This is a genomic window from Gracilibacillus boraciitolerans JCM 21714 (assembly GCF_000521485.1).
Taxonomy (GTDB): domain Bacteria; phylum Bacillota; class Bacilli; order Bacillales; family Amphibacillaceae; genus Gracilibacillus; species Gracilibacillus boraciitolerans.
This window is the reverse complement of record NZ_BAVS01000012.1, coordinates 1-57671: the sequence shown is the minus strand read 5'-3', so window position 1 is coordinate 57671 and position 57671 is coordinate 1. Positions and strand designations below refer to the sequence as shown.

Genomic DNA, 57671 nt, shown 5'->3' with positions numbered 1-57671 from the left:
TCCGATAATGGCAGGTTTATATGATTATGTTGAACCTTTTTTACCACAGTTTAAAGGGTTCTGGTCCTTTTTTTCGCAAAGTAATTGGTTGATCGCTATATTAAGTATTGCAGCTGTAATTATCGCTGTTTCATTTGGAATAGTAAGAACTTTTACCAGATTCGGGAAGTACAGAATCTCTTCGAATGAACGATATATCTTTATAGATAGAGGAATAGTAGATCAAAGTAACTTTGCGATTGAAAAACGAAAAATACAAGGTTTACAACTGAGGCAACCGTTTATGAAAAGGGTGTTTGGCTTGGTAGAAGTAACATTAATAAGTACAGCTAGTCCAAATGCTAATGATGGTAATGTTAGCATTAATTCACTTTACCCCTTTTTACCTGTTCATGAAGCATACGCGTTAGTTGAACAATTATTACCGGAATATAAATTAAACCATTCTATGACACGTTTGCCTAAAAGAACTTTATTTATTAAATTATTGCGACTTAGTTATCTATGGGTAATAGCAACAGGGCTATTATTTTATTTTAAACCAACGCCTTTTGATATAAATGTAGCATGGTGGATATATTCACTAGTATTGTTAGGAGTTATCATCATTCAGCGTGTCTTGGATTATAAACAAACCAAATATATGATTGATAACGATCAGGTTCAGTGGTGGCAAGGTGGACTAACTACTCAAATGTTTGTTACGAGAAGACAGAGAGTAATAGAAATTGCGACCTCTCAATCTCTTTGCAAAAGTTATTTAATGTAACTACTATTCAAATGATGAATCGCTCAACCCCCCCTGTGCATATTGACATCATTAAGGATGTTCCAGTAGAATTTGCTCATTTCTATCGGCAATGGTATCAGGAACGGAAATGGAAAATAAATATAGATAAATAGAGTTAATCTAGTGATTTTTTCACTAGTATTATCAATGTTTAATGTTAAGATAAAGCTATAATGACTATTGACTACTGGTCAGTGTACTATTAATTTCACAAGGAAGCATAATCTGGTATAGTAGAAATAGAAGAAATAAAAACATAAATAATTAACGGTTTTCTAGGGTTCCGCAATTATTAAATTGGTCTGGTCCAAGAGAAAACACACAGTTTGACTGTGACACGGAAGGATAAAAGCCTGGGAGAGTACAATTTCTCTTAGGCTTTTTATCATTTTAGAAGCTAATTTTCTTATGAAACGTAAATGTTAACCCTGAAGTATATTCAATAGTATTTAGATCTGCAATTCAACATTATTAAATATTTTTTCCAATTAGGTAATATTGTTGATGGGAATTGTAGATTAAGTTGTAAAATATGTTAGTTCAATAATTAACTTAAAAAATGAAGCGAATGAAGTTATTTTTACCTATTATATTGTAAAAAATGATATGAAGGAGGAATCGTTGTGTTAAATCAATGGATTAAAATTGTAGTGGCTGCAGTTTTTGAAGTGTTATGGGTGATCGGTTTAAAGCATGCAGACCAATCGCTTGAATGGATAGGAACAATACTGGCCATTTTTATTAGTTTCTATTTTCTTATCATGGCTGGAAATAAAATTGCTGTAGGAACGGTCTATGCAGTCTTTGTTGGACTTGGAACCACTGGTACAGTTATTACTGGTGTCCTTTTCTTTCATGAAGAGATCAGTTTTATAAAAGTTGCGCTGATTTTCCTTTTGTTAATCGGTGTCATCGGATTGAAGTTATCAAGTGATCAAAAGGAGGAGACAGCATAAATGGAATGGATCATATTAGTTGTAGCTGGATTATTTGAAATGTTTGCCGTGATGATGATGAATCAATGGCATCATACTAAAACAAAAGAATCGTTGCTATTAATGATTGCTAGTTTTGCTGTAAGTTTTATTTGCTTAGCTGTCGCATTAGAGACATTACCTATGAGCTTAGCGTATGCGATTTGGACTGGAATTGGTGCAGCAGGGGGGGGTGCACTTATCGGAATCATGATTTATAATGAGCCTAAAAATGCAAAAAGAATATTTTTTTTATCATTGATTATTATAGCTGTTATTGGTTTGAAAGTACTAGATTGAATAGTTCGACAAATTAAGACAAAAAATATAGTAATATAAACCTAATTATGATATATTGAATATGAAATAATACCTATCAATATGAACGAAAAATTTGGGAGGATTAACCGTGCAATTTAGTGAACTGGTAAAAAGTATCAACCATTATACGGAACATTTAGATCTAGTGACTGCTCGAAAGTACATAGAAGAAAATTTAGACCTGCTAAATCAGAAAAAACATTTGTTAAGTCACAATGCCAGAGGAATTTTAGAGTTTATGATTAAACGTCGAGAAGCTGGTTATCGAAATCTAGACAAGAGAGAACTTGCGACAATTAGAGCGGTTAATAAATATGCAGAAGAGTTTGATGTCAGAGGGATAAAATTAATTGTGAGAGAAAAACCGAATCTTTTTATAGAAAAAGAAGCAATTGAGTACCTAAGTAATGACTCTAAAGTTATCCTAATAGGAATGGGAGTATTAAAAAAAGAAGCATAAAAGGAATGAATGATTTTGTTCATTTCTTTTTTTGTGTAAAAATAATTACAAAAATATTAATATTTTACCATAAAGGCAGGAGAAAATCGTTTATAATAAAGTAAGCGGTAACAATTAAAGGAGGTAAATAATGCAAGGATATGTAAAAAAAATGAAAGAGATGACACTAGAAGAGAAAGCTGGATTATGTTCTGGACTGGATTTCTGGCATTTAAAAGGAATTGAACGACTAGATATTCCATCTGTAATGGTAACAGATGGTCCACATGGATTACGGAAACAGGCAGAGGGTGCTGATCATTTGGGTATTTATGATAGCGTTCCTGCAACTTGTTTTCCGTCAGCTGTAGGTCTTGCTAGTACCTGGGATAAGGAATTAGTCCGACAAGTTGGAGTGGCTCTAGGAGAAGAAGCGCAAGCAGAAGAAGTGGCGGTATTGCTAGGGCCGGGTGCTAATATCAAACGATCTCCACTGTGTGGACGCAATTTTGAATACTTCTCTGAAGATCCTTTTTTATCTTCAGAGATGGCAGCGAACCATATAACCGGGGTGCAGAGTCAGGGTATCGGAACTTCACTTAAACACTTTGCAGCTAATAATCAAGAGTATCGTCGAATGTCAACAGATGCTGTGATTGATGAACGTACTTTGCGAGAAATATACTTAGCCAGTTTTGAACAAGCTGTCAAAAAAGGGAAACCATGGACCGTGATGTGTGCGTATAATAAAGTGAACGGAGACTATGCCTCAGAAAATCATAAGTTATTAACAGAGGTTTTACGCGATGATTGGAGATTTGAAGGATTTGTGGTTTCCGATTGGGGAGCAGTGAATGAGCGCGTTGATGGGCTAAAAGCTGGACTTGAATTAGAAATGCCATCAAGTAATGGTGTCAATGATATAAAGATTATCGAAGCAGTCAAAAAAGGTGAATTAAAAGAGGAAACACTAAATATAGCCGTAGAACGGATATTAAATATTGTTGATAAAGCCATTTCAAATAGAAAACAAAATGCAACCTATGATAAGAATGCACACCATCAATTTGCTAGGAAAGTTGCTGCAGATGGTATGGTTTTATTAAAAAATGAGCAAAAAGTATTACCTTTATCACCGGATACTAATATAGTAGTTATTGGATCATTTGCGGAGAAACCTCGTATCCAAGGGGGGGGAGGCAGTTCACATATTAATCCAACGAAGGTTGATCGTATATTAGACGAGATGAAGGCATACAGCTCCAATATTACGTATGAAGCAGGTTATGATCTAGCTACAGATATGGTGGATGATCAAAAAATTATGAAAGCACAACAAGCAGCAAAAAATGCTGAAGTCGCAGTTGTTTTTGCGGGCTTACCAGATCGATTTGAATCAGAAGGATATGATCGTGACCATTTACAAATTCCAGAAAACCATCGATTATTAATTGAAGCTGTTGCAGAGATGCAACCGAACACCATTGTCGTATTAAGCAATGCGCGCCAATTGAAATGCCATGGTTGGAAAATGTTAAAGCAGTAGTGGAAAGTTACCTAGGGGGGACAAGCATTTGGTGGTGCTATTGCAGATGTTCTATTTGGAAAAGTAAACCCAAGTGGACGTCTTGCAGAATCCTTCCCTGAAAAATTAAGCGATAATCCTTCTTTCTTAAATTTCCCAGGTGAAAGAGATAAAGTTGAATATAAAGAAGGTGTGTTTGTTGGTTATCGCTATTATGATAGCAAAGAAGTGAAACCTTTATTTCCTTTTGGATATGGATTAAGTTATACAAACTTTAAGTATAGTAATTTAACCATTAGTAAAAAAGAAATAACGGACGAAGACATATTAGAAGTATCAGTAAAGGTGAGAAATACGGGAGATATGGCTGGTAAAGAAGTAGTACAATTATATGTAAAAGATGTCGAAAGCTCAGTGAACCGACCTGAAAAAGAGTTAAAAGGGTTTGAAAAAGTATATTTAGAAGCTGGAGAGGAAAAAACGGTTCATTTTACATTAGATAAACGTTCGTTTGCTTATTATAATGTTGATCTAGCAGATTGGCATGTCGAAACAGGGGGGGATTTTGATATTTTGATAGGATCTTCTTCACAAGAGATTTTATTAAAAGAAAGAGTAAAAGTCACGAGTACAGTGACACTTCCTTTTATTGTAAATCGCAATACGTTAGTTGGAGATCTTCTGAGCAATCCAACTCTAGCACCTGTTGCAAGAGAGTTATTGGCTAAAAATAACCCATTTGCCGATATGAATTCTTCAGAAGGTCAAGATGATGCTTCAGAAATGATGGTAGCCATGATGCAAAACATGCCACTTCGAGCTATGGTGAATTTTAGTATGGGCGCTTTTACGAATGAGATGCTTGAACAATTAATTAATGAGCTAAATCAGATTTAACTTGCAAGTAAAGTTATAAAAAGCAGGAAAAGCCTATGTTAATAAGTTTTTCCTGCTTTTATTAAGTCTACAAAACATGAGGCTAAGGATCTTATATCATAATTGTAAATAGGATATGTCTCAGTATCTGGATATTTTTAAAAAAATGAAAGAATTATAGTCAAACTTAATTTACCGGTAATACATAAAGTAAAACACAAAAAAAGTGAACGATTGTTCCTGCTAATACAAATAAATGCCATAATGCGTGGTGATACTTGAAGCCTCGCCAAACATAAAATACAGCACCAAATGTGTATAATAAACCTCCTATAACTAGAAGCATGACACCATTAGGATGTAAGTTTTCGACTAGGGCATTCCAATTTAATACAATTAACCATCCCATTACTATGTACAGAATGGTAGAAAAAAATAAGAATTTTTTAACAAAAAAAGCTTTGAATATAGTACCACCAATAGCTAAGCCCCATATAATACCGAAATATGTCCAGCCCTGTGCCCCTTGTATCACTACAAATAAGAAGGGCGTATAGCTACCAGCGATAAAGAAATAGATCGAGGAATGATCTAATATTTCAAAAACGTTTTTGCTCGACCTTTCGGAAGACTATGTAATAAAGTAGAGGACGTATAAAGTAAAACCATTGTACCACCGAATAATGTAAAGCTTACAATATGCCAAACTGTGCCATATAAAGTGGAATAAACAATCAAAATAACCAAACCAGCAATGCTTAATAGCATTCCGATCCCGTGCGTAACAGAGTTGGCAACTTCTTCTTTTACAGAAAATTCATGAGTTGAACCCATTTTGATACATTCCTTTCAAATTGAAAAATCATCTTAATTATTATCAACCTTTTAAAAAATAAATGCAAGTAATTGATAATTAATATCACTAAAAAAGCATGGAGTTTCATTATGATGTGTTTAGTATCTTCATTAGTTAATAGATTAATAGATTATACAATCGAAAACAAAAAGTAATATTATTAATTGTTAAATTATTCTAAAGTGAGTTTACTTTCGATTATAATTGTGTGCTATAATGATAAAAAATAATATAGTATATAAAGTTAGGATGATGATGGAAAAGTGGAAAAAAGAACAAAGCGTAAAAAGACTAAAAAATGGTGGATATTAACACCACTTATTATTTTATTTGTAATAATACTGGTTGTTGGAGGGTATATTTTATCCATTATAAATAATGTAGAAGACACCTTTAATACAAAAATGCATGAACCAATTGAATCGATAGATACTGAAAAAGCAGCGAAAAAAACGGAAGATGCGAAACCTTTAAATATATTGTTACTTGGTGTGGACCAACGTGGAGATGATCCTGGGCGTTCTGATGCTTTGATGGTTTTATCTTTAAAACCTAATAAGGAAGAAATGCAATTGATAAGTATTCCGCGTGATACACGAACATTAATTGTTGGTAGAAGTACGGAAGATAAAATAAATCATGCATATGCTTTTGGTGGTCCGGATATGGCTGTTCAAACGGTCGAAAATTTTCTGGATGTTGAACTTGATTATTTTGTCCGTATTAATATGGAAGGTTTGAAAGAATTAGTAGATGAATTGGGGGGGACTATTACTGTGGATAATGAAATCGAGTGGAGTGATGGAAATTACCAGTTCACTAAAGGGCCAGTAGAGATGGATGGGAATAAAACCTTAGCATATGTAAGAATGCGTAAGCAAGATCCACAAGGTGATTTCGGCAGAACCGAACGACAACGTAAAGTAATACAAGCGATCATCAATGAAGGTGCTAATGTTGGAAATGTAACAAAAGTACATGATGTAATTGGTATTATGGGGAACAATATGGCCAGTAGTCTTAATTTTGATAATATGAAGTCACTATTAAATAACTATAGAAGCACCAGAAAAAATGTTACTAGTTATCTAATGGAGGGATCTGGAGAGACCATTGACGGAATTTACTATTATATTGTGCCAGATGAAGAAGTGGCCAAAGTAAGAGAGATGATTATAAATTAAGATAAAAGCCTGTTTTTGTAAACAGGCTTTTATCTATGGAATGATATTTTATTGTTTTGTTGGTTAGTTGTTAGACATACTTAAGTATCTGGCCCAACAGGCTAATCCAGCCCCCCCGTGTCTAAAATCACCTTTCTCCACGATTTTACAAAAGTTTTTCAAATCTACTACTTCGATTTTGATATCCTCTAGTTCATCTAATTCCTGATTAGATATTTTTTGTGCATTTTCTGCTAAAAATAAATAAATCTTTTCCGTTGTTGAACCTGGTGATGGATAAAAGTAATCAAGTGAATGCCAATTTTCAGAATGATAGCCTGTTTCTTCTAGAAGTTCACGCTGAGCAGCTGTAATCGGTTCTTCCTTTTCATCAATCATGCCAGCTGGAAATTCAATCTCCGTTGTTTGTAAAGGATGACGGTATTGTTTGATGGTAACAATTTTCTGATCACTGGTTATCGCCAGTACACATACACCTTCATTAAATTCTATATAGGAGAAATTTTGTGTTTCTTTATTTGCAAGTAATACCTCATCTATTGTTATTTTAAAACGATCGACTTGTGTTATAGAAGTATGACTAATCTTCCAATCCTGTTCACTCATCACGTATCCTTCCTTTCCTTTTTGGATAAATTATAATCATCTTATAAAGTATAAAATATAACAAAGCTAAACTGACTGAAAAACTCACAGATATTGGTATATTTATAAAAAATAATAAATGATAGATTATTATCGGCCAAAATATGCCGTATGACGTCATCTTCCATAATTGTTGATAGGCTAACTTGCGCTGGAGTATCCACGTTAATAACCAAGGACCAGTTGCAAGTAATGAAATACTTGTTACAACCAGAAACATCATAAAAAAAGGATAGAAGACAATAATTTGCAATAAATATTGGCTATAGGCAATGTCTGATTGAGAAAGATTAAATTGTACTACATTCATGATCACATTAGGCAAAAAACTAATAAAAAACAAAAGGAAAAGATAAACAAGGGTATCGCGCATGCTAACGCGATTCAACCTAAACATGGCTGCTTTCTTTGGTAGGGTGGCACTATTTTTGAGAATAGAGAAAATCGCCATTGTAGACCTCCATCATCTATTCTTCTTTAGAAATTATTTTATAACTACTGTTGTAATAAATAATTGGATTACCCTTATCTATCTTGATATCATTGACTTCCGCAATAAGTAGCTTATGGTCACCTGCTTCCACTGTATTCACTATACTGCAAGCTAAAGTAGTAAGGGCATTATTGATAACTGGTACACCATCTAATTTAGTGAAGTCGTTAAAGTCCTTCTCCACTTGTTTGGCGAAGATCATAGAAATGTCTTTTTGTTCCTCGCGAAGAATGCTAACACCAAATCGTTTAATTTTGTCTGCATTCTGATAAAAGGTTGTTTTATGATCAAGCGATATCGTAATTAATTGCGGATCTAATGAAACGGACATAAAGGCATTTACAGTCATTCCATGCAGATGATCATTAAATTCAGCAGTAACAACTGTGATACCTGTTGCAAATTTACTCATTGCTTTACGAAAATTTTGCTTACTCATTTATGTAAACCCCCCTATAACAATAAAAGTCTATAATCTGGTTTTAACTCGTTTCTATTTTAACATAATATGTTGTATATTCATCGAAATGAGTTTTAGAGTAAGAAATATTGAAAGTATACTCATCTTTTTAGATGTTATCTGAGGTTATATGTTTTCTTATCTTATAAAAAAAGAGCAGAGAAATAATCTCCACTCTTTCAGTTCTATATTCATTTACTTACTTCATAATCATAGGTTACTTCTTTTAAGTTTTCATCGTAATTTACAATTAAATCATAGCCTTCAAAATACCAGGCATCTGAGCCATCTATAAAAAAGGTGATGCCGTTTTTCTCTTTAGTAGTAATTGTTTCTTTAAGTGGTTCATTTATTGAAAATGCTAACGAAAATCCTTCATGTATAGGACTATAACCTCCATATTTAGCTTGGAATTTTACTGTGTCTCCTTCATGTACCTCTACTTCTTCTTTGAACCATTGTAAGGCCTTTTCTGATATTTTGATTTCCATTTTGATGCACTCCTTTGACAATAACTCTATTACAGCTATTCCCAAAAATCACTTCGACTACACATTAATTACTTTACTTGTCTACAGTATAACATGAAAATTTTGTTCTGTATTAATAATTAAAGAGGTGTATTATGAATAGCAATTTCTTATGTTTGGAAGTTTCACTTTATCATGATTTTTGTTATACTTATGAAAGCAAAGAACTTGTAAATAGCAATCGGTAATGAAATTAAAGGTGGTGTAAACAAAGATGACAGTGCAATATACAAATTTTCGTGGGGACGACTACTTTTTGCATGTTAGACAGACGAAGAAGGGAAATCCAAGCTATTATTTTAAAAAGGATGATCCAGACACAACCATAGATGAAATTCCAGAAGGATATGAAATATATGAACATCCTAATGGTAGAGTGTTTTTAACAAGAAAATCAAAACAAAAAATTATGGATGAAGAATTAGACATTATAAAGCATAGTATGGAAAATTTTAGTCCAATAAGGGATTACAAATTAGATGTTAGACAAAAAAGCATTTACTTGTATACCTATGAAAATCCCGTACCATATGATGAGAACCCTGTAATTGTAGAGGCTCTATCAGATCCGAAATATAAATCGTACGATGCACAATTATGTTTCTCTTTAGTGGATAAAAAACAAGGTTGTTTCAAGTGGAAAGAAAGTCTTATACGGGAGAAAAAGACGATCAATGGCTCTTTTTGGAAGAATCGACAGACCTTAAGGCATTAGCTGAAAAGTTTGTTCAGCATCTTGGGCAAGAAACATTCTTTGATTTATTTTAATTATGAAACAGCTTGACTATCTGTAAGATAATCAAGCTGTTTTAATTTAACGTATTATTTATTGCCCTTTAACTAGATATAGTATAACTTAAAATTTATATCTTGGTCATGGTTACCAAATTCTCTGCCAAACAAGGTAACACCACCAACATGTTCAGCATCTTCTTTTACTTCGAATTTAAATTTCCACCCATCTACATTCGTGTCTAAATCATTAATCGTCACGTCAGACATTGGTTCGCCATCCATGTATGTACCATGGGAAGTAATGCGAATGGTTTTTAGTAATCCATATTGATTAATGTTATGTGGCCACCAATCAGGAGTATATTTTCCCCTTGTATCTGCGAAATCACCAGGACTCTCCCATGTTCCTAGTTCTATATTATTTAAGGTAAACGTAATATCTGAAGGCCATACATCATTAGAAAAAGGGAACTCAGAGGATATTTCAAAGCTGATATCCATTTGCTGCAGTTCGTCTTTTTCCTGAAGAAAGTTAGGTGTTTTGTACTCAATAAAACCTTCAGTAAACCATAAAATACGTGCATCCATTCTTTTTGGATCCATAAAATATTTTGTTTGATCCACTGGTCCAACAAAGTCTTTGTTAGTGGCCAATCCACACGTAGGTAAAACGTGGTAATCAGTATAATGGCCCACAGGTACACTGGTTTCATATGTAGCAAATGAATGATAAATTTTTTTAGGGAAATTTACTTCAATATGATCTACCTTTAAGATGGATATTCGTTGTAACCCCGACTTACCAGGTATCTTTTCAGTACGAATAATATCAGCTTTTTCCAGCTTCTCAATATGTTTTGTTACAATTGGACTACTTATACCTAAAGCGCTAGATAGTTCTTTGATGTTCATTTTATTTTTAGATAATAACTGTATCATTTCTAATCTAACCTTACTTGCTAATGCTTCGTAGACAGGCAGTGAAGCCTTATCAATTTCTAACTGCATATTTCATCAACTACTTTCCAGGAACTAAATAAATTATGTATATCACAATAGGCATTGATTGTAAGACCTAATAGTGGTAATTGTACTTTACTAATTAATAGGACTATCATTTACTATTATGCCACAGTTTAACATAGGATTCATCACATACCGCCATTTTTTCAACTTCTATTTCAGAAAATTTGTCTCATGCCTAATGGTTTTGGGTATAACAATAACAGAGAATATTTATAAGAAGGTGATCAGGTGTTATTGGAAATATTTATCCTTATAGTTCTGATATTGATAAATGCATTTTTTGCTGCTTCAGAGATTTCTTTAGTTGCTTTAAATGACAATAAAATTAAAAAGAGAGCGGAACAAAAAGATCAAAAATCGATGAAATTACAAAAGCTATTGGCTGAACCGGGGGGGCGATTTTTAGCTACTATTCAAATTGGAATTACATTGGCTGGTTTTTTGGCTAGTGCCTTTGCGGCCGATAGCTTTGCAGCACCTTTGGCTAATTGGCTGGTAAATATAGGAGTACCTGTCTCTATGTCATTACTTGAAACGATTGCTGTTATTATAATTACTATTTTGCTTTCTTACTTTACTTTAGTAATTGGTGAATTGGTACCCAAGCAATTAGCATTGCAAAAAGCGGAGAGAATTGCTTATAAAACCGTTAATCCTTTATTGTTTTTATTTAAGCTAAGTTATCCTTTTGTGAAAATATTGAATCTTTCTACGAATTTTATCGTAAAATTATTTGGAGTGGATCCAAATGCTAAACAAGAGGAAGTTAATGAAGAAGAAATTCGAATGTTAGTTGATATTGGCGGCGAACGAGGAACGATTGAAAGCGATGAAAAACGAATGATACACAATATATTCGAATTTAATGATAAATCTGTATCAGATATTATGACACATCGTACAGATATTACAGCTATAAATATGGAGGCAACTATCGATGAAGTATTAGAGGTGATAAATGAAAAGCGTTTCACTCATTTCCCAGTATATGAAGGAGATATTGATCATATTATCGGAATATTACATATGAAGGATATCTTTCCCATTTTACAAAAGTATGATAGGGAGTTTGCGCTTCAAACCGTGTTAAGAAAGCCATACTATGTAATGGATTCTCAGCTAATTGATGTGGCCTTCCGTGATATGAAAAAGCATAATATCCATATTGCGATGGTGGTAGATGAATATGGAGGAATTGACGGGCTGATTACAATGGAGGATGTAATTGAAGAAATTGTAGGAGAAATTCTGAGTGAACATCATTTGCCAGGGGGGGAAGATGAATCAAGCAGTTTTAAGAAAGTTAATAATAACCAGTATGAAGTGGAAGGAACAACACATCTTTATTTATTAGAGGAAGCATTCCAAGTGGAATTGCCGTCAGAAGAATTTGAAACGTTAAACGGATTTATGGTGCATCAATTAGGTTATATTCCTCATTCATCAGAACGACCTAAACTTGCCTATAAAGACCTTGTTTTTGAAGCGACAAAAATTTCAGCATATCGAATAGAAAAAGTGTTAATTACAATTGAAAGAGATCAAGGAGGAGATGAAACTTGAGTACCTACCAGAAGACAAAAGAGGAAGTCTTAGAAACATGGGAAGTAACAAAAGCAGAAGGGCTTTCGAAAGAGGAAGTAAATAACCGACTGGAACAAGAAGGATACAATGAAATATCAGATAAAGAAAAAGTTCCTACTTGGAAACTTTTCTTAGAAACCTTTAAGGATACCATGGTTGTCGTTCTTTTAATTGCTGCTATTGTTCAATTAGCATTGGGAGAAGTCATCGAATCCATTATTATCTTTATTGTTATCTTGTTAAATTCTGTGATAAGTGTGGTCCAAACAAAAAAAGCGGAAAGTTCCCTTGATGCATTAAGAGATATGTCAGCACCTGAGGCAAAAGTGATTCGTAATGGAACGAATCAGACAATTATGGCTCGCGAGTTGGTACCTGGTGATATTGTCCTATTGGAAGCGGGGGGATTTTATACCCGCAGATGGTCGATTGTTGGAAGCAGAATCATTAAAGATTAATGAAGGAATGCTTACCGGAGAATCAGATGCTGTTGAGAAAATAACGGATCCAATCGAGGATGAAGTTGGGCTAGGTGATCGTAAAAATATGGTATTTTCCAGCTCCTTAGTTGTAAATGGGAGAGGGACATTAGTTGTTACGGCTACTGGTGAGAAAGCGGAAATAGGAAAAATTGCAGAAATGATCGAAACGGCTGAATCGAAACAAACTCCTTTACAACGTAAGCTGGATTCTTTTAGTAAAAAGTTAGGCATGGCCATTCTGCTTATTTGTATTTTGATTTTTTCCGTACAAGTAAGTCGGATTTGGTTTAGTGGTGCAGATGTTGATATGACAAAGGCAGTATTAGATGCTTTAATGTTCTCTGTTGCTATTGCAGTTGCTGCTATTCCTGAAGCATTACAATCCATTGTTACGATTGTTTTATCAGTTGGAACGAATAAAATGGCAAAACAGCATGCCATTATCAGAAGATTACCTGCTGTGGAGACATTGGGATCGACAAGTGTTATTTGTACGGATAAAACGGGTACATTGACACAAAATAAGATGACGGTAACCGAAACATTTTTACCAGGAATAGAAAATCCATTTAGTAATGAAAAATGGTCAAAAAGTGAACAGCTGCTTATTCAAACCGCAGCGTTATGTAATGATTCATATATAAATGAGGATAAAAATGAAATAGGGGATCCAACCGAGATTGCGCTGATCCTTCTGGCTGACAAGCAAAAACAGCCTTACAAAGAATTACGTGAAAAATATAAACGCGATGCCGAATTACCATTTGACTCAGAAAGGAAGATGATGTCTACTGTTCATGAAATTAATGAGGAACGGATGATGTTAATTAAAGGTGGACCAGATGTCATGCTAGATAAGGCTGCGTTTATTTTAGTGGATGGCGAGGAGAAAGAATTAACATCAGAATGGCTTGATAAACTTCATGATCAGAATGAAGAGTATTCCAAGCAAGCATTACGAGTGTTAGCTTTTGCCTATAAAAAGGTTGACCAAGATCAACAAATAACCCTAGAAGATGAAAAGGACTTTGTGATGATAGGTTTTACAGCAATGATGGATCCACCAAGAGATGCGGTTTACGGTTCCATTGAGGAAGCTAAAAAAGCGGGTATTAAGCCAGTCATGATAACGGGAGATCACAAGACGACCGCGGAAGCTATTGGAATACAAATTGGTTTAATGGAAGAAAGCGATGTGGCGGTAACAGGTAAAGAATTAGACAACATGTCTGAACAGGAACTTGATGATATGTTAGAAAAAATTTCCGTGTATGCTCGTGTTTCTCCTGAGAATAAAATAAGAATCGTTAAAGCGTGGCAACGTAAAAATCAAATTACAGCTATGACAGGTGATGGTGTCAATGATGCTCCTGCTTTAAAGCAAGCTGACATTGGTATCGGTATGGGAAGTGGAACGGATGTCGCAAAAGATTCGGCAGCCATGATTTTGACGGATGATAATTTTGTTTCGATTGTCAAAGCTGTTAGTGTGGGTCGGACAGTATTTGATAATATTAAAAAATCAATTGCCTATTTATTTGCTGGTAACTTAGGGGGGGCGATAATTGCTATCATGTTCGCAGTCATTATGAATTGGGCAAATCCTTTTACAGCACTTCAATTACTGTTTATCAATTTAGTTAATGATTCCTTGCCTGCAATTGCATTAGGAATGGAAAAATCAGAACCAGATGTGATGAAACGGAAACCACAGAAGATTGATGAAGGAATATTTGCTGGAGGCACATTAAAGTCTGTTATTATACGTGGATTTTTAATCGGTATAGCAGTAATCGTTTCCCATTATATCGGCTTACAACATTCGGAGGAAATGGGTGTTGCCATGGCTTTTACAACATTAATCTTATCGAGAACATTACAAACATTCCCGGCCAGATCCAATGTTCAAACGGTATTTGGTGCAGGTTTCTTCCAAAATAAATACGTATTAGGAGCTGTAGGAATTGGATTTGTATTATATACGATCACGATTTTACCGTTTGCCAGAGATGTATTTCATATTCCAGCTGAATTTGGTTGGAATCAATGGTTGATTGCATTTGGCCTTGCAGTTGGATCTGTTGTATTAATGGAAATTGTCAAAAAAATTCGTAATAAATAAGGAAAAGGATTAAAGGTGCGTTTCATTCCGGAACGTACCTTTTTTTACAAATCGTTTTCTTTCATTCTTAGATAATAGTATAATGAAGTTGAGTTAAGAAAGGAGTAATCATCATGATGAATGCATTAGTTCTCCAATCAGATTTCGGGTTAGAAGATGGGGGCAGTAAGTGCAATGAAAGGTGTTGCACATAATGTCAGTAAGGTTATATCGATATATGATAATACACATGATATCCCACCCTTTGATATATGGCTGGATCTTATCGGTTGCTGCAAACTGTTGCTTATTGGCCGAAGGGAACCGTGTTCGTATCTGTAGTGGATCCTGGTGTAGGCTCCGCACGTAAAAGTTTAGTAGTTCAAACAAATAATGATCAGTATATCGTAACACCAGATAATGGAACGCTTACACACATTTACAAAAAAATTGGTATCAAACAAATTCGCGAAATAGATGAAGAGGTCAATAGACTGCCACAATCTGGTGCTTCTCATACTTTTCATGGTCGTGATATTTATGCGTACACTGGAGCAAGATTGGCAGCAGGAGCGCTCTCATTTGCAGACATAGGTCAAGAATTGAAAGCGGAAGAAATAGTCTGCTTACCTTATTATGAACCGAAGCTTGAGGAAGGTAGTATCACAGGCACAATTGATATATTGGACGTACGGTTTGGCAATTTATGGACGAATATCAGTAGAGAGTTATTTTTAGAGTTGGGTGTAGACTATGGAGAAACGGTTGAAATAGAAATTGTTTACGATTCAAGGAGTATTTATCATAACAAGATGACCTTTGGGCGTTCCTTTGCTTCCATTCATATAGGGGAGCCAGTTCTATACGTGAATTCATTGGATAATATGGCTGTCGCTATTAATCAGGGGGTCATTTGCGAAGGCCTATAATATAGGAACGGGTACTAATTGGAAAATATATATTAAGAAAATCAATTAAGGAGTTCAATGGATGGGTCATTTGTTAACAGAGTTAAAATATTTATTTAAAAGATTTGTATTAATAGCTAATGTACTTCCAGCAATACTCGGCTTTTTTATTGCAATGAGATATTATAATGTGTCCTTTGTTGATATTTGGCTAGAGCTATTTTTGCTGTTAACTGGAAGTGGCATGATCGTTGCTGGTGCATTGTCATTAAACAATTGGTTAGAAGTAGATGTAGATAAGTTAATGGAGCGAACGAAGCAGCGACCTACTGTTACGGGTTCACTTTCATTGAGAACCATTTTAATGGTGGGAATATCCCTCAGTCTGTTAGGGCAGTTATTATTATTTTTTATTAATGTTGAAGTGGCGATATACGGCTTCATAGGGTGGTACACATATGTTGTAGTATATACCATTTGGACAAAGAGAAGATTTACTTGGAATACGCATGTTGGCAGTTTATCAGGGCAGTTACGCCATTAATGGGATGGGCGGTAATTGATACGGCCATTCATCCTGTTCCACTTACACTTTTTGCCGTGATGTTTCTTTGGCAAATGCCTCATACGTATGCAATAGCGATAAGAAGTATGATGATTATGCTCGGTCTGGATTAAAAATGTTACCGGTTGTCAAAGGCTATCAAGTGACTATTTGTCGAACTAATATATATATTGCTCTACTGCTATTTATACCTTTATTTTTAGAAAACTTTAGTGGACTCTTTTATTGGCTGTTTACATTTATCAATATTTGTTGGTTAGTGATCGGTTTAAGCGGATTTAAACAAAAAGAAGTTTTAAAGTGGGGGGGGAATAAGCTATTTATAAGTTCTCTCGTATATTTACTATCAGTTTTTATACTATATCTTGTTTTTATACCTTAAAAAAGGGACTCCATTTTTACATATGAGTCCCTTTTCGTTGCTTTGTTTAAAATTGTTTTTTAAGTTCTTCTGTATCATCTACTGCTTGATCTAACAGGGATGCTAGCTCTTGATTGCTTTCGGTTAAAGTATTTACAGTAGCACTCATTTCCTGAAGACTTGCAGAAGCTTGTTCAATAATAGCTGCCAAATCATTGGTTGAAGCTTCTACACCATTTGATTGACCTTGAACATCTTTGGCTAACTCAGAGAAGTTAAGTAAAGCATCATTCAATGTTCCAATAGTAGTAGTTAGCTCTTCAAAATATCCGGTTACTTCATCAGAAGATTGCATACCTATAACGAAGTTCTGCATGCTTTTATCCATCTGTGCAACAGCCGAATCGTTGGTATCATTTAAAGCAGCAAGGTTGCTAGTGATTTTTTCAGTAGTTTCACCTGTTAAGTCTGCTAACTTTCTTATTTCGTCCGCTACTACCGCAAAGCCTTTACCAGCTTCGCCAGCACGCGCTGCTTCGATGGAGGCATTTAAAGCGAGCAAATTTGTCTGTTCAGTAATTTCTTTGATATTGGAAGCAAATGTATTTGTTTCTTTAATTTTATCCGTTAATTCCACAAATGTCCTACTTAAGTCACCTATCGTTTTTTCAAGAATAGTATTATTTTCATTTAATGTATCCATTTTTTCTTTTCCAGACAATGAAAGCTCACTTGCTCGCTTCGAATCTTCATATAATTGTTCTGAAGTTTTTTGAACAACATCAGTACTTTGTCTCGTATCATTTGTTGCATTTGATATATCTGATATTTGCTCTGCCTGTGACTGACTGGCTTGAGATATTTCATGAATGGTATGACTTAGGTCGTCCTGTGTTTGCACGTTGTCCTGCAACTTCTCATTAACTTTTGAAATCTTGTGAAGAATATTCGTAATGGATTTTTCTGCGCCTTCTTTTTGTTGTTGTTTACGATCGCTATCTCTTTCAGATGATTGAAGTACATCTCCTAACTGTGTCATTTGTTCTTTAGCCATTTTGATCATAAAATGAAATACGACAACAGTTAATAAACAGATGAGAAGAGAATATTGAAATAACTGCATCATCACTTCATCGGTTTGATCCATTTGATTAAAATTATAAAGGATAACCAATATTCCTAGTATAAAACCTAAATAAAATACCTTTCGATCCATTTGAATGGCGGAAAATAAGCTTAAGAAAATGACAATTAGAAATATTGCTGGACTAGCATCACTCACTAAGATAAATAAAAAATTAGAAAGGTAAAAAGTAATGACGAATAAATACGGTAATACAACTGGTTTTTTAATTACTTTCTGTAAAATAAAATAAAAAATAATGGTTATGATTAATTCAGAACCATAGACTGTCGCTGTTAATGCTTCGTTAGTAATCATTGCACGTGCAAATCCCACTAACAATGTAATAACCATGACGACAAACATTAAGGTATTCTTTTTCTGCAAAACCTGATAGTGCATTGACTGGATAATATCCATTATGTTAACTCCTTCTTCTATGCAAAATAATAATTCATTCCTTTTAGTATATATAAATAGGTAAAAAGAATCAATATAAATTCTGCATTTATAGATAATATGATTGATGTTAATCCATTTTTGATGAATGTTATATTAACTCGATTAGTTTGTTGCCTAAATAGCAACAAACCCATCTAAAGTTATCATAAATCTAGCGATGATTGCTATGATATAATAATACATAAATGGAGGGATTGGATGAGTACGACAGATTCTATGAAATTATTACAATTAGTTCATATACATCATTCGTCTTTTTTGAAGAGTCAGGTAGCCCATGCTATTGGGATGGAAATGTATATCCGATCCAAACAAATTAATACGAAAGAAGATTTAGCCTCATTCTGTCTTAGCTATATTAGCAATTATCTTGTATATAATGATGCGATTATTATTAAAGAAATCTTTCGCCAATTAAAGAAGAAGGATTGGGAACAAGTTGTCTATTTAGCGGAGATTTATAATGCTAGGAAAAATGTCCTGGAATTAAAGAAAACAAGCCGTCAAGCTGGTAATCGTTTTTTAGATAGAATTTCATCCATCCACACATCTGACTTAATAGAGAAGTGGCAAGAGGAAATAAAAGATGCTCCAGCACTAAATCATTATGTGGTCGTCTATAGTCTTTATGCTTTTGATCAAGGCTTTGATTTGTATTCTACAATTCAAACCTACTTATATTTTTCGCTAACCAATCTTATTCAGCATGCTGTCAGAGCGATACCTTTAGCGCCAAAAGACGCAGAACAAGTGACGTTAGCAGCATTAGAAAAAGTATACCAGGCCACTGAGATAGCGATGAGTTTATCGTTTAATGATATGAAAAATAATGCAATAGGCTTAGAGATTTCTGCAATGCAACATAAATATCTCTTATCAAAACTATTTATATCTTAGAATGATCTGCATAAGGGAGGTTCATATGAGTAAAAAACAATTAAAAGCACGTTTCCAAAAAGCTAACCTGTTGGATTATCAAAAGGATGTCCCGCTCCATGTTGAAAAATTGGATCAAAAACATCGCATTTTTACTACATATATGATGAATGGATGGGATGAAGCTAAAGAACCTCTTGATATCCATTTTACAATAAAAAAGGCGTCAAATATTATGATTAAACATCAACCTCTTACAGATTCTTTACCAAAGGAACAGTCGATATACTTACAGTGTAATATTGAAGAAGAGGCATTGGCGTTGTTTGACAAACGAGAAGTGATGCCACCTGATCATAGTCATATTAACCAGCATATAAAAGTGAATGTAAATGGTGATGCTGAATTTATTTGGGCTGAAATTGTTCAATTGAATCAGTCTTTAGACTATCACTATCACTCATTAATGGAGATTTGGGATGGATCACATTGTATTTCCTATGATCCATTGCAATTTTCTTCGCAACAAAAAGCGATTCTTGCCAATCATGGTTTAACAGAAGAATTTTCTTATATGGCTTCCATATGGTATATTTCACCGAATCCCCCCCCTTTTGATGAATGGGACATACAACAACGTCTATCACAAGCGAAACATCATCGGGCGGGCATGACAGATCTCGATGGAAAAGGCATTCTAATCCGTTGGTTATCAACAGATTTATCATTATTAAGGCAAGAAGTGGAGGATGTGTTAGCATTCTTCGATGAAAAAATAACAGAATTGAGAAAATGGAGAGTATAGAGATGCATAGACAAGCCATTGGGTTAACTCGTGGCTTTTTCTTGTGAAAAAATATTACGGACAAATTAATGAAATATTTATTAATTTTGTCCGTAAGAATTGATCTTATAGACAAAAGTGAGCGAAATAAGAGAAAACTGTCCGTAAGAATCAAACTTATAGACAAAGATAAGCAAAAGTAAAGAAAACTGTCCGTAAGAATCGATCTAACGGACAAATAAAGGATATTATCGTAAAAAATGTCCATAACAAAATAGAAAAAGCAGGACTTGGATATCTTGCTCAGGCTAGATCACTAGCTTACTATTTGAGTGACTCATAGTATAGAGCGAGTCGATTTTCTGAATTTGATATCGTACGGAATAATTATTCGTTTTGCAGGTTCGTCTTTGTTTTTTGCCTTTTCGATTAAACATCTGGCAGATTGCACTCCTAAGTTATAAATCTGAATATCTACGGTAGTAAGTGGAGGGGGGGTGGTGATCTCTGAAAGATATAAGTTATTGAAAGAAGTTAAAGAAACATCATCAGGACAACTTAATCCAATTTCCTCTAATGTATTAATGACACCTAACGACATTAAATCATCGGCGACGACTAAACCTGTGGGCGGCTGATCCAATGTAAATAATTGCTCCACCGCATCTCGTCCACCAGATTTTAAAAATTCAGTGTGAATCATGTATTCCTCTGGTAATAGTAAATCGGACTCTTTAATAGCTGATTTATAACCATTTAGACGATCAACGGTTACTGTTAATTCGGTCGAACCACCAATAAAAGCGATGTGGCGATGACCGATCTCAATTAAATGATTTGTCAAGTCTTTACTCGCCTTAAAGTTATCATTGTCAACATAGGTAATTTCACTCTCTTGTTCAGAAGGTTTTCCGACAATTACAAAAGGAAACTTTTTGTCAGATAAAAACTTCTGAATGGGATCTGCAATACGTGAATAAAGTAAAATGATACCATCGACACGATTGCCATTAACCATTCGTTGCACTTCTTCGTAGACTTCTTTTTCGTTGCCTCCAGTGGAGACGTATAAGGAGTATTCGGTCTCATGTGCAAAAGAGCCGATGCCTCTTAGTACCTCAGGAAAAAAAGGATTCTGTAATGCCTTATCTGCAGAGGAAGGCATAATAACTCCAATAGCTTGAGAAGAGCGTACCGCTAAGTTACGCGCATTAATATTTGGATGATACCCTAAGTCCTTCATAGCTTTTCTTACGCGTTTTTTTGTGTCTAAACTGATTCTTGGATTGTCTGCAATCACTCTGGAAACAGTGGAGGGCGCTACTCCTGCTATTTTTGCTACGTCTTTTATTGTAACTGCCATATAGTTTCATCCTTTGTTAATCTGAAATTCTTTGATGTCTGAAATGTATTGTATATCTATTATATGTGATCGATCTTTAAATGAAAACATAGATTATTAAATATTCGCTTATTTATAACTTGATTGATAAAAAGAGACGAGAAAATAGCGAGTGAAACAAACCATCTTCTCGTCTGTCTTCGTATTTAATATTATCCTTTTGTTGCACCAGCTGTAAGTCCACCAATAAGGTATCGCTGAAGTAATAGGAATACTAACGCAATAGGAATCGCAATTAAAATAGATCCTGCTGCGAAACGAGTAAAGTTAGTGGAGAACTGATCGTTGATAAAATTGTATAATCCAAGAGCCAGGGTATAGTTATTTGGATCTGTTAAAACAATTTGTGGTAATAAGAAATCCATAAAAGGTGCCATAAAATTAAACAGAGCAACAACTGCTAAAATTGGTTTAGCTAAAGGTAACATAATCGTCCAGAAAATACGTAAGTGGCCAGCACCATCAATCTTAGCTGCTTCATCTAGTTCTCTTGGAATCGTGTCATAATAACCTTTTACTAACCAAGCGTTAAAAGGAATCTGACCACCTAAATAAATGAGTAACAGTCCCCAAATGGAATCGACTAATCCAATGGTTGTTAACAAAATATATAAAGCGACCATCCCCCCCATTAATGCTGGGAACATTTGTAATAATAAGAATAAATATAAACCGTATTTTCTTCCGACAAACTTGTAACGGGAAAATGCATAAGCAATTAGTGAAGTAAGAACCACAGAGCCAATAGAATTGAGAACGGCGATGATTAAACTGTTTTTATACCAGATTAGATAATCACTTGCAGGACTGGTAAATAACCAAATATAATGTTCTAATGTTGGTTTATCTGGAAATAAATCCGTTACTAACATATTTGTACCTGGATTGATACTCATCATTACAGCCCACATTAGAGGATAACCAATCACAATAAACATGAGTACGAAGAATAAATATATAAACGCTACTTCTATTTTTGATTTTGTTTTTCTTGTCATCGCCATTAGTAACGTCCCTCCTCTTTAAATGATGCGGTTTTTCGGAATTGATAGAAGGCAAATCCCATAACAATAATACCCATAATAATCGTAATTGCAGCGGCCATATTGTACTGATTTGTTTCAAAGGTTAATTTATAAACCCATGAAATTAGAATGTCTGTTCCGCCGGCATTTTGTCCGCGAACAGCAGGTAACCCCCCTCGTTAAACAGGTAAATAATATTAAAGTTATTAAAGTTCTGAGCATATTGCATAATTAACAGTGGCGCAGTTGCAAACAGAATGTGTGGCAATGTAATAAATTTCAGCTTTTGCCACCTTGAACCACCATCAACATCTGCAGCTTCATACATATCAGCTGGAACGCTTTGTAGTACCCCCCCTGTAAAAAGTGCAAAAACAAATGGAAAGCCTAACCATGTTTGGATCATGATTAGCGCTACTTTAGCCCAAAATGGATCAGATAACCATGGTATCATCAGGTTAAATTGACTTAAAATATCACGGTTAACAGCACCAAAAGTCGGGTTAAATAACGCAGAAAAAATCAAAATCGATACGAATGCTGGTACTGCCCATGGTAAAATCAAAACAGTCCGGATGGCGCGTTTGAACTTAATTCGTTTATCGTTAACAAGTAGCGCTAAGAATAACCCAAGTACGATTTGGAGTGTGGTAGCGACAACTGTCCACACAATTGTCCATACGAATACATTGAAGAAAGTATCTTTCCAAATATCAATTTGTACTAAATCAATAAAGTTTTGAAAGCCGACCCAGCTTAATAAGTTACGAGGGGGGGGCATTGTATTGGTTGTAATCTGTAAATGCTAATCCGACCATAAACACTAGTGGTAATACGACAATAAATAAAAGCATCATAAGCCCAGGTAAAATCATGAAATATGGGAAACCATTATTGTAAAAATCTCTTACTCCTTGTAATAATGTAGGATTTACTTTACCTTTTTCTTTAGCAATTGCATCTTTTCTGGCATCTAAAAAGTTATATGCGTAAATAGATAATCCAAATGCTAATACGATCAATGATATAAGTCCTTGAATTAAAAGTTGGATCGAGTGATGTTCTCTCGGGATCGTACCTAAAGTAAAAAGGCCCCCCAAATACCTATATCAAGAAAGTCCCAAAATACAATTAAAAAAGCTATCGAGACAATGAAAAATAACAGTCCTTTTACTATTCTTCTATTATATAGTTGCCCTAACCCAGGAATAATCGATAAAATAGTTGCGATGTTTCGTGGCTGTGTCATATCAAATTTTTTTTCAGTGTGTTGAGTTGGCACCAATTGTCCCTCCTTAGATAGAAAATAATATATAGGAAGCAATCTGCTCCCCCCCATATATCATCTTTCTTCCTTCTCTGATTATAGGTCAGTATTATTGTGTTGCCCCCCCAGATGCGGCGATATTATCTTTAATTGTTTGTACTGCTTCATCTAAAACTGCTTCAACTGGTTCTCCTTTTGAAATAAAGGATAGCCCATTATTAATTGGATCCCAAACTTGTTGCATAGCTGGAACACCTGGCATTGGTTCGCCGTATGTTGCTTGTTCAGCAAATGCAGAGTAAATTGGATCATCAGCAATTGCAGGGTCGTCGATAGAATCTACACGTGCTGGCATTTCACCTGCTACATCATAATAAAGCATGGCATTTTCTGAGTTTGTTACATACGCCATAAAATCGTTAGCCCATTCTTTGTTTTCGGAGTAGTAAGAAAGCAAGTAAGCCTTAACCCCCCCTACAAAAGATTTAGGATTTTCTCCATTGTCAAGTTTCGGTAAAATAGCTGCCTGTAAATCATCGCCAAGTGCTTCTTGGTATTCACGAACCATCCAAGGCCCGTTAATAACAGTTGCTACTTTTCCTTCTTTAAATAGACCATTCATAATATCTGGTGTCAGATCTTGAGGAATATAGCCATTTTCAAACCATGATTGAATAAGTTTTCCGCCTTCTACAGCACCTTCATTGTTTAATCCTATATCTGTAATGTCATAGCTGCCGTTTTCTTCAGCGAATACATAGGCACCATTACCTGAGAAAAATGGATAGGTGAAATAAAAATTAGCTGCTTCCATTAAAAATCCATATTCATCATTTGCTGCATTTGTTTGTTCTTCAGCAATAGCCATTAAGTCTTCCATTGTTGCTGGAGCTTCGGCTACTAGTGACTTATTGTAAAATAATGCATATGTTTCTGTCACTGCTGGATAACCCCCCCATGTTTCCCCCCCTTCGTTAGTTACGGCGTTTATAGCTGCTTCTGTAAAGTCGCCTTTACTATCTCCTAAGTCTATGGGATCAATTAAACCACGTAATACAAGATCACCAATTCTGTCGTGTGGTTGGAAAATAATGTCTGGACCATTTCCTGCAGGACCTTCTACATCTAATTTTTCCACTTGTTCTAACATATCAATTGGAACTGCTTCGATTTCTATCCCGGTTTCCTCTGTATATTTAGCAGCAATTTGATTAACTGCATCTTCTTGCTTTTCTTCCGCATTTACCCAGACTGTTAGTTTTTCTGGCTTTTCAGGCATGGAAGTCTCTTCCTCTGTTCTTCCTTCAGTCTCCTGTTCTTCCGGTTGCGTATCCGTTTCTTCTGTACTTTCATTTGCTTCGTCTGGACCGCATGCTGTTAGTAATCCGATAATAAGTAAAACTGCTAATAAACTGATTAACCATTTTTTCATCTAATGAACCTCCCAATAAAATTTATATATATTTGATATGCTTGTGAAAACGATTGCGCATATCTTGATTTTTATTATACATAGGCGATATTGTTTTGACAACCTTTAAATTTTTATTTTTTAAATAAACTTTAATGTAATAAGTATAAATAGATGGTTAACGCTTACAAATACGTGGTTATTCTGATATAATTGCAATTAATTCTAGTAATGAACAATTGTCTAAAATCTTGTTAATGTCTGATTATTTTACTTATTCAAGTTTTAAAAGTGCAATCGTTTGTTCAATTATATATTTATTTGGAGGTATTTAATGATGCACGTCGAAGCTATATTACATAGACCTATCAATCAATTTGCGTATAGTTATAATGAAGAGACTATACATTTGCAATTACAAACAAAGAAGGATGATATTGATAAGGTAGTATTAATTTATGGTGATCCCTATCATATGGAAGATGGACATTGGCAATATAATAAAAAAGAAATGATATTTAGTGGTACAGATTCTTATTACGATTACTGGCACATCGCGGTTAAACCTGCCTATAAACGGCTAAGATATGGTTTTCAGTGTGAAGCTGCTAATCAGGAAAGTGTGATAATCACAGAAAGAGGAAATTTTAAAACTATGACAGATGATATCGGCAATTTTTTCTGCTTTCCCTACTTACACGAAGTAGATATCTTCCAGGCGCCTGACTGGGTCAAGGATACAGTATGGTATCAAATCTTTCCTGAACGCTTTGCGAATGGAGATGCTTCATTAAATCCAGAAGGTACATTACCATGGGGGAAGTGTTGATCCGACACCAACTAATTTTTTTGGTGGTGATTTCCAAGGTGTGATAGACCATTTGGATTATTTGCAAAACATAGGAATTACTGGTATATATTTCACGCCGATATTCAAAGCATATTCCAACCATAAATATGATACAATCGATTATTTTAAAATTGATCCGCAATTTGGTGATGAAGAGACTTTTCGGCGATTAGTAAAAGAATGCCATAAGCGTGGGATTAAAGTGATGCTTGATGCTGTTTTTAATCATAGCGGCTATTATTTTGAACCTTTTCAGGATGTACTAAAAAATCAAGAAAATTCTCGCTATAAAGATTGGTTTCATTTATGGGAATTTCCAGTTTCAATAGAGGGGGAAACCTAATTATGATACGTTTGGATTTGTTGCGTCGATGCCGAAATTAAATACAAACAATCCAGAAGTGAAAAAATATTTATTAGATGTAGCACGTTATTGGATTGAAGAATTTGATATTGATGGCTGGCGATTAGATGTTGCCAATGAAGTCGATCATGTATTTTGGCGTGATTTTCGCAAAGTTGTTAAAGAAGCAAAGCCGGAGGCGTATATTTTAGGTGAGATTTGGCATGATTCAATGCGGTGGTTACAGGGAGATCAGTTTGATGCAGTAATGAATTATCCATTTACGAATGGAGCAGTTGAATTTTTTGCTACTAATAAGATGGATAGTCAGACTTTTGCTGATAGTATTACCAAAGTGCTCCATATGTATCCACAAAATGTCAATGAGGTTGCGTTTAATTTATTGGATAGTCATGATACTGCGCGTATATTAACAGAGGCTGAAGAAAATAAGAATAAAATTAAATTACTTTATTTATTTCAATTATCATTTATTGGAACGCCATGTATCTATTATGGAGATGAGATTGGTATGACCGGTGGTGGTGATCCTGGCTGTCGAAAATGCATGGAATGGGATATATCAAAGCAGGATCTTAATCTATTTCAATTTGTGCAAACTCTATTAAAGATGAGAAAAGAAGTGCCGGCCTTTGGCAATCGGGCAAATTTCCGTTTTCTCGAAGTCAAAAATGATGTAGTGGTCTACCAGAAAAAAGCAGAAACAGAAACACTTATTTATGTTTTGAATAATGGTGGGAAAGATCAAACAGTTGATGTCAGTGCTTTAGCGAAAACAGAAGTAAAAGAGTTATTTGCAGATGAATATATTTCATTTACAGAAAAAGCGTCTGTTCAATTGAAAGCTTATGATTATAAGTGCTACCGAATCGTCCAATAAAAGAGGTCGAACAGATCATGTATACAATAAAAAATGGGCTTGCTCTTTAAAAAAGAAGCAAGCCCGTTTTTTCTGTTATACTAATTATTCAATTATTGTTTTGCTTCATATCCAGCTGCAAAAATAGCAGCTATGAATGTCACAGAGACACCGATGACTAATGCAAGACCCAATGCGATTCCTCCCTATGAAATGATATTTTATCTTAAAGTTCCTCATTGTATACGTATCTTAAAATATTATATCGGACGCATACGATTTTGTGAAGCAATCAAATGATGAATAACAGAATTTAAATAATATGATGAATCGATAAAAATAAAAGTAATGATTACGCTCTTAACATATCTTATAACTTGTACAATATTTAATTCAATTCATTTTTTGCTACTTTTCCACATACATTTATATATAGCTAAGATTAATACCAGATATCTTATTCTACACACATATATAGTTATTGTCACAGGGTAACTATCTGTGTGAAGACTTCTGCTTTACCTATCATAACAAGAAAGTATTTATGGTGAAGATAGTCTCACTTTTTGGGGAGGTTGTTATATGGATATTTTGAGAAAGGCGCAACAATATAGAACAACGCAGAATGCATTGAAATGGGAAGGAACTTTTGCGGAATATCTGGAATTATTAAAAGAAAAACCTTTTCTTGCTCAATCAGCACATTCTCGTATTTATCAGATGATTAAAGATGAAGGAATCGAAGAAGTGAATGGCGTTAGACAGTACTCTTTTTTTAATAAACAATTATTTGGTTTAGAAGAAGCATTAGAAAAATTAGTGGAAGAATACTTTCACCCAGCTGCTAAAAGGTTAGATGTGAAGAAACGAATCTTATTACTAATGGGACCGGTTAGTGGTGGTAAGTCGACACTTGTTACCTTATTAAAAAGAGGATTGGAGAAGTATACGTTAACAGATAAAGGAGCAGTGTTTGCTATAAAAAATTGTCCGATGCATGAAAATCCTTTACATCTGATCCCGAAACATTTACGTGGGGGGGACTTTGAAGAGGAGTATGGGATAAAAATAGAAGGAAACCTGTCACCATTAAATCGGCTGCGTTTAGAAGAGGATTATGAGGGTAGAATTGAAGATGTTTTAGTGGAACGAATTTTCTTTTCGGAGGATAAGCGTGTCGGTATTGGTACTTTTAGTCCATCAGATCCAAAATCACAAGATATTGCAGATTTAACGGGATCGATTGACTTTTCAACGATTGCTGAATACGGTTCTGAATCGGATCCAAGAGCTTATCGATTTGATGGGGGGGAATTGAACAAGGCTAACCGAGGACTGATGGAATTTCAGGAAATGTTAAAATGCGATGAGAAATTTCTATGGCACCTGCTTTCTTTAACACAAGAAGGTAACTTTAAAGCAGGCCGGTTTGCGTTGATTTCAGCAGATGAAATAATCGTAGCTCACACAAATGAGACAGAATATCGTTCTTTTATTTCTAATAAAAAAATGAGGCGCTGCATTCCAGAATGATCGTGATGCCAATTCCTTATAATCTCAAGCTTGATCAAGAGGAACGCATCTATAAAAAAATGATTGAAGAAAGTGATATTGAAGATGTGCACATCGCTCCCCACACATTTAAAGTTGCTGCGATGTTTTCAATTTTGACACGATTAAAGGAATCGAAACAAAGTAATGTTAGTCTTTTGAAGAAATTATATTTATACAATGATCAGGATGTGGAAGGATTTAGTGAACAAGATGTCAGTGCATTGAAGAAAGAATACGCTGATGAAGGCATGGGAGGAATCGATCCACGTTATGTAATTAATCGAATTTCTTCAACTATTATCAGAAAAGAGATGCAGGCAATTAATGCTCTTGATGTATTACGGTCATTAAAGGATGGATTAAATGATCATCCTTCCATTTCAAAAGAACAAAAAGAGGATTATTTAGATTTTATTTCCTTAGCAAGAAAAGAGTACGATGAATTAGCAAAAAAAGAAGTACAAAAAGCGTTTGTTTACTCTTATGAAGAATCTGCTAAAACGTTGATGGATAATTATTTGGATAACGTGGAAGCTTTTTGTAATAAGTCGAAATTGGAAGACCCATTGACAGGGGAAGAGATGCAGCCGGATGAAAAGTTAATGCGGTCGATTGAAGAACAAATTGGTATTTCAGAGAATGCAAAAAAGGCATTTCGTGAAGAAATTTTAATCCGAATCTCTGCGTATGCCCGCAAAGAGAAAAAGTTTGATTACCAATCCCATGAACGATTACGTGAAGCCATTCAGAAAAAATTATTCGCTGATCTGAAGGACGTAGTAAAAATCACGACATCATCCAAAACGCCTGACGAGCAACAATTGAAGAAAATGAATGAAGTAGTTGCAACTTTAGTAGAAGAATACGGATATAATTCCCAATCCGCAAATGACTTATTAAAATATGTGGGAAGTTTACTCAATCGATAAAAAGATATACTAATAAAAACAGAGAAGAGGTGAAAGAATATTATACCCTCTTCTCAAAAGATGGAGATAACTGAACTGGAATTACTTTACTTGCTACTATATAGGCGATAAGTGAAATACAAATAGATGTGACTACGGTATGCATTCCAAATGGATTTGGATAAAATGCTTGTAATAGAATATAAGAAATAAATCCGAAAATAAGAGCAGCGATAGCCCCATGCTTATTACCGTTTTTCCAATAAATACCCATGACTACAGGCCAAATAAAGGCTGATTCTAAACCACCAATCGTATATAAGTTAAGCCAGATAATGAGATCGGGTGGATTTATTGCAATTAAATATACAATTACTCCTAAGATAGCAGTTACACTCATGCTAAGCGTACGCACTTTCTTCCTTGAAGTTTCAGGTTGTATATAATTAATATAAATATCTTTTACAATAGTGGAGCTTACTAATAAAAGCAAAGAATCAACCGTTGACATAATTGCTGCTAATGGCGCTGCTAATACGATGCCAGCAAGCCATGCAGGCAAAACTTCTAAAGTTATTAATGGAATCACGGTATCCGCCACTTCAATTCCCGGTAATATGGGACGAGCAAAAACACCGATTAAATGCATGTTTAGCATAATGACACCAACCACCAGTGTACCAATGATTAAGGCGCGGTGAAATGCTTTCGTATTTTTGTAGGACATCGCCCTTACTACAATTTGTGGAAGGCTACTACGCCAACCCCCCCTACTAAAATCCAAAAAGAAGAAACGTATTGAGGTGTAAGACTTCCTTCAGCTCCATATGGGGGTAATCAAATTTGGATTTTCGCTCTGTAAGTCAGCCATAATCGGTGAAATACCACCACCTGATATAATGATGGAAACTAGTAATATAATAGTTCCTATTAACATAATGCTGCCCTGGATCGAGTCTGTCAGAGTAACCGCCCGAAACCCGCCAAAAGTAACATATAAACTGACTGTTATAACAAAAATTAATAATGCAGAATGATAGGAAAGTCCTGTAATCGATTCAATCAACCGACCACCACCAATCCATTGCGCGGCCATGGCAGAAAACAGAAAGATAATGATACTAAAAGACGATAAAAAAACGACCCATTTTGATTGATATCTTTCCTTTAGAAAGTCAACCATTGTTATCGCTTTGTATTTTTTTGCAATAATAGCAAATCGTTTACCAAGAATCATTAGCGTAAAATAACCAGTTGCAACTTGTGTCACAGATAATAACACCCAGCCTAATCCCTCATTATATGCAACACCAGGTCCTCCAATAAAACTGCTCGCACTTCCATATGTAGCGGTCATCGTCATCGCTAACACAAAACCACCTAATTGGCGTCCACCTAAATAATACTCTTCAATGAATGAACTCTTATTGTCTGAAGCTTTACTTACTAGCAATCCAATGATAAAAATAAGACCAACCGAAATAAACAAGGTAAGCTTGCTGTTACATTCATCAATGATCACCCTCCTCCTCATTAAGCGGTATATCCTTAAAAAAGAGCTTTACAATGATAAAAACGAGGAACGCCATCAATAATACGCCCACAATACAGCTATAAAAAAACCATGCTGGAAATCCTAAAATAAATTGATATTCTGCGGGATCTTCTTTTCCTAATCCATATGCAAATCCAAACCACCAAAGAAAATTGAAAATAACTAATCCAATTCCAATCAGTGCTTCACGGTTGGCTATTTGGTAAGCATGTTTATTCTTCACTTTTACTGACTCCTTTTTTAAAAAATATGTGTGATAAAAGTAAATCATATTCATGTTTTGATCGCAATTTAAATGTGTTTATTTCGAAGTCTTTCTTACGGAATATTCAAACTTTATTTCAGTATATCATTTTAAATTTAGTCATTCTTACAAATATTTTTAAACAGTTAAAAAAGAATTTAAATAAAACATACTTATATGTTGTTTCCCTAGGTAAAATAGGTTATATTTATGAGTGTAATGATTTATTGTTACAAGATTTGGATGGGAGTTAAGTTTAGTAGGAGAAAGTGACTTCTAATGGGGGGGGTATAAGACGTGATACAAGAGGAATCCAGTGAGAGATTCTGGAAAAATTTTTACGGTCCTAATATGGGATACGTGCAGGAACAGTATGAGCTTTATTTGGATGATGAGAACGCAGTAGATGCATCATTAAAAGAAATGTTTGAAAAGTATGGAGCACCAAAGGAAATAAGCAAGAAACAACAAGCAGAGGTAGTAAGTCATAAAGGCTTTTCATCTGATATAACCGCAAAACAGTTAACCTCAGCAATTAAGCTTGTTGAGGCTATTAGACGTTATGCGCATTTGAAAGCTGACATCTACCCTGTAGGTTCTGGAATTTCAGGTGATACAACACTTGTAGACCCAGCACATTACGGCTTATCCCGGGAAATTTTGGAAGCGATTCCGGCTGAATGGGTGTGGGATAGCACTTTAAACGGTGTAAGTAACGCACAAGAAATTGTCGATCATTTAATGAATCAATATGCAGGCACCATTTCTTTTGAGTATGATCATGTTAACAATGACGATGAACGTTTATGGTTTCAAGATAATATTGAGTCAGGTAAATACCGTTTTCCTTTCTCAGAAGATGAGAAAAAAGAATTATTAGGTAAAATTGTTGACGTAGAAGGTTTTGAAACTTTTTAGCAAAGACGTTTGTTGCGCAGAAACGTTTTTCAATTGAAGGTTTGGAAATGATCATTCCCATCTTGGACAGAATTGTTCAGAACTCCTTTTATGATGAAACAGAGGAAATTTTAATTGGAATGGCTCACCGAGGAAGATTAAGTGTGTTAACACACATATTAGGTAAGCCGTTTGATAAATTATTTTCTGAATTTCATCCTTCAGCAGATAAGGAATTAGTCCCATCTTCACCCGGTTCAAAAGCGATTACTTATGGCTGGACAGGTGATGTTAAGTACCATTTTGGTGCAAAACGAGATGTTGGAGAAGAGAAACCTTCCCCCCCAACTAAAATCACGTTAGCACACAACCCTTCGCACTTGGAGTTTGTAAATCCAGTGGTAGAAGGTTTTACTAGAGCAGCACAGGATTTTCGTTTCCAAAAAGGAGCACCTGTACAGAGCCTGAGAAAGCATTTAGTATCTTGATTCATGGGGGATGCAGCGTTTATTGGGGAAGGTGTTGTAGCTGAAACATTTAATCTAAGCGCATTACCTGGATATCATACAGGAGGAACGTTGCACATCATTGCTAATAATCTTGTTGGATTTACCACTGGTCAACGGCAAGGACGTTCCACAAGATACGCAAGTGATTTGGCAAAGGGCTTTGAAGTTCCAATCATTCATGTCAATGCGGATGATCCTGAAGCTTGTATTTCAGCAACTATATTAGCATATGATTATCGTAAAAAATTCAAAAAAGATATTTTAATTGATCTAGTAGGTTATCGTCGTTATGGTCATAACGAAATGGATGAGCCTCGTGCGACACAGCCTAAGCTATATGAGTCGATTGATAATCATCCTACTTGCGCAACGGTTTATGCGAAACGGCTAGTACAAGATGGAATATTGAATGAAAACACTCATGAAGAAATGAAAGAATCTGTTTTTAATAAATTACAAGGTATTTACGATGATATGACAGAAAATATCAATGAAAACCCTGAAGTAATGCCTTTACCACAAGCACTGCGACAAGGCTTAAGTGATATTGAAACAGCAGTACCAAAAGATTTATTACATTCCTTAAATAAAGGTTTGTTAAAAAGACCAGAAGGATTCCAGTCCTTTAAAAAGCTGGAGAAGATATTAACTAAGCGTCATAATACATTTACAGAAGAAGAAAAGGCAGATTGGGCTGTAGGTGAGGCTCTTGCATATGCCTCTATTATTCAAGATGGTATTCCAATTCGTATGACTGGGCAGGATTCAGAACGGGGAACTTTTGCACATCGTCATTTAATGCTTCATGATGTGGAAACTAGTGAAACGTATTGTCCGATGCATGGATTAGATGAAGCTAAAAGTACTTTTGATATCCATAATAGTCCATTATCTGAAGCAGCAGTGCTAGGTTTTGAATATGGTTATAGTGTAAAAGCACCAAAAACACTGGTAATTTGGGAAGCACAGTTTGGAGATTTTGCTAATGCTGGTCAAGTTATCTTTGATCAATTTATTTCCTCTTCTCGCGCTAAATGGGACGAACGTTCTAATATGGTAATGCTCTTACCACATGGTTATGAAGGTCAAGGGCCAGAACATTCCAGTGCAAGAGTCGAACGATTCTTAACGATGGCAGCTGAAAATAACTGGATTGTAGCGAACGTAACAACAAGTGCTCAATTCTTTCACTTAATCAGACGACAAGCAGCATTAGTGAATAGTGAAGCAGCTCGTCCATTAATTGTTTTAACTCCTAAAAGTTTATTACGCAGTCCAAGAGTAGTATCAGCGATCGAAGAATTTGCAAATGAAAAATTCAAGCCGCTTATGCCTCAACCTGGATTGAATTTAACTTCAAAAAAGGCGAAACGATTATTAATAGGGACAGGGAAAGTCATGGTAGATATTGCAGAAAAAATGGATGAGAATCCTCAAAAATATGAAAATTTACATGTACTAAGATTAGAGCAAATGTATCCATTCCCTGAGAGACAAATCCAGGAAGTATTAGATGGTTGTCCAAACCTGAAAGAAGTAGTTTGGGTTCAGGAAGAGCCTAGAAATATGGGAGCATGGAATTTTGTAAAAGAACTGTTATATAAAATGCTCGAGAATAGTGATTTAGAGTTACATTATGAAGGACGTTGCGAGCGTTCAGCTCCATCCGTAGGGGATGCGCATATTCATAAGGCAGAACAAAGACGTATCATAAAAAGAGCGGTAGAGTGGTCTGAAGGAGGAGATACCAATGAAGGAAATTAAAGTCCCAGAATTAGCAGAGTCTATTACGGAAGGTACGATAGCAGAGTGGCTAGTTAGTGAGGGTGATTCCATCGAGAAGGGTGATCCCATCTGTGAACTAGAAACAGATAAAGTAAATGTTGAAGTGAATGCTGATTACTCAGGTGTAATCTCAGAGTTTGTTAAAAATGCAGGTGATGATGTTGAAGTGGGCGAAGTCATCGCGAAAATAGATGAAAATGGCGAAGCAAGTGATGATTCTGCTTCTGAATCTAATAATCAAGAGGAAAAGAAAGAAGATTCAAAAGACAAAGAAGCTAAAAAAGAAGCTAACAGAAAATCTCCCGATGAAGATAAAGCAAAAAAACAAACAACTGAATCGAAAAAAACTGGAGAACAGCAAAAGGTAATCGCGTCTCCGGCAGCAAGAAAAAGAGCTCGCGAGCTTGGAATTGACTTAAATAGCGTCAAATCCAGTGATCCACTTGGACGAATTCGCCCAGAGGATGTAGAAGATTCAGTGAAAGCACCTAAAGAGCAAAAGCAAGAGTCAAAAACAAATAAACAATCATTTTCTTCTGATAATAAACAACAGTTTGATAAACCGGTAGAACGTGAAAAAATGTCGCGTCGCCGTCAAACGATTGCAAATAAATTGGTAGAAGCTCAACAAACAGCAGCTATGCTTACAACGTTTAATGAAGTCGACATGACTGCCGTTATGAATTTGCGTAGTGAACGTAAAGACAAGTTTATTGAGAAGCATGGCATTAAATTAGGCTTTATGTCATTCTTTACAAAAGCTGTTGTCAGTGCTTTAAAAGAATTTCCGTATTTGAATGCTGAAATTCAGGATAAAGAGATAATTAAGAAAAAATTCTATGATATTGGTATCGCAGTATCTACTGATGATGGTTTGGTTGTTCCAGTTGTTCGTGATGCAGATCGATTAGATTTTGCAGGAATAGAATCTCGAATAGCTGATTTGGGAACAAAAGCAAAAAAGAAAGAATTACAATTAAGTGATTTACAGGGTGGATGTTTTACCATCACTAATGGTGGAATTTTTGGCTCTCTTTTATCAACACCAATTATCAATTCTCCACAAGTTGGTATTCTGGGGATGCACACAATTCAAAAACGAGCTATGGTAATGCCGGACGATTCTATTGAAGTTCGACCAATGATGTATATCGCATTATCATATGATCATCGAATCGTAGACGGTAAAGAAGCAGTTCAGTTCTTAGTACGTGTCAAGCAATTACTAGAAGACCCATATGACCTGTTATTAGAAGGATAATAGGACAAGCACTCACCTCAAAAAAGGTGAGTGCTTTTTTGTTCAAACTAGATGAAGATCCACTTTGGAAAGTGTCCTTCTTTCCAAAGTTAGCTGAAGCCGCACCCCCCCTAGGAAAGGGAGTGTTTTTCCGCAGCGCTGATTCTAATCTCATCTCAATGCTTTAAAACGAAGTATATAATAAGTTTTCACTTGTTCGCAGTTTATGTTTACTGCGAATTTAGTTTGGTATGGATAGAAATAGAACCGTTTACTTGAAAATGACAGGCTTTATAAATTTTTGTCAAAAATGCTTAATCATTATCCACTTGACTGCATACAATAAATAATACAAGCGGAGGAGGGGGGGAATTTGATGACTGATGTTAACTTTGTAATCGCAGAGGAAGATTGGTCCCTCCATCGAAAAGGGTTTGATGATCAAAAACGACATCAAGATAAAATTAAAGAAGTTTTAAAAAAGAAGTTACCAGATATCGTTAGCGAAGAAAATATCATAATGTCTCGCGGAAAAGAAATTATTCGCATCCCAATTCGTTCTTTAGATGAATATAAGATACGTTACAGCCAATCTAAAAACAAACATGTTGGCCAAGGTGATGGAGACAGTAAAATTGGCGATGTGATAGCACAAGATCCCCAACAGACAAAACAGGGCCAGCAAGGTGAAAAAGCAGGCGATCAAGCAGGCGTAGACTATTATGAAGCAGAAGTAGATTTTGCAACAGTGGAAGAAGCATTTTTTTCACAATTAGAATTGCCCAATTTGATGGAGAAAGAACAAGATAATATTACAATAACAGATGTAGAATTTCGCGACATACGTAAAAAAGGATTAACAGGCAATATTGATAAAAAAAGAACGATGTTAGCTTCCTATAGACGAAATGCATTAGAAGGAAATCCTTCTTTCTCTCCTATTTATCCTGATGATTTACGCTTTAAAACATGGGAGAACATTGAAAAACCAGAATCGAAAGCAGTTGTATTAGCCATGATGGATACAAGTGGTTCGATGGGACAGTTTGAAAAATATGTAGCTAGAAGTTTTTATTTTTGGATGGTTCGCTTTTTACGTCAAAAGTATGAAACGGTGGATGTGGAATTCATTGCTCATCATACAGAGGCAAAAATTGTGAATGAAGAAGCCTTTTTTACAAAAGGTGAGAGTGGTGGAACAATATGTTCATCAGCTTATCGAAAAGCTCTGGAACTTGTCAATGAGAAATATCCAGTAAGTCGTTATAATATTTATCCATTTCATTTCTCGGATGGCGATAATTTAACTTCTGATAACAGACGATCACTTGAAGCTGTAAATCAATTATTAAAAAATGCGAGTATGTTTTGTTATGGAGAGGTAAATCAATATAATCGATATTCTACTCTCATGCAAGCCTTTAAAGAAATTGACGATCCGAAGTTTAAACAATACGTTTTACGAAATAAAGAAGATGTTTTCTATGCCATGAAGCATTTTTTCATAAAAGTAACGTCGATGCTAAATAGCGTCGGCGTTTTCTATTGTGTGAAAAATTATTTCAAGCGTACAATAGAACTATAAAAAATGCATTATAATAATAAACGCAGAAAAAAATATTATTTATTAGCTATTTTTGAAACTTTAAGAAGAAATAAATCGTCTAATAGTATACAAATTAATTATTGGAGGAAAACAGGTATGTGTTTTTATCAGCAGGTCATTACAGCGATATTATTGATGTTTATACTAGTTGGTTGTAATACACAATCCTCTGTACCTGATGGCTATTATTCTTTTGATAAAAACAGAATAGAAAATGCCATCGATATGCTGGATTTTAATCCGGAGTTACCTATGTTTATTCCGGTTGCTGCTGATATACTTGTTACAGATCAATTTTATATAGAAGAATACGGTGAAGAAGCTTTTGATATTACTTTTTTTACAACTGACAATGATATTTTCACTATTCAATTGATTAATGGTGTTATAAAGCAACAGAAAGAAAGTGAAAATCAAGTTCATATAACAGAGGATGTAGAAGGAACTTATCAAGATCAATTCTATTCCCAGTCATTACGATGGGAAAAGAGAGGGATAACCTATCAATTAATTTATCGTCCAAGTGAAAAAAAGTTAACGAAAGAAGAACTGGTTCAAGTTGCAAAATCATTTGTATCTGCTTAATATTTCGATTGGAATATATTCCTTTAAAAAAATCGTTATCCTACCGGAATATTGATTAATACTTCATATGATTGGGTATGGTAAAAGTAATATCACTTGTTATAGGGAGGAAATTTCTTGAGTATATTATTTGGACTTCTAGCAGTAATCATCGTACTTGCTATAGCCTATGCCATGTCTAATGATCGTAAGAACGTAAACTTTATTGGAATTGGAGTTATGCTGTTAGCACAAGTATTAACTACATGGTTTATGTTTATGACGCCTATTGGTGAGGCTGTAATCAATTTTATTTCAGACATTTTCAATAAGTTAATTGAGTTCGGTACGGAGGGTGTTAATTTTGTATTAGGAGGTGTTACGGTAGAAGAGAATGCTTCCGTATTCTTTTTTAACGTGCTACTCATCATTATTTTCTTCTCCACCATTTTATCTGTATTAACCTATTTAAAAGTATTGCCTTTTATTATTAAGTATCTTGGCTGGGGGAATTTCTAAAATAACCGGTCTTCCCAAAGTGGAATCTTTTAATGCGGTGAATAGTATGTTTTTCGGTCAATCTTAAGCTATTATTGCCATCAAATCACAATTTCACCACTTAAACAGCAATCGCTTATATATAGTGAGTGCTTCTGCTATGGGTTCCGTATCCGCTTCTATCATCGGAGCATATATGCAGATGCTTCCTGCTCAGTATGTATTAGTAGCAATTCCTTTAAATATGTTCAGTTCCCTTATTATTGCATCACTCATTGCCCCCCCAGTTAATATAAGTGATGAGGCCGATGAAGTAGATGTGAAAGAAGTTTCAGAAGCAAAAAGTTTCTTTGAAGCGATGGGGAATGGGGCATTAGATGGTGGTAAAATTGCTTTAATCGTTGCTGCAATGTTAATTGCTTTTATTGCTTCACTGGAATTAGTCAACTGGATTATCTCCTCCATTTTCGCAGGTGTTACTTTACAACAAATTTTAGGGTATGTTCTTGCACCTATTGGTTTCTTAATGGGTATTGCTCCAGGCGAATTGATTCAGACTGGTGGTATTATGGGTACCAAAATAATAACGAATGAATTTGTTGCAATGCTTGAATTAGAGCCATTAGTTGGTGAATTATCTGAAAAGACGGTAGGGATAGTATCCGTTTTTCTCACGAGTTTTGCTAACTTCGCTTCGATTGGTATTATCGCAGGAACCGTGCAAGGTATTGATAGCGAAAAAGGTGCTGCTGTTTCCAAATTCGGTCTGAAATTGTTAATAGGTGCCACCTTAGGATCGATTCTTTCCGCAACAATAGCAGGGTTATTCTTATAAATACACAGAAAAGTCAGGTATTATGATATCTGGCCTTTTTATATAGATCGAGATTTAAGCAGCACAACAATTTATTACAAACTAAAATGTTGGGTAAAATAATTAAACTGCAAAGTAGCTGTTTAGTTTGATATTCTGGCATCTTTCATTGAACGTTTAAAATCTATGGAAAGTGGAATAACATTAAGGAGAAAGAATGTATAAATATTAGATTTTATTTATCCTTAAATAAATGCTAAATTCGAAAATAGAGGTGTTTAATAATGAAGCAATTTAAAATCTTTGTAGACGGCAATTGGATCGATACAGAAGACAAATTAGAAGTGTTAGATAAATACTCACAGGAAGTTTATGCTGAAGTAGCTAAAGCGGATGAACAAACAGTTGATAAGGCAATTTCAAGTGCCTCAAGTGCATTTGAACGTGAAAAGCTTTCTCCAGCGAAACGTTATCAAATTTTACACAAAGCATCTCAGTTAATCGCCGAACGAAAAGATGAACTAGCGATGCTGATCACTAAAGAAGCTGGTAAACCATTAAAACAAGCACGTTCAGAAATTGATCGTTCAGCTGAGACGTTTTTAGTAGCAGCAGAAGAGGCGAAACGGATTCATGGTGAAGGAGTGCCAGTTGAAGCTGCATCAGGTTCAGAGAATCGATTGGCTTTTACAATAAAGGTTCCGGTAGGTGTAGTTGGAGCAATCAGTCCATTTAACTTTCCGCTTAATTTAGTAGCACATAAAGTAGCACCAGCGCTTGCAGCGGGAAATGCAGTCGTGTTAAAGCCGGCAAGTAAGACGCCGTTATCCTCTTTAAGGTTAGCTCAGATTTTAGACGAGGCTGGCTTACCTAAAGGATTACTGCAGGTTGTAGTAGGATCTGGTTCAACCGTAGGAAATCAAATGATGAAAGATGAACGGATTGCTTTATACACATTTACTGGAAGTGCTGAAATCGGATTGAAGTTAAAACAAGATACAGGTCTTAACCGGTTAATTCTGGAATTAGGCAATAATTCCCCCCCAGTAATTGTAGATAAAGAAGCAGATATAGATTTAGCAGCCAAAACATTAGCTGCACATTCCTTTGCTTTTGCTGGTCAAGTTTGTATTTCGGTACAAAGAATTTACGTTCATGATTCGATAAAAGACTTGTTCATGGAAAAATTAAAGGAACAAATTTCGGCTTTAAAAATTGGCGATCCAACAGATGCTGAGACAGATGTAGGACCAATGATTTCTGAGGATGAAGCAAAACGTGCTGAGGAATGGATTCAGGAAGCTGTGGATAATGGTGCGACCATTGCACACGGCGGTAAACGAAACGGAGCATTATTAGAGCCAACTGTTATAACTGATGTAACCAAAGATATGCGCGTTGTTTGTGAAGAAGTATTTGCGCCAATAGCAAGTGTTATCACATACAATGATTTAGAATCATGTATTAAAGAAGTTAATCAGTCTGATTATGGATTGCAAGGTGGTATTTTTACACAAAATATTGATACAGCCTTTTATGCAGCAAAACGTGTTGAAGTTGGCGGTTTTATGATCAATGATGGGTCCCAATATCGTGTAGACTTAATGCCATACGGTGGAGTGAAAGACAGCGGAAATGGTAAAGAAGGACCAAAATACTCGATTGAAGAAATGACAGAAGAACGCTTAATAGTAATGAATTTAAAGGAGTAGCGGCTGACGCTACTCCTTTAAATTTAGAAATATATTATGAATATTTACGAATCAATTTTCTTTGTAAATACTGCATCCTGCCAAATAAGGTAATTGCTCCAGCAGACAAACCGATGATTAATCCTAACCAATAGCCGAACGCATCCAAATTAGTGTAATTAGCAAGCAGCCAACCGCTTGGCAGCCCAATTAACCAATAAGAAACAAGCGACATCCAGAACGTAATATTAACATCTTTATAACCGCGCAATGTTCCTTGAATCGGGGCACCAAAGGCATCAGCGAATTGGAAGAAGATTGCATAGAATAAAAACTGTTTCGTTAGCGCGATTACCTCGGGATTTTCACTGTATAACCGTGCTACCTGATCATCGAATAGATATAGAATTGAACCTGCAATAAACGCAATAATTATTCCAGAAGTAATACCTAAGTAAGAATACACTTTTGCATCATGTATTCGTTTGGCCCCCCCAACTTCAAATCCAACGGCGATAGTCAGAGCCATAGCGATGCTTAGTGGTATCATATACAAAAAAGATGCGAAGTTTATGGCAGCTTGATGGGCAGCAATGGTGTTGGTGTTATAAACACTTAACATCAAAGTGACAGCAGCAAAAATACTTACTTCAAAAAAGATGGAAAAGCCGATTGGTATACCAATTCTTAACTGATCAAACCATTCCTTTAAGGAAGGTTTTAAAAATGTTTTAAATATACGATGCTCGCGAAATGGACGGATGTGATGAACAATTAAAATTGATAATATCAGATTAATAATAAACGTTAAGGCAGAGGCAATCCCTGCGCCAATTCCACCGAAAGCTGGTAAGCCTAGTTTCCCAAATATAAATATATAATTAAATAGAATATTTAATGGTAACGAGATAAGGATAATAACCATCGATGTTCGTGTATGACCAAGACCATCAATATATGAACGCAATAAGTTATAAACAAAGAAAGGAATCATTCCTAATCCAATCGTAATAATATAATATTTAGCTACATGACGAACGCGTTCCTCAAGTTCCATCATTGAAAGAATCGGATCAATAAGAAATGCACCAATGATCGTGACGATTATACCGAGTGCTATCGATAAGTACATACCTTGTTGAACGGTAAACGGAATTTTTTCATGTGCATTAGCACCTGTCAGTTGTGCTACAATAGGAGACATCGCCATCAATATGCCAACAACTCCCATTTGAACAGGTACCCATAAGCTGGAACCGATGGCAACACCGGCAAGGTCAGCTGCACCTGCTTTCCCTGACATAATTGTGTCAAAGAAATTCATCGCATACATACTTACTTGCGTGATTAGAATGGGTATAAGTATAATCATAAAGAGGCGTATTTTTTCTTTTAATGTTTTTGTTGGATACATAGTGGTACTTCCTTTTCATAGATAGTAGAAGGATTATAACATAAATAATGTAATAAGAAAGGAAGATTTACTTGAAAGACAAACAAATTATTTTTACCGGGGGGGGAGGAACAGCAGGGCATGTAATGGTGAACCTTGCTATTATCCCAGAGTTTGTGAAAGAAGGCTGGACGGTTGATTATATCGGTTCTGTGAATGGAATTGAGAAGGATCTGATCGAACCTTTAAAAGGGGTTACCTATCATTCGATCTCCACTGGAAAACTAAGACGTTACTTTTCCAAGGAAAACTTTAAAGATCCATTTAAGGTAGTAAAAGGTACATGGCAGGCACACCGAATCATTGGCAAAAAGAAACCGGCTGTTATCTTTTCAAAAGGTGGATTTGTCTCAGTTCCAGTGTTGGTGGCTGCACGATTAAAAGGGGTACCTGCTGTTATTCATGAATCTGATTACACACCAGGTCTTGCCAATAAGCTGGCGATACCTTTTGCAAAGAAAGTATTGGCGACATTCCCTGAAACACTAAATTATTTACCTGAGGATAAAGCAGAATGGATCGGAGCTGTGGTCAGAGAGGAACTTTATACAGGTCAAAGAGAAAAAGGATTTAAGCTAACAGGTCTGAATTCCACAAAGAATGTATTATTAATTATGGGTGGAAGTGCTGGTTCACAAAAGATTAATCAGGCTATTCGAGCAGGATTAGATCAATTATTAGAAGAATTTCAGGTAATACATATATGTGGGAAAGATAATGTAGATGAAAGCTATGCACAGCCTGGCTATGTCCAATATGAATATGTCCAGGAGGAATTAAAGGATATACTTGCGATAACCGATCTCGTTTGTTCCCGTGCTGGCGCGAACTCTATTTTCGAATTTTTAGCATTAAATAAGCCAATGTTACTCATTCCATTATCGCGGAATGCAAGTCGCGGGGATCAAATTGTCAACGCTGATTCATTCAAAAAACAAGGATATGCTAAAGTGCTCGAAGAAGAGCAATTAACAACAGAAACATTGAGAAAGGCACTGCAACAATTAAAAAAAGATAAATTACAAATAAAAGATAAAATGAATCAGTATCGATCAAGTGAAGCAAAAGAAAAAGTAATGGAGATTATTAAGCAACAGGCAACAAAACAGTGAGCAGTTTACTTTTTATATTAGTTTTAATCTACTAAAATAGGGAATGTAAGTGATAACAAATGAAGGAGGCGTTTCTAAAAATGAGCTTAACCTCGGTATTAAAATTAAACAATGGTACAGAAATCCCACAAATTGGGCTTGGTGTTTACAAAGCAGAAGCGGGTGATGAAGTATATCAAGCCGTGAAATCTGCTCTGGCACTGGGTTATCGTCATATTGATACAGCATCCTTATACGCTAATGAAGAAGGTGTGGGACAAGCAATTAAAGATAGCGATGTACCACGTGAAGAAATTTTTGTGACAACAAAAGTGTGGAACGATGAACAGGGTTATGATGAAACAAAAGCAGCTTTTAAGCGGAGTTTAGAACGTCTGCAAATGGATTATGTTGATTTATATCTTGTGCATTGGCCTGTGCCAGGTAAATTTAAAGAAACATATAAGGCTCTGGAAGACTTATATAACGAAGGTAAAACAAAGGCAATTGGTATTAGTAATTTTGAACCTCATCATATGGAAGAGCTATTAAAAGATGCGAAAGTGAAACCTGTTGTAAATCAAGTGGAATTACATCCTCAATTACAACAAAGAGAAGTAAGAGATTTTTGTGAAAAGCATGATATTAAAGTGGAGGCTTGGGCTCCATTGGGCAAGGCTCAATATTTTGACCATCCGGTATTGCAAGAGCTTGCTGCAAAACATAATAAACAGCCATCCCAGATCATTGTCCGTTGGCAATATCAGAGCGGTATTATCACGATACCAAAATCTGTTCATAAAGAACGTCAACAAGAAAATGTCGACATCTTTGATTTTGAATTGTCTACAGAAGATATGAAAAAAATGGAAAGCATGGATGAAAACAAGCGAATCGGTCCACATCCTGACGAATTCGATTACGGCGTATAAAACAAAAAACCAGTCCCATTCCAAAATGAATGGGACTGGTTTTTATAGACATAATAGGTATATCTTAATAACTAAGCTGCGAAGTAACTGTTTATTTTAATGTTCGTCTTTGTTCCGTCATATTAATATCCTTTTTTGACAAGGTCTAATTTTCCTGTTGCCGGATCTATTATTAATCCGTGAACGGGAATATCTTCAGGCAATAATGGGTGATTATCTATTATGCGAACGGATTGCTCAACATTAGCTTTCACATCATCAAACCCTGTTAACCATTCTTTAGGGTCCTTATCTAAACTATTAATTTCAGTCTGTTCAATCCCATGTTCTTTCATTAAATCCACGAAATCGTCTGTGTTAAAGCCATTCATGCCACATCCGTGATGAGCAATTACAAATACTTCCTCTGCCTGTAAAGCATGAATTGCAACTAATATACTCTTCATTGTACTGTCATATGGATCATTCAATATGGCACCAGCATTCTTAACCATTTTGACATCACCATTCGATATATTTAACGCCTTCGGTAATAACTCCACGAGACGTGTATCCATGCACGTAAAGATCACTGCGCGTTTATTAGGAAATTTATCTGTCTCATATTTTTGATAGCTCTCATCCTCGACAAATTGCTTATTATACTCTAGAATTTCATCTAGTAACATGTTTGCCACTCCCTTTTTTTTATTTCTTATTAACTAATATAAAATAACTTCGGGCAACCTTCAATAAATACACCTTTTGAACATGTTATAATAGAGATGAAATACCTTGAGTATCGTGAGGTGACACATGAAAGATTCAGATAAAAAAGATTGGGATATCATTGATGAAGACCTTTATGAAGAAATAGATCCGGAAGAAATGTATGAACTTGTACAGGAAGAAAGACAGAAGTTAAAGGAAAAGGAACAAAAAGAAACAGAGGAAAGTAAGAAGCGACCTTTTCTTAAATGGGCGATTTGGTCGATTGCCATCGCCATGTTTATCCAGGTTATTGCAGTGCTTCCTCAGACTTTTTCGATACCTGCTTTCGAGTTTATCAAAACATCTGCTCAATTAATGCAAGATCAAACCGTCCAGGATTATCGCAAGGCAGTCGTGGTAATTGAGGGAGAAAATAATAAAGGAACAGGATTTTCCATCTCAGAGAATGGTTATATCCTAACCAATTATCATGTGATTGAAGATCAGCTTAAAATTACCGTAGCCTTTAAAGAAGAAGGTTTATTTAACGGGGAAGTAGTAGATGTTTATCCGGAAATCGATTTAGCATTATTACAAGTAGAGGCAGATAATCTGCCTTATTTATCGCTAGCAAATAAGAGTGCCACGCCACCAATAGAGGATGTTTATTGTATTGGTAACCCATTACGCTTTAATGGCATTGCCAATAAAGGGGGGGATTTGATTGGAATGACTCAGTTAACAAGCTGGGATCAACCTGTCTATATGTTAGACGCCCCCAGTATACCGAGGTAATAGTGGAAGTCCGGTAATTGATCAGAATGGTAAAGTTATTGCTGTTGTTTTTGCCACTCAAAATAATGAACGACATGGAAGAATAGGGTTAGCAGTCCCAATTGAATATTATACTGATAATCAATAAACCTTTTAAAAAGGTTTATTTTTTTGGAATAGGTATAAATAGGGAGCTTAATACTTTTGAATTCTAAGGTATTCTGAGTCAAAATAATCAGATTGAGCATATATAACTATTTTTTGAAAATAAAATTTAATGATTTGTAATCAAATGATGGTAGATACAAATAGTAATCTTTTATATTCTGTATAAAGTGACTAAAAAATAAACTTGTGAATTATAAAAAAAGTATGATACAGACAAAAAATAGTTAGATATAACGAAAATTATAATGGACTGGTGGTGCTGGATATGTTAGAAAGCCAGTTAATCGATAAACAAGATATATTAGAAGATCAAATAGAATATATTCAGCGAGGTGATGAACGTTTAAGAAATGAGATAATTAAGGCATATCAGCCTTTATAGCAAAATGTGTATCTGAAGTATGTAAAAGATATATTAAAAAGAATAATGATGAATTTAGTGTTGGCATGATTGCATTTAATGATGCGATAGATTTGTACTCAAAAGAAAAAGGTTCATCCTTCCTTGCTTTTGCAAAGGTTATTATCAAAAGAAAAGTGATTGACCATATTCGTAAAGAGCAACGTCAATACATTTATCCTTCTCTCAATGTAAGTGAAGAAGAAGAGCTGGAAGATAGTCCAATGGAAATTACGGAAGCTAAAAAAATATTTCAGCTGAATGAAGAATCATGGTATCGAAAACAGGAAATAATTGAACTGGCAAAGCATTTAAAAGCATATAAGATATCTTTTCAGGAGTTAACTGAAATCTCGCCGAAACATCGTGATGCAAGAGAATCAGCTGTTTTTGCCGCTAAACAACTAGTTAAAGATCCGATTTTAAGTGAGTACGTAAGCATCAAAAAACGAGTGCCAATTAAAAAACTGTTAAAGGTAGTTCCAGTTAGTAAAAAGACATTAGAAAGAAACCGTAAATATATTTTAACCGTATTTATCATTCTTACTGGAGAATATCAATACATAAAAGAATACCTCGAGGGGGGGGTAGATCTGTGAAAAAAGGAATGATTGTGGAACATAAAAAGCGCTATTCCATTGTGATGGATAAAAATGGTGTCTTCCACAAAGTAAGGCCAATTAAGGAAAAACAAGTCGGAATGGAAGCCTTATATCAACCTAAAGGAAGGGTTAAAGGTTCCAATTTATCTGTTATTAGAGATGTAAAGTGGAAGATAGCATCAATGGTAGTAATCTGTCTGCTGTTTATAAGTCCGATATATATTTGGTTAACGGAGGAGGAAGCATACGCTGTTATTAATATTGATATAAATCCAAGCTTAAATATTATGATCGATGACAACTATCGGGTATTAGATGTGAAGGCAATTAATGAAGACGCGGAAACACTATTAAAAAACATTGAGCTAAAGAATCAAACGATAACCTCATTTACCGATGAGATTATTGAACGTACACGGATGGAATTTGGGACTGCCAGAGATCGACCGGTTTTATTTGCAGTAAGTTATTTTTACGATCATCATGAAGAAGATCTATTTGAAGCAAAATTGAATCAACACTATCAACAAAAAGGGTATCCGGTCGCCATTTATGAAGTGCCAGAAGAATTAAGAATACAGGCTGAAAAGGATCAAATTTCCATGAATCGGTTAACAGCGGAATCAATAGATCATTCCAAAAAAGCGGAAGTAACGAAACAGCTTTCATCTGAAAAAAAGAAGTCCACTTCCTCATTAGATGAAGAAGAAATAGAACTTATCCAAAATTATTATAATAAAAATGAGGAAGAAGAGACTTCGATAAACCAGATGGAGCAAAAGGAATCAGCTAATAATGAGGGAAAAAATGTAACGAGAACACAGGAAAATGCACTGGTAATCCCCCAATCAGGTAAATCGAATAGATGATACTAATCATGATCAGAACATAAAAGAGCAGGTAAAGTATAAAAAACAGGACCAAAAAGTACAGCATAATAAAGAAAAAAGCCCAAAAACAAAACCATGACAAAGATCATCAAAAAGTGAATGAAAAATCACAGTCTCAGAAACATGCTAATAAAGAGAAAAGAAATAAGAATAAAGATCATCCTCGAGATTAAATAATGGAGCATTGAAAACCTGCTACTAAAATAAATAGCAGGTTTTTAGTCTCAAATCTTAGGTATGTTGCTCATATTAAGCTATAATTTGAGGTAGATCTAACAGTAGGAGGGGAACAACATGTCGAAAATCGATTTATCTAATTTTGAAAAGAAAATCGTAGTACGCAATATTACTCATGCTGATTTTGAGCAAATCTTTAAGTTGCAAAATGTATGTTTTCCTAATATGCAGCCATGGAAGCAAGAACATTTGGAAAGCCACTTGGATATTTTTCCGGAAGGACAGTTTTGTGTAGAATATGATGGTCAAATAATTGGCAGCTGTTCCAGTCTTGTGCTCAACTTTGATGAATATGATGATAAGCATACATGGGATGATATTACGGATGAAGGTTATATTACCAATCATAATCCCGATGGTTATAATCTATACGGAATTGAAGTAATGGTTGATCCTGAATTCCAGGGTATGAAAATTGGCAAACGACTATATGAAGCAAGAAAAGATTTAGCGAGACGAATGAATTTAAAAAGTATTATTATTGGTGGAAGAATTCCTAATTATCATAAACATCAATATGAATTAACACCAAAGCAATATGTTGAAGAAGTTACGAATAAAAATATTTATGATCCAGTTTTGACTTTTCAAATTATGAATGGTTTTTCAGTGATGCGAATAAATCCAAAGTATTTACCAGACGATAAGGCCTCCGCTCAGTATGCCACCTTAATGGAATGGAATAACATCGAATATCTTCCACAAACCAAACGTCATTTTAAAACGGCCTTTCCTGTCCGGATTACGGTAATTCAATATATGATGAAGCGGATCGAATCATTTGAGGAATTTGCAAAGCAGGTAGAATATTATGTCGATGTTGCCTATGATTTTGATTCTGACTTTGCCGTCTTTCCAGAAATTTTCACAACACAATTAATGTCTTTCCTGGACGAAAAGGTACCTTCAAAGGCAATTAGAAAATTAGCGGAATATACAGAGGATTACATTGCTTTATTTACCGATTTGGCAGTGAAGTATAATGTCAATATCGTTGGCGGCTCCCATTTCGTTGAAGAAGATGAGCACGTTTATAATATCGCCTATCTATTTAGACGGGATGGAACAATTGAAAAGCAGTATAAAATTCATGTAACGCCGAACGAACGGAAATGGTGGGGGGGTATCCAGCCTGGAAATCAGGTAGGTATTTTTAATACAGATTGCGGGAAAATCGCCATTCAAATTTGTTATGATATTCAGTTCCCAGAATTAACGAGATATGCAGTGGACCAAGGTGCAAATATTATTTTTGTTCCATTCTGTACCGATGATCGACAGGGATATTTGCGTGTGCGCTATTGTGCTCAGGCACGTGCTGTTGAAAATCAGGTGTATACAGTTATAGCAGGAACTGTCGGCAATTTAACGCAGGTAGAAAATATGGACATTCAATATGCACAATCAGGCATCTTTACCCCGTCTGATTTCGAATTTGCCCGTGATGGAATAGTTGGTGAATGTAATCCAAATATTGAAACCGTAGTGGTTGGAGATGTTGATTTAGAAATTTTAAGAAGACAACGTAAATCTGGAACGGTGAGACAATTGCGCGATCGAAGAAGAGATTTGTTTGAAATTCATTATCAAGGAAACAGCTAGATTATTTAACTTTAACAAATAATAAGTAAAATAGGGGGGGAATTAAAGTGGTGCAAAAAGCGAAGGAGCTGTCACCAGAACAGCGTGAAGAACTTCTAAGCACTTTGAAAGCCCGTTTTGAAGAAAACATGAACCGACACAAAGATTTGCTATGGATTAATGTGCAAGCTAATCTAGATGAGCATTCAGAAAAATTATGGTCGCTTAATGAAATGGAAATAACAGGCGGTGAACCAGATGTTGTGAGTCATGATAATATGACTGGTGAATACATTTTTTTTGATTGTTCAAAGGAAAGCCCTAAAGGTCGCAGAAGTGTTTGCTACGACCGTGAAGCATTAGAGTCTAGAAAAAAACATAAACCAGAGAATAACGCTATGGATATGGCTAATGCTATAGGTATTGAAATGCTAACAGAGGAACAATACCGCGAGTTGCAAGAGCTTGATAATTTCGATATGAAACGTCGAGCTGGGTGCAGACACCTGCTAACATTAGAAAACTTGGTGGAGCGCTGTTTTGTGATCGACGCTACGAGACAGTTTTTGTCTATCATAATGGTGCAGATTCCTATTATGGTGCCAGAGGTTTTCGCGGTTCTCTGAGAGTTTGAAACAGATCCTGTAACAAGTGAATTTTATCTGTGCTATAAGTAATCGTCTTTTATAATAGGATATAAAACAAAATGCTTAGATATATATCCAAGCATTTTGTTTAATTAACCATCAAATTCACTTAGAAGAGCGTGATCAATATAATACATAAGCTGATCATGCTTATTTGTCAAATATTCATTTGATATGGGGTAATGATAGGCATGTAAGAATTGCTCGATTTTTTTGGAAAGTAAATCATCCTTTGTTCGAACCATTAGAACAAGTAAATCATCCCATTGTCCCCAAAGTGTATAGTACAATGCTTTATCATAATCAATATTGTTCAATTAAATCCCCCTTACGTTAAATTGTTTATTTCATTATGTTATTAGTTGGGGGGGAATTACTGTTATTGTCTACATTTTGAAATAAATAAAACGGAGTATCTGCTGGTCTTCTTACCAAATATTATTTTGGATAACAACTTCTGTTTCCATCCATACTAATCGTGATCCTAAAAAAAGGAGGGAAACAGATGAAATTATCGAAACCAGCTTTGGCCTTAACATTTGCTACTTCGTTAACACTTGTAGCCTGTGGTGGAAATGAATATGGACAGCAGGATAGTGAATTCAATGGAAATAACACACAACCGATTGGTTATAATCAAACATCGAATGAACCAATGACAGATCGGGCTAATAATGGAAATCAAGCACCATCGACAAATCAGTACCGCGACAATAAAGGTGATACCCGCATGAATGAAAATAATCAATTTATGTTTGATGGTAAAACAAATCGTGATGCGAATAATATGAAGAATTCCAGCCGAGAAGGTTCAAATTATGAGGTAGCAGATAAAGCGGCAGAAAAAATCAAGTCAGAAGTTCCTGAAATTGATCGAGCATATGTACTAACGACTGATAATAATGCATATGTAGCAGCTTCATGGGATAAACGCACAGATAAAAATTCGAATAAAAATAATAGTGAATTAACAGATGAAACGAAACAAAAAATTACCAAAGCTGTAAAATCCGTTAACAAAGATATTGATAATGTCTATATATCGACCAATCCGGATTTCTTTGATTTAGCGGATGAATATACAAATGATATGGATAATGGTGAACCAGTACAAGGATTTTTCAGGCGACTTGGAAACACGATTGAAAGAGTCTTCCCTGATGAAGATAATGAATCACTAAGATAAACAAAAGACCCGCTTCTTTTATGGGAAGCGGGTTTTTTGTTTTAATTTTAAGATATAAAATAGAAGGTCTCTATATAGAGAAATTTAGAAGAAATATGTTACAATATGAAGGGCAGTATTTAGCTATCTTTAGATAAGGTGAAGTGCAAATTATTTTTTTGCGAGAAAATGATAAGGAGTGAATGTAATGACTGAAACAATGAATGTGGAAAGCTTTAACTTAGATCACACAAAGGTAAAAGCACCATACGTAAGATTAGTTGGAGTTACAACAGGTGATAATGGTGATAAAGTCTATAAATACGATATTCGCTTTTGTCAACCAAATAAAGATCATATGGATATGGCCGGTTTACACTCCATAGAACATTTAATGGCTGAAAATATTAGAAATAATATAAATAATATACTTGATGTTAGCCCAATGGGATGTCAAACAGGTTTTTATATTGCAATTATTAATAATGATAGTTATGAGGAAATTACTAATGCTTTAGAAAAAACACTCAATGATGTTTTAGAAGCTACGGAAGTGCCTGCATGTAATGAAGTTCAGTGTGGTTGGGCTGCCAATCATAGCTTAGAAGGTGCAAAAGACATTGCCAAAAATATGTTGGCTAAAAGAGACGAATGGCATATTGTTTTTGCTGAATAATAAATAACACGAGATGAGATACACCGCTAACTAATAATGACGGTGTATCTTTTTTATAATTGTGAAATCTGGCACTTTACTATTAAAATAAAAGAGTTGCATATTGTTACGGACAAAAATGAGTAGTAATAAAAAAAACTGTCTATAAGAAATGATCTTACGGACAAAAACGAGTAGTAATAAATAAAACTGTCTATAAGAATTGAATTCACGGACAAAAATAAGCAATAATTAAAAAAACTGTCTATAAGAATTGAACTTATGGACAAAATGAAAGTGTAAGACCTAAATCTGTCCATGAGTTTCGATTAAGACAAAAATAATCACTACATGTTAAACTATGGAAAGATAATGTGATAAGGAAGTGATAGTAATGCAAGAAGTTATAGAGTATCTGGAAAAGAATAAAGAGCTTCATATGGAAGAATTGAAAGAATTTTTACATATACCAAGTGTCAGTACCGATTCGCGTCATAAAAAAGATGTTAAAAAAGCAGCAGATTTTGTGGCAAATTATTTATCTGAAGCAGGATTAGATATGGTGGAAGTGCAAGAAACAAAAGGTCATCCACTCGTCTATGCTGAATGGATGCATGCAGGTGAGGAAGCACCAACTGTATTAATTTACGGTCACTATGATGTCCAGCCTCCAGACCCAATGGATCAATGGAAAAGTGATCCATTTCAAGCAGATATTAGAGACGGACGAATTTATGCCCGAGGTGCCAGTGATGACAAAGGCCAAGTATTTATGCATCTTGTCGTACTTAAAGCATATTTAAAGACTGTCGGTTCACTACCAATCAATATAAAGGTTTGTATTGAAGGGGGAAGAAGAGATAGGTAGTGCCAATCTTCATACCATTCTTCGCGAACAAAAAGATAAATTTGCAGCAGATTTTGCTGTTATTTCCGATTCAGGGATGGTTGCTAAAGATCAACCAACTATCCTATATGGGCTTAAAGGATTTACAGGATTAGAAATAACTTTGAAAGGTCCAGATAATGATTTACATTCAGGTCTCTATGGTGGAGCGATAAAAAATCCGGCAATGGCAATGGCAGATTTACTAATGACAATGAAAGACAAAGAAGAAGTAATTCAAGTGGAAGGCTTTTATGATCATGTGGAACCTTTAACTTACGATGAACGAGAATTAATTAAGAATGCACCAAGTGAAGATTATTCAGTATCTACCGGTGCTCCAGAAACCGTTTCGGAAAAAGGCTACACCGCTAAGGAACATACGATGGCAAGACCGACTCTTGAAATAAATGGGTTATATAGTGGATATCAGGGAGAAGGTACTAAAACCATTATTCCGTCAACCGCTACTGCCAAATTGACATGTCGATTAGTTCCGGGCCAGGACCCAGAACAGATCCAAGACTTATTAGTAAAACATCTAGAGAAACACGTACCAAAAGGTGTTGAACTGATGATTAAACGTGAAGCCTTATCAGCAAAAGCATATAAAGTGGATCCAAATCATACCCTTATCAAAAAAGCTGCAGAAAGCTTAACTGAAACCTTTGGAAAGGAAGCAGTATATGTCAGAATGGGTGGATCGATTCCAGTGGTTGAATGGATTGATGCCAGCTATGGTATTCCTGTAGTATTATTAGGTTTTGGCACATCAGATGACCGACTCCATTCTCCGAATGAAAGTTTTCCTGTAGCACATTTCGAAAAAGGAATGAAAACACTTGTATATTTTTGGAAGAAAATAAAAGAAGATCAAAAAAATAGCAGCTTGACAGTATACCTGCAAGGGTATAAAATGTATCTGAACCATTCATTATTAATAATGGAGGAATAATAAGCATGTCCATCATATGGAGTTTAGTAATTGTAATTATAGTAGCCATAACTGCTCATTTAATATATACTAGATATATTCCAATTAAAGGAATACCTTGTCTTGAACTTAATAAAATGTGTAATCGTGACAAAGTAACACTAGATATTCGTGATTATCAACAAGCTGCTAAGGATCACATAGAAGGCGCGATGGTCCTGCCGGTTCCATACCTGAGAAGGTATTATTCCGAGATTCCATCACAGAAAGTATATGTGATTGCATCCAATCATTTAGAGAAAAATATAGCGATTCGTTTTTTGACACATAAAGGCTTTCACGTGATTGGCTACACACTAACCGAGTGTAAGTGCAAGAAAAAAATTGAACAATTAGCGTAAAAGATTAAATAAACCTAACTTTAGTACGATATAAAGTTAGGTTTACTTTTATGACAATAAGTACTTTTAATGTGGTAAAATAGTCTTAAAGAAAAAATAATTTATTATAAAGGAGTAATATTTTTGCGGAATTTATTTAACAAAAGTAAAAAGAGTCATGTAAATCTTGTCGAACAAGATGTGGAAGTAACCATGAACGTCGATGAAGATTCTTCCTTCGGGAAACAATTACAAATGGTCTATTTAACTAAAGAAGATTTAATAGTACTTAAGCAAATCAAACCATGGGTAGTGGAAAATATCGAAGAAATTGTAAAACAATTTTATAAAAATCTAGAGTTTGAATCATCATTAAAAGAAATTATTGAAGAAAATAGTTCAGTCGAAAGGCTTAAGAAAACGCTAATAATTCATATCCAGGAAATGTTTAATGGGACAATTGATCAACAATACTACGAAAAGAGAAAGAAAATTGCCTATATCCATTTTAAGATTGGATTGGAGCCGAAGTGGTATATGTGTGCCTTTCAAGATCTGATGAATTCTCTATTAAAGGTCTTAAATGAAAATATATCAGATAAATCTTATTTTTATAAAGCTGTTTCGGCAACAACGAAAATCTTGAATGTTGAACAACAACTGGTTTTGGATGCGTACCAAAGTGAAGTTCAACAAGCACATGATAAACAAGAACAAGAAAAAGCAGAATTGCATCAAAAGATAAAAGATACCTCTGAAGATTTAGCGGCTATTTTTCAAGAATCTGCTGGATCAGCGCAGTCACTTGTCCATCAATTAGAAGATATTCTCAGTTCTGCTCAGCAGGGAACAGAAACTTCTGAAAATGTTGAAAGGTCCTCTCAAAATCGTCGAAGAGACTTACAAGAACATGAAAAACAAATGGAGCAAATGGAAGAGAAAATGCGAGGGATAAAACAAGAGAGTAGTAGTTTAGCAGATATATCCAAGCAAATCGAATCGATTGTTAGTATGGTTACAGATATTGCGGAGCAAACGAATCTTTTAGCATTAAATGCGGCAATTGAAGCGGCAAGAGCGGGGGAAGAAGGTAAAGGTTTTGCAGTTGTTGCTGATGAAGTACGAAAATTAGCTGAACAAACCAAAAAGTCTGTGAGTAATGTAACAGGATTGATTGAAAAAACCAATACACAAGTAGGAAAAGTAACAGGATATGTAGATGATGTACAACAGTCTGTTACCGGAAGTGCGCAAAACATGAAAGAAATTCATCAATTTTTTGAAGAGTTAGTCGAAAAAATGAAGCAAGCAAAAGGACACAATAATACGATTGAATCAGAGATTGAACAATTTTTCCACAAGCTTGATGAGGTGAATCAAACATTTGGCCAAATATCTACAGCTATAGATGATTTGGTAGATATGACCAATAATAAATAGATTTGAACAGGACATCCACAAGAATGGGTGTCCTATTTCACTGTACCACACATATACTATAGTGGAGGTGTTATGTGTTGAAAACAGATGAAAAAGCAAAATTAGAAAGATCGATACAAGAAATTACTGAAATAGCCGAAGGATTCGGATTAGATTTTTATCCAATGCGCTACGAAATTTGCCCGCCGGAAATACTTTATACATTTGGAGCGTATGGAATGCCAACTCGTTTTTCTCATTGGAGTTTTGGCAAACAATTCCATCGAATGAAATTACAATATGATCTAGGATTAAGCAAAATTTATGAATTAGTTATCAACTCTAATCCTTGTTACGCTTTTTTATTACATTCAAATAGTCTTATTCAGAATAAATTAATTGTCGCTCATGTGTTGGCACATTGCGATTTTTTTAAAAATAATGTAAGATTTCAAAACACCAAGCGAGATATGGTAGAAAGTATGTCTGCGACAGCAGAACGAGTAGCAATATATGAAAAAAAATATGGAATAAAAGAAGTAGAAAAATTCCTGGATGCCGTATTGGCAATTCAGGAACACATTGATCCAACTTTATTAAAAGCACAATTAGATTGGCAAAAAGACGACGAAGAGGAACCAGCTCAAAAGAAAAGAACAGCATATGACGATCTATGGGATTTAGACGATGCAAATAAAAATCAACAGACTGTCCCTTCCAAAAGAAAGAGATCTTTTCCGCCCCCCCATCCTGAAAAAGATATTTTATTATTTATAGAAGAACATAGCCGGGAATTAGAAGATTGGCAACGTGATATTTTAACAATGATGCGCGAGGAAATGTTATATTTTTGGCCGCAATTAGAAACAAAAATCATGAATGAAGGCTGGGCTACTTTTTGGCATCAGCGAATTTTAAGAGAATTAGAATTAACAAGTGATGAGACAATCGAATTTGCTTCATTAAATGCCAGTGTGGTCCAACCTTCTAAAACGCAAGTTAATCCTTATTATCTTGGAGTGAAAATGTTTGAAGATATTGAAGAACGATACAATCATCCATCAGAAGAGATGAACCAATTTGGGGGGGTAAAAGAAGGAACTGGTCGAGAAAAGATATTTGAAGTAAGAGAAATTGAATCAGATATTTCCTTTATGCGTAATTATTTAACGAAAGAGTTAGTAGCTCGGGAAGATTTATACCTCTTTCAAAAACAAGGGCATCAATATAAAATCGTGGATAAAAAATGGGAAGAAGTACGAGATCAATTAATCTTAAACCGTTTAAATGGTGGATTTCCATATTTAACAGTAGATAATGGCGATTATCTTCGAAATGGTGAGTTATATATTTGTCATCATTATGAAGGAGTAGAACTTGATGTGAAATATTTAGAAAAAACGTTACCATACATTTTTACCTTGTGGGGGGGAAGAGATGTTCATATCGAAACTGTGATGGAGGAAAAATCTTGTTTGTTTTCTTGTAATGGGATAAAAGTCGTAAAGAAATTCATGTGAAAAGTACGGTGATTGTAAAGGACATCTTCTCTTCGGTATTTAAAGCTCATGTAAGGAGTAAAACCCCCCCGACGAGATTCCGCCTCATCGGTATTAGAAGCTGA

At 35.1% G+C, this 57671-nt stretch carries 44 protein-coding genes, 12 pseudogenes and 1 riboswitch (1 of these 57 running past the window's edge); of the genes and pseudogenes, 40 read left to right on the top strand and 16 right to left on the bottom strand.

Annotated features, from left to right (window positions below; genetic code table 11):
• From JCM21714_RS09260 to JCM21714_RS21330, 7 genes and pseudogenes are all read left to right on the top strand, one after another.
• A protein-coding gene (locus JCM21714_RS09260) for a PH domain-containing protein (RefSeq protein ID WP_052000495.1) crosses the window boundary here: on the top strand, positions 1-769 show its 3' portion. 578 nt of this gene lie to the left of the window's left edge; 769 of the gene's 1347 nt are visible here — the last part of the coding sequence; the start codon falls outside the window, past its left edge; it ends in the stop codon at positions 767-769.
• A complete protein-coding gene (locus JCM21714_RS21340; RefSeq protein WP_235182735.1) occupies positions 748-903 on the top strand; it encodes a hypothetical protein in 156 nt (51 codons plus the stop codon). Before JCM21714_RS09260 ends, JCM21714_RS21340 begins: the two co-directional genes overlap by 22 nt.
• A 151-nt stretch (positions 904-1054) precedes the next feature.
• Positions 1055-1152: riboswitch (guanidine-I (ykkC/yxkD leader) on the top strand.
• Between the two features lie 261 nt (positions 1153-1413).
• The gene (locus JCM21714_RS09255) at positions 1414-1746 is read left to right on the top strand and encodes a DMT family transporter (RefSeq protein WP_035723685.1); all 333 of its coding nucleotides are present in this window, start codon (positions 1414-1416) and stop codon (positions 1744-1746) included.
• On the top strand, positions 1747-2064 hold the full coding sequence (locus tag JCM21714_RS09250; RefSeq protein ID WP_035723681.1) for a DMT family transporter: 318 nt from the start codon (positions 1747-1749) through the stop codon (positions 2062-2064).
• A 109-nt stretch (positions 2065-2173) separates the two neighbouring features.
• On the top strand, positions 2174-2545 hold the full coding sequence (locus JCM21714_RS09245) for a hypothetical protein (protein WP_035723679.1): 372 nt from the start codon (positions 2174-2176) through the stop codon (positions 2543-2545).
• A gap of 130 nt (positions 2546-2675) precedes the next feature.
• Positions 2676-4304 (top strand): annotated as a pseudogene (locus JCM21714_RS21335) (glycoside hydrolase family 3 C-terminal domain-containing protein); the annotation flags it as partial.
• Positions 4305-4412: 108 nt separating this feature from the next.
• Positions 4413-4946, top strand: a complete 534-nt coding sequence (locus JCM21714_RS21330) for a fibronectin type III-like domain-contianing protein (RefSeq protein WP_235182740.1) — start codon at positions 4413-4415, stop codon at positions 4944-4946.
• Between the two features lie 166 nt (positions 4947-5112).
• Here the strand turns inward: JCM21714_RS21330 and trhA are convergent.
• Positions 5113-5759, bottom strand: a pseudogene (trhA, locus tag JCM21714_RS09235) (PAQR family membrane homeostasis protein TrhA).
• Between the two features lie 285 nt (positions 5760-6044).
• Here trhA and JCM21714_RS09230 point away from each other — a divergent pair.
• Positions 6045-6965, top strand: coding sequence for an LCP family glycopolymer transferase (locus tag JCM21714_RS09230; protein WP_035723676.1), 921 nt, complete (start codon positions 6045-6047; stop codon positions 6963-6965).
• Positions 6966-7028: 63 nt separating this feature from the next.
• Here the strand turns inward: JCM21714_RS09230 and JCM21714_RS09225 are convergent, their stop codons facing one another.
• From JCM21714_RS09225 to JCM21714_RS09210, 4 genes are all read right to left on the bottom strand, one after another.
• Positions 7029-7571: an NUDIX hydrolase gene (locus tag JCM21714_RS09225; protein WP_035723674.1), complete on the bottom strand. Its 543-nt coding sequence runs from the start codon at positions 7569-7571 to the stop codon at positions 7029-7031.
• Positions 7564-8061 carry a hypothetical protein gene (locus JCM21714_RS09220; protein WP_035723671.1) on the bottom strand — a complete coding sequence of 166 codons (498 nt, stop codon included), beginning with the start codon at positions 8059-8061 and terminating at the stop codon, positions 7564-7566. Before JCM21714_RS09220 ends, JCM21714_RS09225 begins: the two co-directional genes overlap by 8 nt.
• Positions 8062-8077: 16 nt before the next feature.
• Positions 8078-8542, bottom strand: a complete 465-nt coding sequence (locus tag JCM21714_RS09215; protein ID WP_035723669.1) for a flavin reductase family protein — start codon at positions 8540-8542, stop codon at positions 8078-8080.
• A 212-nt stretch (positions 8543-8754) separates the two neighbouring features.
• Positions 8755-9054, bottom strand: a complete 300-nt coding sequence (locus JCM21714_RS09210; RefSeq protein ID WP_035723666.1) for a HesB/YadR/YfhF family protein — start codon at positions 9052-9054, stop codon at positions 8755-8757.
• 253 nt (positions 9055-9307) lie between these two features.
• Here JCM21714_RS09210 and JCM21714_RS09205 point away from each other — a divergent pair, with 253 nt between their 5' ends.
• On the top strand, positions 9308-9808 hold the full coding sequence (locus JCM21714_RS09205) for a hypothetical protein (protein ID WP_035723663.1): 501 nt from the start codon (positions 9308-9310) through the stop codon (positions 9806-9808).
• A 125-nt stretch (positions 9809-9933) separates the two neighbouring features.
• On the opposite strand, the gene JCM21714_RS09200 is transcribed toward JCM21714_RS09205, so the two are convergent.
• Positions 9934-10836 carry an ArsR/SmtB family transcription factor gene (locus tag JCM21714_RS09200; RefSeq protein WP_035723661.1) on the bottom strand — a complete coding sequence of 301 codons (903 nt, stop codon included), beginning with the start codon at positions 10834-10836 and terminating at the stop codon, positions 9934-9936.
• A 246-nt stretch (positions 10837-11082) separates the two neighbouring features.
• On the opposite strand from JCM21714_RS09200, the gene JCM21714_RS09195 reads away from it, so the two are divergent.
• From JCM21714_RS09195 to JCM21714_RS23960, 6 genes and pseudogenes are all read left to right on the top strand, one after another.
• A complete protein-coding gene (locus JCM21714_RS09195) occupies positions 11083-12417 on the top strand; it encodes a hemolysin family protein (RefSeq protein WP_035723656.1) in 1335 nt (444 codons plus the stop codon).
• Positions 12414-15042: pseudogene (locus JCM21714_RS09190) on the top strand (cation-translocating P-type ATPase). Before JCM21714_RS09195 ends, JCM21714_RS09190 begins: the two are co-directional and overlap by 4 nt.
• Before the next feature lie 113 nt (positions 15043-15155).
• Positions 15156-15999 (top strand): annotated as a pseudogene (locus tag JCM21714_RS09185) (SAM hydrolase/SAM-dependent halogenase family protein).
• A 12-nt stretch (positions 16000-16011) separates the two neighbouring features.
• The gene (locus JCM21714_RS21325) at positions 16012-16473 is read left to right on the top strand and encodes a UbiA family prenyltransferase (RefSeq protein ID WP_235182734.1); all 462 of its coding nucleotides are present in this window, start codon (positions 16012-16014) and stop codon (positions 16471-16473) included.
• A complete protein-coding gene (locus tag JCM21714_RS22980; RefSeq protein ID WP_268748332.1) occupies positions 16473-16607 on the top strand; it encodes a hypothetical protein in 135 nt (44 codons plus the stop codon). The genes JCM21714_RS21325 and JCM21714_RS22980 overlap by 1 nt, the downstream gene beginning before the upstream one ends.
• 2 nt (positions 16608-16609) lie before the next feature.
• A complete protein-coding gene (locus tag JCM21714_RS23960) occupies positions 16610-16876 on the top strand; it encodes a UbiA prenyltransferase family protein (RefSeq protein ID WP_369403517.1) in 267 nt (88 codons plus the stop codon).
• A gap of 46 nt (positions 16877-16922) precedes the next feature.
• Here the strand turns inward: JCM21714_RS23960 and JCM21714_RS09175 are convergent, their stop codons facing one another.
• Positions 16923-18398 carry a methyl-accepting chemotaxis protein gene (locus JCM21714_RS09175; RefSeq protein WP_035723652.1) on the bottom strand — a complete coding sequence of 492 codons (1476 nt, stop codon included), beginning with the start codon at positions 18396-18398 and terminating at the stop codon, positions 16923-16925.
• Between the two features lie 240 nt (positions 18399-18638).
• Between JCM21714_RS09175 and JCM21714_RS09170 the strand changes: the two genes are divergently transcribed.
• The gene (locus JCM21714_RS09170) at positions 18639-19337 is read left to right on the top strand and encodes an urease accessory protein UreF (RefSeq protein ID WP_035723650.1); all 699 of its coding nucleotides are present in this window, start codon (positions 18639-18641) and stop codon (positions 19335-19337) included.
• Positions 19338-19362: 25 nt separating this feature from the next.
• Complete coding sequence (locus JCM21714_RS09165; RefSeq protein WP_035723647.1) at positions 19363-20121, top strand: urease accessory protein UreD; 759 nt, start codon at positions 19363-19365, stop codon at positions 20119-20121.
• Between the two features lie 316 nt (positions 20122-20437).
• Here JCM21714_RS09165 and JCM21714_RS09160 read toward each other — a convergent pair whose 3' ends face one another.
• From JCM21714_RS09160 to JCM21714_RS09145, 4 genes and pseudogenes are all read right to left on the bottom strand, one after another.
• Positions 20438-21463 (bottom strand): LacI family DNA-binding transcriptional regulator, encoded by a 1026-nt coding sequence (locus tag JCM21714_RS09160; RefSeq protein ID WP_035723644.1) that lies wholly within the window; start codon positions 21461-21463, stop codon positions 20438-20440.
• A 191-nt stretch (positions 21464-21654) separates the two neighbouring features.
• Entirely contained in the window at positions 21655-22500 is an 846-nt protein-coding gene (locus JCM21714_RS09155; RefSeq protein WP_035723719.1) for a sugar ABC transporter permease, read from the bottom strand.
• A gap of 5 nt (positions 22501-22505) precedes the next feature.
• Positions 22506-23776, bottom strand: a pseudogene (locus tag JCM21714_RS09150) (carbohydrate ABC transporter permease).
• 127 nt (positions 23777-23903) lie between these two features.
• The gene (locus JCM21714_RS09145; protein ID WP_035723641.1) at positions 23904-25226 is read right to left on the bottom strand and encodes an extracellular solute-binding protein; all 1323 of its coding nucleotides are present in this window, start codon (positions 25224-25226) and stop codon (positions 23904-23906) included.
• 316 nt (positions 25227-25542) lie between these two features.
• On the opposite strand from JCM21714_RS09145, the pseudogene JCM21714_RS09140 reads away from it, so the two are divergent.
• Positions 25543-27299 (top strand): annotated as a pseudogene (locus tag JCM21714_RS09140) (alpha-glycosidase).
• Between the two features lie 561 nt (positions 27300-27860).
• A pseudogene (locus JCM21714_RS09135) lies at positions 27861-29761 on the top strand (PrkA family serine protein kinase).
• 40 nt (positions 29762-29801) lie between these two features.
• On the opposite strand, the pseudogene panF reads toward JCM21714_RS09135, so the two are convergent.
• Positions 29802-31262: pseudogene (gene panF, locus JCM21714_RS09130) on the bottom strand (sodium/pantothenate symporter).
• Positions 31252-31518: a YhdT family protein gene (locus JCM21714_RS09125; protein WP_035723637.1), complete on the bottom strand. Its 267-nt coding sequence runs from the start codon at positions 31516-31518 to the stop codon at positions 31252-31254. Before JCM21714_RS09125 ends, panF begins: the two are co-directional and overlap by 11 nt.
• Positions 31519-31836: 318 nt before the next feature.
• Here JCM21714_RS09125 and JCM21714_RS24715 point away from each other — a divergent pair, with 318 nt between their 5' ends.
• The 7 genes and pseudogenes from JCM21714_RS24715 to JCM21714_RS09095 all read left to right on the top strand — a co-directional run bounded on the left by JCM21714_RS24715 (position 31837) and on the right by JCM21714_RS09095 (position 41164).
• A complete protein-coding gene (locus JCM21714_RS24715) occupies positions 31837-32457 on the top strand; it encodes a 2-oxoglutarate dehydrogenase component E1 family protein (protein WP_439644451.1) in 621 nt (206 codons plus the stop codon).
• A gap of 47 nt (positions 32458-32504) precedes the next feature.
• A pseudogene (locus JCM21714_RS09120) lies at positions 32505-34709 on the top strand (2-oxoglutarate dehydrogenase E1 component).
• Positions 34696-35991 carry a 2-oxoglutarate dehydrogenase complex dihydrolipoyllysine-residue succinyltransferase gene (odhB, locus tag JCM21714_RS09115; RefSeq protein ID WP_035723634.1) on the top strand — a complete coding sequence of 432 codons (1296 nt, stop codon included), beginning with the start codon at positions 34696-34698 and terminating at the stop codon, positions 35989-35991. The pseudogene JCM21714_RS09120 and the gene odhB overlap by 14 nt, the downstream one beginning before the upstream one ends.
• A 355-nt stretch (positions 35992-36346) precedes the next feature.
• Entirely contained in the window at positions 36347-37555 is a 1209-nt protein-coding gene (gene yhbH, locus JCM21714_RS09110; protein ID WP_052000494.1) for a sporulation protein YhbH, read from the top strand.
• A gap of 117 nt (positions 37556-37672) precedes the next feature.
• Positions 37673-38161 (top strand): hypothetical protein, encoded by a 489-nt coding sequence (locus JCM21714_RS09105; protein WP_035723632.1) that lies wholly within the window; start codon positions 37673-37675, stop codon positions 38159-38161.
• Between the two features lie 117 nt (positions 38162-38278).
• Positions 38279-39473, top strand: a pseudogene (locus JCM21714_RS09100) (NupC/NupG family nucleoside CNT transporter).
• 263 nt (positions 39474-39736) lie between these two features.
• Positions 39737-41164 (top strand): aldehyde dehydrogenase family protein, encoded by a 1428-nt coding sequence (locus JCM21714_RS09095; protein WP_035723629.1) that lies wholly within the window; start codon positions 39737-39739, stop codon positions 41162-41164.
• A gap of 34 nt (positions 41165-41198) precedes the next feature.
• On the opposite strand, the gene JCM21714_RS09090 is transcribed toward JCM21714_RS09095, so the two are convergent.
• Entirely contained in the window at positions 41199-42557 is a 1359-nt protein-coding gene (locus tag JCM21714_RS09090) for an MATE family efflux transporter (RefSeq protein ID WP_035723626.1), read from the bottom strand.
• Positions 42558-42628: 71 nt separating this feature from the next.
• On the opposite strand from JCM21714_RS09090, the gene murG reads away from it, so the two are divergent.
• Both murG and JCM21714_RS09080 read left to right on the top strand, forming a co-directional pair.
• Positions 42629-43708, top strand: a complete 1080-nt coding sequence (murG, locus tag JCM21714_RS09085) for an undecaprenyldiphospho-muramoylpentapeptide beta-N-acetylglucosaminyltransferase (protein ID WP_035723623.1) — start codon at positions 42629-42631, stop codon at positions 43706-43708.
• An 80-nt stretch (positions 43709-43788) separates the two neighbouring features.
• Complete coding sequence (locus JCM21714_RS09080; RefSeq protein ID WP_035723620.1) at positions 43789-44619, top strand: aldo/keto reductase; 831 nt, start codon at positions 43789-43791, stop codon at positions 44617-44619.
• Positions 44620-44741: 122 nt separating this feature from the next.
• On the opposite strand, the gene JCM21714_RS09075 is transcribed toward JCM21714_RS09080, so the two are convergent.
• Complete coding sequence (locus JCM21714_RS09075; protein WP_035723617.1) at positions 44742-45287, bottom strand: beta-class carbonic anhydrase; 546 nt, start codon at positions 45285-45287, stop codon at positions 44742-44744.
• Between the two features lie 127 nt (positions 45288-45414).
• Here JCM21714_RS09075 and JCM21714_RS09070 point away from each other — a divergent pair, with 127 nt between their 5' ends.
• The 6 genes and pseudogenes from JCM21714_RS09070 (at position 45415) to JCM21714_RS09050 (ending at position 50595) form a co-directional block, all read left to right on the top strand.
• Positions 45415-46104 carry a S1C family serine protease gene (locus tag JCM21714_RS09070; protein ID WP_369403516.1) on the top strand — a complete coding sequence of 230 codons (690 nt, stop codon included), beginning with the start codon at positions 45415-45417 and terminating at the stop codon, positions 46102-46104.
• 16 nt (positions 46105-46120) lie between these two features.
• Positions 46121-46231, top strand: a complete 111-nt coding sequence (locus JCM21714_RS23955; protein ID WP_369403526.1) for a hypothetical protein — start codon at positions 46121-46123, stop codon at positions 46229-46231.
• 386 nt (positions 46232-46617) lie between these two features.
• Positions 46618-47250, top strand: a complete 633-nt coding sequence (gene sigI / locus JCM21714_RS09065) for an RNA polymerase sigma-I factor (RefSeq protein ID WP_369403525.1) — start codon at positions 46618-46620, stop codon at positions 47248-47250.
• The gene (locus JCM21714_RS09060) at positions 47247-48122 is read left to right on the top strand and encodes an anti-sigma-I factor RsgI family protein (RefSeq protein ID WP_035723614.1); all 876 of its coding nucleotides are present in this window, start codon (positions 47247-47249) and stop codon (positions 48120-48122) included. Before sigI ends, JCM21714_RS09060 begins: the two co-directional genes overlap by 4 nt.
• Positions 48123-48437: 315 nt before the next feature.
• Entirely contained in the window at positions 48438-49982 is a 1545-nt protein-coding gene (locus JCM21714_RS09055; protein WP_035723611.1) for a bifunctional GNAT family N-acetyltransferase/carbon-nitrogen hydrolase family protein, read from the top strand.
• A gap of 47 nt (positions 49983-50029) precedes the next feature.
• Positions 50030-50595: pseudogene (locus tag JCM21714_RS09050) on the top strand (DUF4256 domain-containing protein).
• Between the two features lie 105 nt (positions 50596-50700).
• On the opposite strand, the gene JCM21714_RS09045 reads toward JCM21714_RS09050, so the two are convergent.
• Positions 50701-50925 carry a YhdB family protein gene (locus tag JCM21714_RS09045; protein ID WP_035723608.1) on the bottom strand — a complete coding sequence of 75 codons (225 nt, stop codon included), beginning with the start codon at positions 50923-50925 and terminating at the stop codon, positions 50701-50703.
• A gap of 188 nt (positions 50926-51113) precedes the next feature.
• Between JCM21714_RS09045 and JCM21714_RS09040 the strand changes: the two genes are divergently transcribed.
• The 6 genes and pseudogenes from JCM21714_RS09040 (at position 51114) to JCM21714_RS09015 (ending at position 57567) form a co-directional block, all read left to right on the top strand.
• Complete coding sequence (locus JCM21714_RS09040; RefSeq protein ID WP_035723604.1) at positions 51114-51794, top strand: YhcN/YlaJ family sporulation lipoprotein; 681 nt, start codon at positions 51114-51116, stop codon at positions 51792-51794.
• A 187-nt stretch (positions 51795-51981) separates the two neighbouring features.
• Positions 51982-52449, top strand: a complete 468-nt coding sequence (locus JCM21714_RS09035) for an S-ribosylhomocysteine lyase (protein WP_035723602.1) — start codon at positions 51982-51984, stop codon at positions 52447-52449.
• Between the two features lie 373 nt (positions 52450-52822).
• Positions 52823-54179: pseudogene (locus JCM21714_RS09030) on the top strand (dipeptidase); the annotation flags it as partial.
• A gap of 95 nt (positions 54180-54274) precedes the next feature.
• Positions 54275-54649, top strand: a complete 375-nt coding sequence (locus tag JCM21714_RS09025) for a rhodanese-like domain-containing protein (RefSeq protein WP_035723599.1) — start codon at positions 54275-54277, stop codon at positions 54647-54649.
• 123 nt (positions 54650-54772) lie between these two features.
• Complete coding sequence (locus tag JCM21714_RS09020) at positions 54773-56068, top strand: globin-coupled sensor protein (protein ID WP_035723596.1); 1296 nt, start codon at positions 54773-54775, stop codon at positions 56066-56068.
• Positions 56069-56145: 77 nt separating this feature from the next.
• The gene (locus tag JCM21714_RS09015) at positions 56146-57567 is read left to right on the top strand and encodes a SpoVR family protein (RefSeq protein WP_035723593.1); all 1422 of its coding nucleotides are present in this window, start codon (positions 56146-56148) and stop codon (positions 57565-57567) included.
• Positions 57568-57671 lie beyond the last annotated feature (104 nt).

Excerpts from the sequence above, each read along its gene's own strand:
- JCM21714_RS09155 (WP_035723719.1), bottom strand. The coding sequence starts at position 22,500 with ATGACAAGAAAAACAAAATCAAAAATAGAAGTAGCGTTTATATATTTA.
- JCM21714_RS09035 (WP_035723602.1), top strand. The coding sequence starts at position 51,982 with ATGACTGAAACAATGAATGTGGAAAGCTTTAACTTAGATCACACAAAG.
- JCM21714_RS21330 (WP_235182740.1), top strand. The coding sequence starts at position 4,413 with ATGGCTGGTAAAGAAGTAGTACAATTATATGTAAAAGATGTCGAAAGC.
- JCM21714_RS09090 (WP_035723626.1), bottom strand. The coding sequence starts at position 42,557 with ATGTATCCAACAAAAACATTAAAAGAAAAAATACGCCTCTTTATGATT.
- JCM21714_RS09075 (WP_035723617.1), bottom strand. The coding sequence starts at position 45,287 with ATGTTACTAGATGAAATTCTAGAGTATAATAAGCAATTTGTCGAGGAT.
- JCM21714_RS09225 (WP_035723674.1), bottom strand. The coding sequence starts at position 7,571 with ATGAGTGAACAGGATTGGAAGATTAGTCATACTTCTATAACACAAGTC.
- JCM21714_RS09095 (WP_035723629.1), top strand. The coding sequence starts at position 39,737 with ATGAAGCAATTTAAAATCTTTGTAGACGGCAATTGGATCGATACAGAA.
- JCM21714_RS09055 (WP_035723611.1), top strand. The coding sequence starts at position 48,438 with ATGTCGAAAATCGATTTATCTAATTTTGAAAAGAAAATCGTAGTACGC.
- JCM21714_RS23960 (WP_369403517.1), top strand. The coding sequence starts at position 16,610 with ATGTTACCGGTTGTCAAAGGCTATCAAGTGACTATTTGTCGAACTAAT.
- JCM21714_RS09080 (WP_035723620.1), top strand. The coding sequence starts at position 43,789 with ATGAGCTTAACCTCGGTATTAAAATTAAACAATGGTACAGAAATCCCA.
- JCM21714_RS09175 (WP_035723652.1), bottom strand. The coding sequence starts at position 18,398 with ATGGATATTATCCAGTCAATGCACTATCAGGTTTTGCAGAAAAAGAAT.
- odhB (WP_035723634.1), top strand. The coding sequence starts at position 34,696 with ATGAAGGAAATTAAAGTCCCAGAATTAGCAGAGTCTATTACGGAAGGT.
- JCM21714_RS09160 (WP_035723644.1), bottom strand. The coding sequence starts at position 21,463 with ATGGCAGTTACAATAAAAGACGTAGCAAAAATAGCAGGAGTAGCGCCC.
- JCM21714_RS09220 (WP_035723671.1), bottom strand. The coding sequence starts at position 8,061 with ATGGCGATTTTCTCTATTCTCAAAAATAGTGCCACCCTACCAAAGAAA.
- JCM21714_RS09025 (WP_035723599.1), top strand. The coding sequence starts at position 54,275 with ATGTCCATCATATGGAGTTTAGTAATTGTAATTATAGTAGCCATAACT.
- JCM21714_RS09205 (WP_035723663.1), top strand. The coding sequence starts at position 9,308 with ATGACAGTGCAATATACAAATTTTCGTGGGGACGACTACTTTTTGCAT.
- JCM21714_RS22980 (WP_268748332.1), top strand. The coding sequence starts at position 16,473 with ATGGGATGGGCGGTAATTGATACGGCCATTCATCCTGTTCCACTTACA.
- JCM21714_RS09210 (WP_035723666.1), bottom strand. The coding sequence starts at position 9,054 with ATGGAAATCAAAATATCAGAAAAGGCCTTACAATGGTTCAAAGAAGAA.
- JCM21714_RS09200 (WP_035723661.1), bottom strand. The coding sequence starts at position 10,836 with ATGCAGTTAGAAATTGATAAGGCTTCACTGCCTGTCTACGAAGCATTA.
- JCM21714_RS21325 (WP_235182734.1), top strand. The coding sequence starts at position 16,012 with ATGGGTCATTTGTTAACAGAGTTAAAATATTTATTTAAAAGATTTGTA.
- yhbH (WP_052000494.1), top strand. The coding sequence starts at position 36,347 with ATGACTGATGTTAACTTTGTAATCGCAGAGGAAGATTGGTCCCTCCAT.
- JCM21714_RS09250 (WP_035723681.1), top strand. The coding sequence starts at position 1,747 with ATGGAATGGATCATATTAGTTGTAGCTGGATTATTTGAAATGTTTGCC.
- JCM21714_RS09145 (WP_035723641.1), bottom strand. The coding sequence starts at position 25,226 with ATGAAAAAATGGTTAATCAGTTTATTAGCAGTTTTACTTATTATCGGA.
- JCM21714_RS09070 (WP_369403516.1), top strand. The coding sequence starts at position 45,415 with ATGAAAGATTCAGATAAAAAAGATTGGGATATCATTGATGAAGACCTT.
- JCM21714_RS09215 (WP_035723669.1), bottom strand. The coding sequence starts at position 8,542 with ATGAGTAAGCAAAATTTTCGTAAAGCAATGAGTAAATTTGCAACAGGT.
- JCM21714_RS09165 (WP_035723647.1), top strand. The coding sequence starts at position 19,363 with ATGAGTAAAAAACAATTAAAAGCACGTTTCCAAAAAGCTAACCTGTTG.
- JCM21714_RS09040 (WP_035723604.1), top strand. The coding sequence starts at position 51,114 with ATGAAATTATCGAAACCAGCTTTGGCCTTAACATTTGCTACTTCGTTA.
- JCM21714_RS09170 (WP_035723650.1), top strand. The coding sequence starts at position 18,639 with ATGAGTACGACAGATTCTATGAAATTATTACAATTAGTTCATATACAT.
- JCM21714_RS09105 (WP_035723632.1), top strand. The coding sequence starts at position 37,673 with ATGTGTTTTTATCAGCAGGTCATTACAGCGATATTATTGATGTTTATA.